General features: G+C 69.4%; 48 protein-coding genes and 1 tRNA gene (2 of these 49 running past the window's edge). 21 read left to right on the forward strand and 28 right to left on the reverse strand.

Going from position 1 to position 55,424, the window contains the following annotated elements:
• A protein-coding gene (locus tag AC1D2H_RS20865; RefSeq protein ID WP_478012307.1) for a family 2A encapsulin nanocompartment cargo protein cysteine desulfurase crosses the window boundary here: on the forward strand, positions 1–1,173 show its 3' portion. The gene continues 624 nt to the left of window position 1, outside the view; the window shows 1,173 of its 1,797 coding nt (coding positions 625–1,797); its start codon lies beyond the left edge, outside the window; its stop codon occupies positions 1,171–1,173.
• A gap of 7 nt (positions 1,174–1,180) precedes the next feature.
• Here AC1D2H_RS20865 and ku read toward each other — a convergent pair whose 3' ends face one another.
• The gene (ku, locus tag AC1D2H_RS20870) at positions 1,181–2,110 is read right to left on the reverse strand and encodes a non-homologous end joining protein Ku (RefSeq protein WP_478012308.1); all 930 of its coding nucleotides are present in this window, start codon (positions 2,108–2,110) and stop codon (positions 1,181–1,183) included.
• 141 nt (positions 2,111–2,251) lie between these two features.
• Here ku and AC1D2H_RS20875 point away from each other — a divergent pair, with 141 nt between their 5' ends.
• Entirely contained in the window at positions 2,252–2,977 is a 726-nt protein-coding gene (locus AC1D2H_RS20875; protein ID WP_478012309.1) for a D-glycero-alpha-D-manno-heptose-1,7-bisphosphate 7-phosphatase, read from the forward strand.
• 146 nt (positions 2,978–3,123) lie between these two features.
• Here the strand turns inward: AC1D2H_RS20875 and AC1D2H_RS20880 are convergent, their stop codons facing one another.
• Both AC1D2H_RS20880 and AC1D2H_RS20885 read right to left on the reverse strand, forming a co-directional pair.
• A complete protein-coding gene (locus AC1D2H_RS20880) occupies positions 3,124–3,315 on the reverse strand; it encodes a CsbD family protein (protein ID WP_477935988.1) in 192 nt (63 codons plus the stop codon).
• Positions 3,316–3,687: 372 nt separating this feature from the next.
• Positions 3,688–3,942, reverse strand: a complete 255-nt coding sequence (locus AC1D2H_RS20885; protein WP_478012310.1) for a DUF378 domain-containing protein — start codon at positions 3,940–3,942, stop codon at positions 3,688–3,690.
• Positions 3,943–3,992: 50 nt separating this feature from the next.
• Here AC1D2H_RS20885 and AC1D2H_RS20890 point away from each other — a divergent pair, with 50 nt between their 5' ends.
• On the forward strand, positions 3,993–5,336 hold the full coding sequence (locus AC1D2H_RS20890) for a PQQ-dependent sugar dehydrogenase (protein ID WP_478012311.1): 1,344 nt from the start codon (positions 3,993–3,995) through the stop codon (positions 5,334–5,336).
• Here AC1D2H_RS20890 and rpoN read toward each other — a convergent pair.
• Complete coding sequence (rpoN, locus tag AC1D2H_RS20895) at positions 5,333–6,820, reverse strand: RNA polymerase factor sigma-54 (RefSeq protein WP_477935994.1); 1,488 nt, start codon at positions 6,818–6,820, stop codon at positions 5,333–5,335. The genes AC1D2H_RS20890 and rpoN overlap by 4 nt on opposite strands.
• 348 nt (positions 6,821–7,168) lie before the next feature.
• Here rpoN and AC1D2H_RS20900 point away from each other — a divergent pair, with 348 nt between their 5' ends.
• From AC1D2H_RS20900 to AC1D2H_RS20910, 3 genes are all read left to right on the forward strand, one after another.
• Entirely contained in the window at positions 7,169–7,486 is a 318-nt protein-coding gene (locus AC1D2H_RS20900; RefSeq protein ID WP_477935998.1) for a BON domain-containing protein, read from the forward strand.
• A gap of 169 nt (positions 7,487–7,655) precedes the next feature.
• Positions 7,656–9,911: a hybrid sensor histidine kinase/response regulator gene (locus AC1D2H_RS20905; RefSeq protein WP_478012312.1), complete on the forward strand. Its 2,256-nt coding sequence runs from the start codon at positions 7,656–7,658 to the stop codon at positions 9,909–9,911.
• 93 nt (positions 9,912–10,004) lie between these two features.
• Positions 10,005–10,457, forward strand: a complete 453-nt coding sequence (locus tag AC1D2H_RS20910; protein ID WP_477936002.1) for a PA2169 family four-helix-bundle protein — start codon at positions 10,005–10,007, stop codon at positions 10,455–10,457.
• Positions 10,458–10,484: 27 nt separating this feature from the next.
• Here AC1D2H_RS20910 and AC1D2H_RS20915 read toward each other — a convergent pair whose 3' ends face one another.
• The 7 genes from AC1D2H_RS20915 to AC1D2H_RS20945 all read right to left on the reverse strand — a co-directional run bounded on the left by AC1D2H_RS20915 (position 10,485) and on the right by AC1D2H_RS20945 (position 14,561).
• The gene (locus tag AC1D2H_RS20915; RefSeq protein WP_478012313.1) at positions 10,485–10,913 is read right to left on the reverse strand and encodes a hypothetical protein; all 429 of its coding nucleotides are present in this window, start codon (positions 10,911–10,913) and stop codon (positions 10,485–10,487) included.
• Between the two features lie 112 nt (positions 10,914–11,025).
• Positions 11,026–11,889, reverse strand: coding sequence for a lipocalin family protein (locus AC1D2H_RS20920; protein WP_478012314.1), 864 nt, complete (start codon positions 11,887–11,889; stop codon positions 11,026–11,028).
• Entirely contained in the window at positions 11,870–12,277 is a 408-nt protein-coding gene (locus tag AC1D2H_RS20925) for a phage holin family protein (RefSeq protein ID WP_477936008.1), read from the reverse strand. Before AC1D2H_RS20925 ends, AC1D2H_RS20920 begins: the two co-directional genes overlap by 20 nt.
• A 7-nt stretch (positions 12,278–12,284) precedes the next feature.
• A complete protein-coding gene (locus tag AC1D2H_RS20930; RefSeq protein WP_477936010.1) occupies positions 12,285–12,674 on the reverse strand; it encodes a DUF883 family protein in 390 nt (129 codons plus the stop codon).
• Between the two features lie 37 nt (positions 12,675–12,711).
• The gene (locus AC1D2H_RS20935; RefSeq protein WP_477936012.1) at positions 12,712–12,981 is read right to left on the reverse strand and encodes a GlsB/YeaQ/YmgE family stress response membrane protein; all 270 of its coding nucleotides are present in this window, start codon (positions 12,979–12,981) and stop codon (positions 12,712–12,714) included.
• Positions 12,982–13,077: 96 nt separating this feature from the next.
• A complete protein-coding gene (locus tag AC1D2H_RS20940) occupies positions 13,078–14,052 on the reverse strand; it encodes an SDR family oxidoreductase (protein ID WP_478012315.1) in 975 nt (324 codons plus the stop codon).
• Complete coding sequence (locus AC1D2H_RS20945; protein ID WP_477936016.1) at positions 14,052–14,561, reverse strand: hypothetical protein; 510 nt, start codon at positions 14,559–14,561, stop codon at positions 14,052–14,054. Before AC1D2H_RS20945 ends, AC1D2H_RS20940 begins: the two co-directional genes overlap by 1 nt.
• Before the next feature lie 103 nt (positions 14,562–14,664).
• On the opposite strand from AC1D2H_RS20945, the gene AC1D2H_RS20950 reads away from it, so the two are divergent.
• Positions 14,665–15,111 (forward strand): response regulator, encoded by a 447-nt coding sequence (locus AC1D2H_RS20950; RefSeq protein ID WP_477936018.1) that lies wholly within the window; start codon positions 14,665–14,667, stop codon positions 15,109–15,111.
• 28 nt (positions 15,112–15,139) lie between these two features.
• On the opposite strand, the gene AC1D2H_RS20955 is transcribed toward AC1D2H_RS20950, so the two are convergent.
• From AC1D2H_RS20955 to AC1D2H_RS20965, 3 genes are read right to left on the reverse strand one after another with little or no spacing between them, the layout of a single operon-like run.
• On the reverse strand, positions 15,140–16,276 hold the full coding sequence (locus AC1D2H_RS20955; protein ID WP_478012316.1) for a zinc-binding metallopeptidase family protein: 1,137 nt from the start codon (positions 16,274–16,276) through the stop codon (positions 15,140–15,142).
• A gap of 12 nt (positions 16,277–16,288) precedes the next feature.
• Positions 16,289–17,461 carry a glycosyltransferase family 4 protein gene (locus tag AC1D2H_RS20960; protein WP_478012317.1) on the reverse strand — a complete coding sequence of 391 codons (1,173 nt, stop codon included), beginning with the start codon at positions 17,459–17,461 and terminating at the stop codon, positions 16,289–16,291.
• Positions 17,462–17,490: 29 nt separating this feature from the next.
• Positions 17,491–18,564 carry a DNA topoisomerase IB gene (locus tag AC1D2H_RS20965; RefSeq protein WP_477936024.1) on the reverse strand — a complete coding sequence of 358 codons (1,074 nt, stop codon included), beginning with the start codon at positions 18,562–18,564 and terminating at the stop codon, positions 17,491–17,493.
• 52 nt (positions 18,565–18,616) lie between these two features.
• Between AC1D2H_RS20965 and AC1D2H_RS20970 the strand changes: the two genes are divergently transcribed.
• Complete coding sequence (locus AC1D2H_RS20970) at positions 18,617–19,846, forward strand: glycosyltransferase (RefSeq protein ID WP_478012318.1); 1,230 nt, start codon at positions 18,617–18,619, stop codon at positions 19,844–19,846.
• A 19-nt stretch (positions 19,847–19,865) separates the two neighbouring features.
• On the opposite strand, the gene AC1D2H_RS20975 is transcribed toward AC1D2H_RS20970, so the two are convergent.
• The 3 genes from AC1D2H_RS20975 to AC1D2H_RS20985 form a co-directional block, all read right to left on the reverse strand.
• Positions 19,866–20,375: a hypothetical protein gene (locus tag AC1D2H_RS20975; RefSeq protein ID WP_477936028.1), complete on the reverse strand. Its 510-nt coding sequence runs from the start codon at positions 20,373–20,375 to the stop codon at positions 19,866–19,868.
• The gene (locus AC1D2H_RS20980) at positions 20,342–20,545 is read right to left on the reverse strand and encodes a hypothetical protein (protein WP_477936030.1); all 204 of its coding nucleotides are present in this window, start codon (positions 20,543–20,545) and stop codon (positions 20,342–20,344) included. Before AC1D2H_RS20980 ends, AC1D2H_RS20975 begins: the two co-directional genes overlap by 34 nt.
• Before the next feature lie 69 nt (positions 20,546–20,614).
• The gene (locus tag AC1D2H_RS20985; protein ID WP_478012360.1) at positions 20,615–22,093 is read right to left on the reverse strand and encodes a sigma-54-dependent transcriptional regulator; all 1,479 of its coding nucleotides are present in this window, start codon (positions 22,091–22,093) and stop codon (positions 20,615–20,617) included.
• A 313-nt stretch (positions 22,094–22,406) separates the two neighbouring features.
• Between AC1D2H_RS20985 and AC1D2H_RS20990 the strand changes: the two genes are divergently transcribed.
• Positions 22,407–23,816 (forward strand): phospholipase D-like domain-containing protein, encoded by a 1,410-nt coding sequence (locus AC1D2H_RS20990; protein WP_478012319.1) that lies wholly within the window; start codon positions 22,407–22,409, stop codon positions 23,814–23,816.
• A 56-nt stretch (positions 23,817–23,872) separates the two neighbouring features.
• Positions 23,873–24,367 (forward strand): hypothetical protein, encoded by a 495-nt coding sequence (locus AC1D2H_RS20995; protein WP_477936036.1) that lies wholly within the window; start codon positions 23,873–23,875, stop codon positions 24,365–24,367.
• On the opposite strand, the gene AC1D2H_RS21000 is transcribed toward AC1D2H_RS20995, so the two are convergent.
• The 3 genes from AC1D2H_RS21000 to AC1D2H_RS21010 form a co-directional block, all read right to left on the reverse strand.
• The gene (locus tag AC1D2H_RS21000; RefSeq protein ID WP_478012320.1) at positions 24,310–24,996 is read right to left on the reverse strand and encodes an N-acyl amino acid synthase FeeM domain-containing protein; all 687 of its coding nucleotides are present in this window, start codon (positions 24,994–24,996) and stop codon (positions 24,310–24,312) included. The two genes, AC1D2H_RS20995 and AC1D2H_RS21000, sit on opposite strands and share 58 nt — an antisense overlap.
• Before the next feature lie 188 nt (positions 24,997–25,184).
• Positions 25,185–25,919: a SapC family protein gene (locus tag AC1D2H_RS21005; protein WP_477936040.1), complete on the reverse strand. Its 735-nt coding sequence runs from the start codon at positions 25,917–25,919 to the stop codon at positions 25,185–25,187.
• Entirely contained in the window at positions 25,916–27,223 is a 1,308-nt protein-coding gene (locus AC1D2H_RS21010; protein ID WP_477936042.1) for a hemolysin family protein, read from the reverse strand. The genes AC1D2H_RS21005 and AC1D2H_RS21010 overlap by 4 nt, the downstream gene beginning before the upstream one ends.
• A 390-nt stretch (positions 27,224–27,613) precedes the next feature.
• Here AC1D2H_RS21010 and AC1D2H_RS21015 point away from each other — a divergent pair, with 390 nt between their 5' ends.
• The 3 genes from AC1D2H_RS21015 to AC1D2H_RS21025 all read left to right on the forward strand — a co-directional run bounded on the left by AC1D2H_RS21015 (position 27,614) and on the right by AC1D2H_RS21025 (position 29,875).
• Complete coding sequence (locus tag AC1D2H_RS21015; RefSeq protein WP_477936044.1) at positions 27,614–28,438, forward strand: symmetrical bis(5'-nucleosyl)-tetraphosphatase; 825 nt, start codon at positions 27,614–27,616, stop codon at positions 28,436–28,438.
• Positions 28,439–28,469: 31 nt separating this feature from the next.
• Positions 28,470–28,559, forward strand: a tRNA-Ser gene (locus AC1D2H_RS21020).
• 284 nt (positions 28,560–28,843) lie between these two features.
• On the forward strand, positions 28,844–29,875 hold the full coding sequence (locus tag AC1D2H_RS21025) for a fatty acid desaturase family protein (protein ID WP_478012321.1): 1,032 nt from the start codon (positions 28,844–28,846) through the stop codon (positions 29,873–29,875).
• A gap of 291 nt (positions 29,876–30,166) precedes the next feature.
• Here AC1D2H_RS21025 and AC1D2H_RS21030 read toward each other — a convergent pair whose 3' ends face one another.
• The 4 genes from AC1D2H_RS21030 to AC1D2H_RS21045 form a co-directional block, all read right to left on the reverse strand.
• A complete protein-coding gene (locus AC1D2H_RS21030) occupies positions 30,167–31,696 on the reverse strand; it encodes an ATP-binding response regulator (RefSeq protein WP_478012322.1) in 1,530 nt (509 codons plus the stop codon).
• A gap of 41 nt (positions 31,697–31,737) precedes the next feature.
• Positions 31,738–36,141, reverse strand: coding sequence for a response regulator (locus AC1D2H_RS21035; protein ID WP_478012323.1), 4,404 nt, complete (start codon positions 36,139–36,141; stop codon positions 31,738–31,740).
• Between the two features lie 22 nt (positions 36,142–36,163).
• On the reverse strand, positions 36,164–37,318 hold the full coding sequence (locus tag AC1D2H_RS21040) for a response regulator (RefSeq protein WP_478012324.1): 1,155 nt from the start codon (positions 37,316–37,318) through the stop codon (positions 36,164–36,166).
• Between the two features lie 288 nt (positions 37,319–37,606).
• Positions 37,607–39,295 (reverse strand): delta-60 repeat domain-containing protein, encoded by a 1,689-nt coding sequence (locus tag AC1D2H_RS21045; protein WP_478012325.1) that lies wholly within the window; start codon positions 39,293–39,295, stop codon positions 37,607–37,609.
• Between the two features lie 328 nt (positions 39,296–39,623).
• Between AC1D2H_RS21045 and AC1D2H_RS21050 the strand changes: the two genes are divergently transcribed.
• The 5 genes from AC1D2H_RS21050 to AC1D2H_RS21070 all read left to right on the forward strand — a co-directional run bounded on the left by AC1D2H_RS21050 (position 39,624) and on the right by AC1D2H_RS21070 (position 48,439).
• Positions 39,624–40,739 carry a hypothetical protein gene (locus AC1D2H_RS21050; protein WP_478012326.1) on the forward strand — a complete coding sequence of 372 codons (1,116 nt, stop codon included), beginning with the start codon at positions 39,624–39,626 and terminating at the stop codon, positions 40,737–40,739.
• 186 nt (positions 40,740–40,925) lie between these two features.
• Complete coding sequence (locus AC1D2H_RS21055; RefSeq protein ID WP_477931826.1) at positions 40,926–42,287, forward strand: surface lipoprotein assembly modifier; 1,362 nt, start codon at positions 40,926–40,928, stop codon at positions 42,285–42,287.
• The gene (locus AC1D2H_RS21060) at positions 42,284–44,098 is read left to right on the forward strand and encodes a FecR family protein (protein WP_478012327.1); all 1,815 of its coding nucleotides are present in this window, start codon (positions 42,284–42,286) and stop codon (positions 44,096–44,098) included. The genes AC1D2H_RS21055 and AC1D2H_RS21060 overlap by 4 nt, the downstream gene beginning before the upstream one ends.
• 4 nt (positions 44,099–44,102) lie before the next feature.
• Positions 44,103–46,319 (forward strand): HD domain-containing phosphohydrolase, encoded by a 2,217-nt coding sequence (locus AC1D2H_RS21065; RefSeq protein ID WP_478012328.1) that lies wholly within the window; start codon positions 44,103–44,105, stop codon positions 46,317–46,319.
• A gap of 17 nt (positions 46,320–46,336) precedes the next feature.
• Complete coding sequence (locus tag AC1D2H_RS21070) at positions 46,337–48,439, forward strand: CHASE2 domain-containing protein (RefSeq protein ID WP_478012329.1); 2,103 nt, start codon at positions 46,337–46,339, stop codon at positions 48,437–48,439.
• A 27-nt stretch (positions 48,440–48,466) separates the two neighbouring features.
• Here AC1D2H_RS21070 and AC1D2H_RS21075 read toward each other — a convergent pair whose 3' ends face one another.
• The 4 genes from AC1D2H_RS21075 to AC1D2H_RS21090 all read right to left on the reverse strand — a co-directional run bounded on the left by AC1D2H_RS21075 (position 48,467) and on the right by AC1D2H_RS21090 (position 54,086).
• Positions 48,467–50,383 (reverse strand): hypothetical protein, encoded by a 1,917-nt coding sequence (locus AC1D2H_RS21075; RefSeq protein WP_478012330.1) that lies wholly within the window; start codon positions 50,381–50,383, stop codon positions 48,467–48,469.
• A gap of 76 nt (positions 50,384–50,459) precedes the next feature.
• Positions 50,460–52,028 (reverse strand): ABC transporter substrate-binding protein, encoded by a 1,569-nt coding sequence (locus tag AC1D2H_RS21080; protein ID WP_478012331.1) that lies wholly within the window; start codon positions 52,026–52,028, stop codon positions 50,460–50,462.
• A 56-nt stretch (positions 52,029–52,084) separates the two neighbouring features.
• Positions 52,085–53,308 carry an HD-GYP domain-containing protein gene (locus tag AC1D2H_RS21085; protein WP_478012332.1) on the reverse strand — a complete coding sequence of 408 codons (1,224 nt, stop codon included), beginning with the start codon at positions 53,306–53,308 and terminating at the stop codon, positions 52,085–52,087.
• Positions 53,309–53,441: 133 nt separating this feature from the next.
• Positions 53,442–54,086: a c-type cytochrome gene (locus AC1D2H_RS21090; RefSeq protein ID WP_477931819.1), complete on the reverse strand. Its 645-nt coding sequence runs from the start codon at positions 54,084–54,086 to the stop codon at positions 53,442–53,444.
• 99 nt (positions 54,087–54,185) lie between these two features.
• Between AC1D2H_RS21090 and AC1D2H_RS21095 the strand changes: the two genes are divergently transcribed.
• The 3 genes in view from AC1D2H_RS21095 to AC1D2H_RS21105 are tightly spaced (each overlapping or abutting the next) and all read left to right on the forward strand, a layout consistent with a single transcriptional unit that may run on beyond the window.
• Complete coding sequence (locus AC1D2H_RS21095) at positions 54,186–55,040, forward strand: AAA family ATPase (RefSeq protein WP_477931818.1); 855 nt, start codon at positions 54,186–54,188, stop codon at positions 55,038–55,040.
• Complete coding sequence (locus AC1D2H_RS21100; protein ID WP_478012333.1) at positions 55,040–55,267, forward strand: hypothetical protein; 228 nt, start codon at positions 55,040–55,042, stop codon at positions 55,265–55,267. The genes AC1D2H_RS21095 and AC1D2H_RS21100 overlap by 1 nt, the downstream gene beginning before the upstream one ends.
• Positions 55,264–55,424, forward strand: the start of a protein-coding gene (locus AC1D2H_RS21105; protein ID WP_478012334.1) for a GNAT family N-acetyltransferase. The gene runs 436 nt beyond the window's last position; only the first 161 of its 597 coding nucleotides appear in the window; it begins with the start codon at positions 55,264–55,266; its stop codon lies off the right edge, out of view. The genes AC1D2H_RS21100 and AC1D2H_RS21105 overlap by 4 nt, the downstream gene beginning before the upstream one ends.

A 55,424-nucleotide genomic window follows, 5' to 3' on the forward strand; every position in this document is an offset into this window, starting at 1 on the left:
CAAGAGCGCGTCAACGGCAAGCAGCTGGTGTGGTTCGACAACGCGGCCACGACACAGAAGCCCCAGGCCGTCATCGATCGGCTGAGCTACTTCTACGAGCACGAGAACAGCAACATCCACCGCGCCGCCCACACGCTGGCCGCGCGCGCGACCGACGCCTACGAAGGCGCCCGCAAGACGGTGGCCCGGTTCGTCAACGCGCGCTCGGCCGATGAGGTCATCTTCGTGCGCGGCGCCACCGAGGCCATCAACCTGGTGGCCAACACCTGGGGCGAGCAGAACGTCGGCGCCGGTGACGAGATCGTCGTCTCCCACCTGGAGCACCACGCCAACATCGTGCCCTGGCAGCAGCTCGCTGCGCGCAAGGGTGCGCATCTGCGCGTGATCCCGGTGGACGACACCGGCCAGGTCATCCTGGCCGAGGCGCAGAAGCTCATAGCCAGCCCGCGCACCAAGCTGCTCGCCGTGACCCAGGTCAGCAATGCCCTCGGCACCGTCGTGCCGGTGCAGGAGCTGGTCGGCATCGCGCAGCGCCATGGCGTGACGACGCTGGTGGACGGCGCGCAGTCGGTCTCCCACCTCGCCGTGGACGTGCAGGCCCTCGGCTGCGACTTCTTCATCTTCAGCGGCCACAAGATCTTCGGCCCCACCGGCATCGGCGCGGTCGTCGGCCGCAAAGAGGTGCTGGACGCCATCCCGCCCTGGCAGGGTGGCGGCAACATGATTGCCGACGTGAGCTTCGAGCGCACGGTGTTCCAGCCGGCACCGGCGAAGTTCGAGGCCGGCACCGGCAACATCGCCGACGCCGCGGGGCTGGGCGCGGCGCTGGACTACGTGTCGCGCATCGGCTTGGCATCCATCGCCCGCTACGAGCACGACCTGCTCGCCTATGCGACCGAAGCCATACGCCCCATCCCGGGCGTGCGACTCATCGGCACGGCGGCCGACAAGGCCAGCGTGCTGAGCTTCGTGCTCGCCGGCCACGAGACGGCGGCGGTGGGCAAGGCGCTGGCGGAGCAAGGCATCGCGGTGCGCTCCGGCCACCACTGCGCCCAGCCCATCCTGCGCCGCTTGGGCGTCGAGGCCACGGTGAGGCCATCGTTCGCGTTCTACAACAGCTGCGACGAGATCGACCACTTCGTGTCGGTCGTGCGCCGCCTGGCGAGGGCCTGAACGGCGCCTATTTGCGTGCCCGCGCCCGCTTGGGTGCGGCGGCTTCGGGCTCGGCCGCGTCGCGCCGGGCGACCGTCTTGCGCGTCGGCAGCGGCGTGACCTTGGCCGAGGCCACCTTGCTGCCCGCTTTGGCGCCTGCCTTGGCGGCCGGCTTGCCGCCCAGGCTGGCGCGCAGGGCCTCCATCAGGTCGATGACCTGGCCGCCGCCCGTCGGCCCGTGCTCCTCGCGGGAAGAGGCGACGATCTTCCTGCCCTTGACCTTCTCCTCGATGGCGGCGAGCACCCTCTCCTTCTCCTCGTCGCGGAACTGCTCGGGGTCGAAGCTGTCGGCGGCAATCTGGTCGACCAGTTGCAGGGCCAGCTGCAGCTCGGTTTTGGAGACCGCGGCCTTGGGAATTTCCAACGCCGCCAGCGACCTCACCTCGGCCGAGTAGCGCAGCTGCTGCAGGATCAACCCGTCCTCGTTGGCCCGCACCTGGGCCACGTATTGCTTGGCCTTCCAGGGCCACTTGGCCAGCGCGCAGCGGCCCGACTGACGCAGCGCCTCGGCGAGCAGGGCATAGGGCTTTTCACCGCGCTTGTCGGGCGCGAGCAGATAGCTCTTGTCGTAGTACAGCGGGTCGATGGAGGCCAGCGGCACGAAGTTGACGATCTCGATGACGTGGCTGCTGCCCTCTTCCAGCTCCTTGAGCTCCTCAGGCGTGAAGAGCACGAACTGGTTGTCCTCTACCTCATAGCCCTTGACCATGTCCTTGCGCTCGACCACCTTTTGGGTGCGCTCGTTGATGTATTGCTGCTTCAGCCGTGAGCCGTCCTTGTCCAGCAGGTTGAAACGGATGTCCGCACCGCTCTCGGTCGCCGAATACAGCCGCACGGGCACGTTGACCAGGCCGAAGCTCAGGGTCAGGGAGGCGATGGAGCGGGCAGAGGTGGCCATGGGATCTCCTGTCTTGCTCACACGCTAGCCCCGCGCCGTTCCAGGGCTCAGGGGACGGCGCCCCATCGGGCTGTAGGACGCTGGCGGGCACGCCGATTGCCTGGAGCCGGTCTGGCACTCCCGCCCTGCCCGAACGAGCCCATGAGCTTCAGCGCCTCTTTCGACCCCATCGCTTCATCCAGCCTGCTGACCATGCGCGAGCTGCCCCGGCCTGCCGCGCGCCCGCGCCTGCGTGCCGGCCTCTTCATCGACAAGGACGGCACCCTGGTCGAGGACGCGCCCTTCAACACCGACCCGCTGCTGCTGCGCTTCGTGCCCGGTGCCGGCGCGGCGCTGGCGCGGCTGCAGGCGGCAGGGCTGGCCCTGGTCATCGTGACCAACCAGAGCGGCCTGGCGCATGGCCGCTTCACGCGCGCCGAGTTCGCCCGCCTGCAGCAGGTGCTGCTGCAACGCCTGCAGCAGGAATTCGGCGTTCGCATCGACGGCGTCGAGGTCTGCCCCCACGCGCCCGACGACGAGGGACGCCCCGCCTGCCTGTGCCGCAAGCCGGCGCCCGGCATGCTGGTGCGCGCCGCGCACCGCCACCACCTGGACCTGGCGCGCTGCTGGATGGTGGGCGACACGCTGGACGACGTCGAGGCCGGCCACCGCGCGGGCGCCCAGGGCCTGCTGTTCGACAGCGGCAGCGAGACCGCCTGGCGCCGCTCACCCCTGCGCCAGCCCGACGCGCGCTTCTTCGACTGGCCGACGCTGGCCGACTATGTCGAGAAGCTCGCCGGCGCCGAAGCGACGACGTCGCCAGCGCAGCCCCTGCACATCACGGCTCCGCGGGCGGTGCCTGCCCAAGCTCAGCTTCAGATCGGCTGAACGGGCGGCAAGACGCGCGCAGCTTGCCGATTTACCGGGCCGGCATGGCGAGCGGCAACCCTCATTGATCGATCAGGGGCGCCCGATAGCGCGAAAAAGCGCCGCCGGACCCTGAGGCCCGGCGGCGCGGCACTGGCGCAGGGGCGTCAGATCTTGCGGTTGTCGCGCGCTTCCTTGACGGCCTCGCGCACATCACCCACGGCCTTCTGGGCCTTGCCTTCGACCTGGGTCGCGGCGCCCTTGACCTGCTGCTCGGTGCTGCCGATGGCCTCACCCAACTTGCGCTGCGCCTTGCCGGCGACATCCTTGACGCTGCCCTTGATCTGGTCGCTGTTCATGAGGTACTCCTTTGCTGTATCCCTTGTGGCGGCTTGCCTAGGGACTGGCGTCAGACTAACGAGTCAGCCGTTCTGACTGCGCCAGCCCGCGCCCTGTCTGGCGGTGGGCCCCCTCCTACGCCGCCTTGGCTGGCCGGGCGCCTGCCGCTCTTCCTACGCAGGTGTCGGGCCTCGTCCGCTACGTGCGGGGCCCCGTGGCAGTCATGCTTGCCTTACCCCCACCTCACAAGGAGATCACCATGGGCAAATACCTTCTCGCCTGGCTGCTCGGCGTTCCGGGCATCGTGTTGCTGCTGGTCTATCTCTTCTTCCACTGAACCTCTCCAAACGCAAAGGGCCCGGCACTGCCGGGCCCTTTGCTTTTGCGGCGCCTCAGAGTCGGCCGCGACCCAGCCGTGGCAGCAAGGTCAAGGCGAACAGTGCCGCGACACCGACGAGCACATAGACCGTGCGCGACAGCAGCGTCATGCGGCCGAACAGGGCGGCGATGAAGTCCAGGTTGAACAGCCCCACCAGCGCCCAGTTGAGGCCGCCGATGATGAGCAGCACCAGGGCCACGGTGGCGACCGCGCGGGCCGTGGGGCGGCCGGTCACGGCGGCCGCGGATGTCGTGTCGGATGTGTCCATGGACGCTGCGCGGCATGCGGCATGCCCGGCGGGCACCCGGCTTGCCGTTCATGGTCATGACTTCGCGCATGAACACGGGGCCTTTTTCCCTGCTGCTGGCGCTGGCCTTGGCGGGCTGCGGCGAGACCACCCGCTTGCCGGACGGCGCCGACGTCGGCCCTCGGCCCACGCTGGTCGAACCGGTCCACACCCTGGTGCCGACGGCCCATGTCGCCGCGACCCGCCCCTGGCTGGCCGGCGAGGCGCCGGTTGCCGCGGCGGGCCTGCAGGCCCAGGCCTTCGCCAGCGGCCTGGAGCACCCGCGTTGGCTGCATGTGCTGCCCAACGGTGACGTGCTCGTCGCCGAGACCAATGCGCCGCCGCGCCCCGACGAAGGCAAGGGCGTCAAGGGCTGGGTCATGAAGAAGCTGATGGCCAAGGCCGGTTCGGCCACGCCCAGTGCAAATCGCATCACGTTGCTGCGCGACGCCGACGGCGACGGCCGCGCCGAGGTGAGAACCGTCTTCCTGCACGACCTGAACTCGCCCTTCGGCATGGCCCTGGTGGGCGACCGCTTCTATGTCGCCAACACCGACGCCGTCTGGGAGTACGCCTACGCGCCCGGCCAGACCGCGCTGGCAGGCCCGGGCCGCAAGCTCACCGACCTGCCGGCCGGCCCACGCAACCACCACTGGACCAAGAGCCTCATCGCCAGCCCCGACGGCAGCAAGCTCTACGCCACGGTGGGCTCCAACAGCAACGTGGCCGAGAACGGCATGGCGGCCGAGGAAGGGCGTGCGGCGATCTGGGAGATCGACCGCGCCAGCGGCACCAAGCGCCTGTTCGCCACCGGCCTGCGCAATCCCAACGGCATGGCCTGGATGACACCCACCGGCGGCACGCCCGTGCTGTGGACGGTGGCCAATGAGCGCGACGAGATCGGCAGCGACCTGGTGCCCGACTACCTGACTTCGGTGCGCGACGGCGGCTTCTACGGCTGGCCCTACAGCTGGTACGGCCAGCATGTGGACGAGCGCGCGCAACCGCAGCGGCCGGACCTGGTGACACGCGCCATCGCACCCGACTACGCGCTGGGGGCCCATGTCGCCGCCCTCGGCCTGGCTGCAGCAGGCGCCAGCCCCCTGCCCAGGCTGCTCCCCGGCGGCAGCTCGGAGGGCGTCTTCATCGGCATGCACGGCTCGTGGAACCGCAAGCCCTTCTCGGGCTACAAGGTCGTCTACATCGGCTTTGCCGCAGGCCGGCCCCAGGGCCTGCCCATCGACGTGCTGACAGGCTTCCTCAGCCCCGAGGGCGAAGCCCGCGGCCGACCGGTGGGCGTGGCCATCGATGGCCGCGGCGCCCTGCTGGTGGCCGACGACGTCGGCAACACCATCTGGCGCGTAGCGCCGCGCTAAGCCACCCGCCGGCGCCGGTCCACCGCCTCGATCTTCAGCATCTGGCGGTATTTGGTGACGGTGCGTCGCGCCACCACCAGGCCCTGCTGGGCCAGCTGGCGCGTGATCTCGGCATCGGACAGCGGCGTGTCCGGGCTCTCGGCCTCGATGATGTCCTTGATGAGGCCGCGGATGGCCGTGCCCGAGCAGGCGCTGCCGTTGGCGCTGATCATGGCGCGGCTGAAGAAGTATTTCAGCTCGAGCACGCCGACCGGCGTGGCCATGTATTTGTTGTTGGTCACCCGCGAGACGGTGCTCTCGTGGATGCCCACTTCCTCGGCGATCTCCTTCAGGCCCAGCGGTTTCATGGCCATCGCGCCGTAGTCGAGGAAGTTGTGCTGGCGCTTCACGATGGCCTCGGCCACGTCCAGGATGGTCGAGAAGCGCTGCTCGACATTGCGCAGCGTCCAGCGCGCCTCCTGCAGATGCGCCCCCATCTCGGCGTTCGCCGCCGTGCGATGGCGCTGGAACAGGTTGGCGTAGACCTGGTTCAACCTCACCTTGGGCACGATGGCCGGGTTGAGCTGCACCGTCCAGCGGTCGCGCACCTTCCTGACGATGACGTCCGGCACCACATAGGCGACGTGCGAGGAACCGAAACGCCAGCCCGGCCGCGGGTCCAGCCGGCGGATGCGGTCGCAGACGGCTTCGACGCGCGCCGGCGACTCGCCCAGTTGCCGGGCCAGCGTGGCGACGTCGCGCGCGGCCAGCGCAGGCAGGTGGTCGCTGACGATGGCCTGGGCCAGGGCGCGCGTGTCGGGGCAGTCGATGGCGGGCAGCTGCAGCAGCAGGCATTCGCCGACGTCCCGCGCGGCCACGCCGGCCGGGTCGAGCGACTGCACGAGCTTGAGCGCGAACTGCATCTCCTGCAAATCGGGCAGCGGATCCTGCGCGGCGACGACGATCAGTTCCTCCAGCGGCGTGCGCAGATAGCCGTCGTCGTCCAGCGACTCGACGATGGTGCGCGCCAGCGCGAGGTCGCGCCCGGACAGCGGCAGCACGTTCAGCTGGCCATGCAGATGCGTCGTCAGCGAGGTCTCGACGGCCATCATGTCCAGCGCGCTGAGATCGCCGTCCTCGGCACGACGCTGGCCGGCACTGTCGACGGCCCACAGGTCGCGGTCGCCACCATCGTCGGGCGCACCGGCACCGTCGCCGTCCGCCATCGGCGCATCCGCCTCGACGACGCCATCGGCCGACACCGCCTCCATCATGCCGAGCGGGCCGGGTTCGGCGCCGTCGGCGGCCTCGGTGGCTTGCCCGCCCTCCTCGCCTTCACCGCCCTCGCCCTCCTCGGCCTCGAGGAAGGGATTGCGGCCCAGGGTGTCACGCAGCATGGCCGCGAAATCCAGCGAAGACATCTGCAGCAGGCGCACGGCGTGCTGCAGTCGGGGCGACAGGGTCTGGGTTTGCCGGTGGTCGGCACGGAGGTCCAGGGAGGGCACGGGGGTTCCTCTTGCGGGTCTTGCAGGGTCAGGGGCCGGCCGCATCGCTGCAGCGCTGACCCTTCCAACGCAACGTCCATGCCGGATTCACGCTGGCGTCGCGTCCGGACACAAAATCGACTTTCTCCTTGCGCAACAAGGATTTGGGCACGCACCTCCACATCGTGGCGACGTCAGGCCGGCCCCCACCTTGCAGGATTTACCGATCGCCCGGGCGCGGACCGGCTAATTGCGGTAAAGCCTGCCGTCGCGCAGCGCCGCGACGGGGCCGGCCCGGGCCCGCCCAACCAGCCCGGGCACACCGGTTGCCGTGAAGTCGCGCGAGTCTCCCTCGCGCAAGGAGAAGGCATGAAGAAGATCCTGATCGCTTCGATGGTGGCTCTCGCCACGCTTGCGGGCACCGGCTGCGCCGTTACCAGCGGCCAGAGCACCGTGGGCCAGTATGTCGACGACGCCACCATCGCCACACGCGTCAAGGCGCGCTTTGCCGAAGACAGCCAGGTCAGCGCGATGCGCATCCAGGTCGAGACGCTCAAGGGCACGGTGCAGCTCGCCGGCTTCGCCACCTCGCAGGCCGAGAAGGACCGTGCCGGCCAGCTGGCCCGCAGCACGCCCGACGTGAAGGAGGTGCGCAACAACATCATCGTGAAGGTCCCCACGAACTGAAGTGAACCGCCCGCCGCAGGCGGGCACGCCGTTTGCCATCCGGCTCGCACAAGAGACATTCCGCGGGCCGGGGCCGGGCCGCGGTGCTTTGGCTGATAGGGTTGCTATGGTTGCGTTGATGCGATCGGTCCCGGCTTTCCTGCGGGGCCTGGCACACCCGCGATTCGCCATGCCGGTCACCATCCGTTCACGTCTGCTGCTGCTTGTCCTGTCCGTGCTGCTGCCTGGCATGCTGGGCGTGGCATGGCTCGTCGCCAGTACCTACGAAGCCGAGCGCGACGCGCACCAGCGCAATTTGCGCGACACGGCGCGCGCCCTGTCCATGCTGGTCGATGGCGAGTTGTCGCGCCGCGCGGCCATCGCCCACGTGCTCGCGCAGTCACCGGCGCTGGACAGCGCCGGGCCGCTCGACGAGGAACAGCGCCTGGGCTTCGAGAGTCTGGCCCGGCGCGCCATGCAGGGGCTGGACGGCTGGGTCGAATTGAGGGCACCGGGCAAGCTGCTGCTCAGCACCCGCCTGCCGGCGGGGGGCGGCAGCGAGGCGCCCGGACCTGAAAACCTCAGCGCCAGCCCCGTCATGCTGCCCCTTCAGCCCGCGATGACGAACGCAGCGCCTGAGCTGCAGGAGCCTCACGCGTCATGGGTCGAGCCCGTGACGCGCAACGGCACACTGCTCTACAACCTCGTCGTCACCGTGCGGCCCTCGGAGCTTCAGAGAATCGTGCAGGCCCAGGCGCCGCATCCGGGCTGGATCGGCTCGGTGCTGGACAACTCCGGCCAACTCGTCGCCCGCCTGCCTGGCGGCACTCGCTACGTGGGCCGCAGGGCAAGCCCCGACATCCTCGCCCACATGGCCGCGGCCCGCGAAGGTGCCTTTGAATCGGTCTCTCTGGACGGCGTGCCGACGGCGGGTTACTTCAGCACCTCGCCGCTGGGCTGGAGCTATGTCAGCGCGATGCCGCGTGAGGATTTCGGCGGCCGCATGCCCCAGGCGGTGCTGCGGGTCGCCATCGGCACGCTGGTGCTGCTGGCGCTGGCCATGGTGGGCGCGGTGTGGGTGTCGCGCCGCATCGAGCGGCCGCTGCGCGCGCTGAAGCGCCAGGCCGAGGCCCTGCAGGCCGGCCTGCCGGTGCAGGCCCAGCCCACCGGCATGGTCGAGTGCGATGAGGTGGCCGACGCCCTTGTCACCGCCGGCCGCAGCATGGCCAGCGCGCGCGCCGAGCTCGAGCACAGCGTGGCCCAGGCCGTCGAGCGCACGCGGCTGGCGGAGCAGCGCGGTGCGCAGAGCCAACGCGTCGTCGCGCTGGGCCGGCTCACCGGCGGCGTGGCGCATGAGTTCAACAATCTGCTGGGCGTCATCAGCAACAGCATGCATCTGATGCAGCGCCACCCCAGCGCCGCCGAACTGCAGGGCCCACTGAGCGCCACGCAGCGCTCGGTCGACAAGGGCAGCCAGCTGACCCAGCACCTGCTGCGCTTCGCCGGCCGTCGCCCGGTGCGGGTGCAGACGCTGTCGCTCGCCAGCTACCTGCCCGAGGTGCAGGAGCTGATGCGCAGCGTGCTGGGCCGGCGCATCGAGATCCAGGTGCAGGTGTCAGCGCATGTCTGGCCGGTGCGCGTGGACACCAATGAACTGGACCTGGCCCTCGTCAACCTGGCCCTGAACGCCCACGACGCCATGCCGGCGGGCGGCCAGCTGAGGCTGGGAGCACGCAATGCCGAGGCCGCCGACAAAGAGGGCCTGCCGAACCTGGCTCCGGGCAACTATGTGCTGCTGACCGTCGGCGACGACGGCATGGGTCTGGACCCGGCGCTGGTCGAGCACGCCTTCGAGCCCTTCTTCACGACCAAGGGCGTCGGCCAGGGCACCGGCCTGGGGCTCAGCCAGGTCCATGGTTTCGCGACGCAGGCCGGCGGCACCGCGCGCCTGGCCAGCACGCCGGGCGTGGGCACCACCGTGTCACTGCTGCTGCCGGTGGCGGCCAGCGACGAGGACCGCCCCACGCCTGCTGTTGCCGATGCCGCCCCGCAAAGCATCGCCGGCGCCACCCTGCTGCTCGTCGAGGACGACGAAGCCCTGGGCGATGTGACCGCCGCCCTGCTGATGGCCCACGGCGCCAAGGTGCTGCGCGCCCACGACGTGGGCACCGCGTTGCGCGTGCTGGACAGCGGTGCGCAGCCCGACATCGTGCTCAGCGACGTCGTCATGCCGGGGCCGCTGGATGGCGTCGCGCTGGCCCGGCAGCTGCGTGAACAGCGCCCCGGCCTGCCGGTGGTGCTGATCAGCGGCTTCAGCAACACGGCCATCGCTGACGGCGAGTTCGTGCAGCTGCGCAAGCCCTGCGCCCCTGCCGAACTGCTGGCCGCCTTGCAGGCCGCCCTGGCGGCGGCACGCGCCGGCGGCCCGGCCGTGAACCCGCCGTAACAGGGCGGGCACGCCACCTGCCCCAAATCGGGCTGGACGCACGGTGCAGCTGCGGCACGCCGGCGCCTTCATCGACCCGCGAAAGGACATGCCATGAGCAACGACGACATCATCGACACGCTGAACGATCTCATTGAAACCTGCAAGGATGGCGAGTACGGCTTCCACGCTTCGGCGGAATACCTGAAGGATCCGTCCATCAAGCAATCCTTCGAACGCCGCGCCGAGGAATGCCGCCAGGCCGCCGCCGAGCTGCAATCCAGCGTCGTGCGCCTGGGTGGCAAGGCCGAGGACAGCGGCACGGCCGCCGGCGCCATGCACCGCGGCTGGGTGGCCGTCAAGGGCACGCTGGCCGGCTACACCGACAAGGCCATCCTCGAAGAAACCGAGCGCGGTGAGGACAGCGCCATGAAGGCCTACCGCGAGGCCCTCGAGCAGGCGCTGCCGCCCGATGTGCGTTCGGTCGTCGAGCGCCAGTACGAGGGCGTGAAGCGCAACCACCTGCAGGTGCGCACGCTGCGCGACCAGGCCCGCGCCGCCGTCTGACCGCGCGACGCGCCGCCCCGGCCGCGGCTAGCTGCGGCCGGGGCGATGTCCGGCTGGATCGGGGGCGATCTGCTCGTCTTCCCGGTCCTCTTCTTCATCCGCTTCATCCTCTTCATCCTCACTGAGCGGCGCCTCATCGACGGCGCCGAGCAGCGCATCGACGTCATCGGCATCGCCAGGCGTGAAGACGCGGTCCACACCGATGTCGGCGCCATCGCGCACACCCGTCTCGCCTTCGCCGGCGGCCAGTGATTCGCCCAGCGGCAGCGGTGCCATCTGATCGTCGCGCAGGGCCACGTCCACCGGCAGGCCCGGGTCGGTGCCATCGTCGTCACCTTCCAGGCCGCTGACGTCGCTGCCACTGTCCGAGCTGTCGCCCGGGCCGAGGCTGGCCTTGTCCCGGCCGGCGGGCTCGGCCGCAGCGGAATCAATACCGAGCAAGCTGCTGCGTGCCATAAGAATCTCCTGGTCGAAGCGGGACAACCCCGCCAGGATTGACGGCAAGCCATGTGCCGCCGGCGTTGGCGCCCAGGTTGTCCAAGGCGGGCCTTGGACGCGGGCCTGCATTTCAATCGGGCCCGAAGAAGCGCAGCCTGTCGACGGCGAAACCGCGGTCACGCGCGATCTGCACCAGGGCCTGGCGGCGCTCGGCTGCCAGCCCGGGCCGGCGCGACAGCAGCCACAGCGAGTCGCGATCGGCGCTGCCGATCAGCGCCTCGTCGTAGCCCTCGTCCACATGCAGCACGGTGCGTTCTATCCAGGCCCAGGGCAGGAATTGCAGGGCTTCCGGCCAATGGCTGAAGCGCAGCCGCGCGCCCTGGCTGGCCGGCACCGCTTTGACCTTTGCCTCGCTGCCATGCGTGCCGCCGGCGTCGATGCGGCGCTGCAGCAGGTCGAACTGGCCATCGTCGCGCGGCAGCAGGCCGAGTTCAGGGGGCTGCAGTGCCGGGGCCTGCAGCGGCGCCGGCAGCTCGCCGACGAGGAACCAGCGGCCGGAAAGCCGCGTCAGGTCGACCTCGGCCGCTGCCGCCAGTGGCTTGGCGCGGCGAGTCCCCAGCAGGCCTTCGACCAGCGGCAGGCCCAGCGTCACGACGCTGCTGGCCGTGGCCGGACTGACGCGGTTGCGCCAGCTTTCCGGCAACAGCGGCCAGGCCAGGCCCAGCAGTCGCACCCAGGAGACGTCGGGCAGCACGCCGGCCAGGATCCACGGCGCGGAAGCGGCACGAGGTCGCCGTCGCAGCGACAGCAGTGCCGCGACGCCGAGCAACACCGCGCCGGCCGGCAGCAGCAGCTTGGCGGGTTGCAGGGTCTGGCGCAACCGGTCGGCAAGGTCGTGAGCGCCCGCGCCCAGCCGGGCCTCGCGCGCCATCAGCCGCATCTCGACGTCCAGGATGCGTGCATCGATATCGGGCTCAGGCAGCGGCGCGTTCATCGGTGTCCTCGCGGGGTGGCGGTTCGGGCGCCAGCATTAGATGGCGTTGCGTGACGGGCAGGCCCAGCCTGGGCAGCAGCTTGCGCACGCGCTGCAGCGCCAGCAGGATGGCCAGCCCGTTGACGGCGATGGCGATCAGCAGGGCGGCCTCCAGGGGCAGGCCGGCCCGCATCAGCAGGCGGATGACGCCGGCCCACAGCACCAGCCAGGCCGTCACGCCGAGGATGGCCACGGCCACCATCAGCGCGACGATCTGGGCCAGGGCCCGGGCCGCGCGTTGCAGCTCCAGCGACAGCAGCTCGACACGGTCGCTGACCAGGCCGGGCAGCTCGCGCCAAAGCGACTGCAGTTGATCCCGCAGTGGCTTGTCTTGCAGCGGGTCGGCCAAGGCCGCCTCAGCGCGCCAGACGGGCCACGAGCACGCCGACGGCCAGGGCCGTCGCGAGAGCGGCCAGCGGGTGCTCGCGCACCGTGCTGCGCAGGCTCTCGGCCCACTCATCGCCGATCTCGCGGACATCGCTGGCGCGCTGGCTCAGCGATTCACCGGCCGCCTGCACGCCTTCCTGCAGGCGCTGCACGGCGGGTGCGGCCGTCCCGGCCACGCGATCGATGGCGCTGTGAGCGCCCTGCACGACGCGGTTCAGCACGTCGTGGCCGACGGCTGCACCCTTGTCGACGGCGTCACCCGCCTTGGCCGCGGTGTCGTTGATGGCGGTAGCGACGGGCGCCGGCGTGGCGGGAGAGGCCGAGGAGGTGGGGAAGGGAGTATTCGCCGTGGTGGTCATGGTGGTCCTTGGGTGAAAGAAAGGTGAACGGGAAGGGTCAGCGCGTGGTGCCGCGCTGGATGAGATTGACGATGGCCAACAGCACGATCGCGCCGAGCAGGGAAACCACGAGGGAGCCCATGCTGAGCATGCCGTCGTTGATGGTGGCAACACCCACCATGGGCGAGATCAGCCAGCCGCCGATGGCCGCGCCGACGATGCCGACCAGCACATTGAGGACGACGCCCTGCTCGCCGTCGGTGCGCATCAGCAAGCTGGCGACCCATCCGATGAGGCCACCGGCAATGAGCCAGATGATCAGATTCATGAAGTACTCCTTGGCCGCGGCGCAGCGCCGCCGCCGCAACAGGCAAATGGGGTGCCGTGCGCCGGTGGCGGCAGAACTTGCCGCATTGCTTGCGGGTCAGATCGCACCGACGCTGCCGGTGACGGGCAGCACGATGCCGGTGATGTAGCCGGCACAGACCGGCGAGGCGAGGAAGACATAGGCCGGCGACAGCTCCTCGGGCTGGGCCGCTCGCTTCATGTCGGTCTGCTTGCCGAATTCGGCGACCTTCTCGGCGGGTGCGTCGGCCGGGTTCAACGGCGTCCAGACCGGCCCCGGCGCCACCGCGTTGACGCGGATGCCCCGCTCCAGCAGGTTGCTGGCCAGCGATTTGGTCAGCGCATGGATGGCGCCCTTGGTGGCCGAGTAGTCGAGCAGCCGGGCACTGCCCTTGAGGCCGGTCACCGATCCCGTGTTGATGATGGAGGCGCCCTTTTTCAGATGGGGCAGGACGGCGCGCGCCATGCGCAGATAGCCGCCGATGTTGGTGTCCAGCGTCTCGCGGATGCGTTCGTCGTCGAGATCCTCGAGCGAGGCCGCATGCTCCTGGAAGGCGGCGTTGTTGACGAGCACGTCGATCTTGCCGAAGCGGGCGATGACCTGGGCCACGGCGCTGTCGCACCAGGCGCTGCTCTTCACGTCGCCCTGCAGCAGCAGGCATTGGCGGCCCTCGGCTTCGATGCAGCGGCGCGTCTCCTCGGCGTCTTCGGTGGAGGAGTGATAGGCCACGGCCACATCGGCGCCCTCACGCGCGAACAGCACGGCCACGGCGCGGCCGATGCCGGAGTCGGCGCCGGTGATGAGGGCGACGAAATCCTGCAGCTTGGCGCTGCCGCGGTAGTCGGGCGCCAGAAAGCGTGGCGCCAGCTCGAGGTCGGCCTCGCGGCCGGGCTTCTGCAGATGCTGGGCCGGCAGGGACTCAGGCTGCGCGCGGGCGCCCGCCTGCACGGCACCGTCCTGCTCGTCCATCTTGTGCGGCGCCTTGGCGTCGGCCTGGTCCTGGCGCTTCTGGATGTCGCGCTGCGTCTGCAGGGTCTTGTCGGCTTCAGACATCACTGCGCCTTCTTCATTGCGGCCGCTTCGGTCTCCTTGCCCGAGGGCGTCTGCGCGTCCAGGCCCCGGTCCGGGGACTCGGCGACCTGGGGCATGTCGCCCGGGCGCTCGATGAGCTCCTCGATGATGAAGTGGCCGTAGTGCTGGGCGCGCTCGGCGCCGCAGCCCTCGGCCGCCCGCGCCACGCGCGTGGCCTGATCGTCGCTGCCGACCTGGACGACCAACCAGTGGTAGCCCCTGGCGGCCAGCGCACGGTGGGCGAGCACCAGGTTCATCTCCTGGCCGATGGCGGCAATCGGGCTGGCATGGGCGATGTCATCGTCGATCTGGCTGAGCATCTCGCGGTCGCTGTAATGGTGCACGGCGGCATCGGGCAGGCCCAGCGCGGCCAGGGCCTGGCCGGCGCGCACGGCCTGGCCGGCCTCGGGGAAGGAGATGACGACATGGCCGACCGGCTTGAAGACGCCAAAGCTGCGCGGCGCGCCGCTGGTGGAGGTGGTGGTTGACATGGCAGGGCCTTGGTGGAGTCGATGGTCGTGACAGGCAAGGCCGGTGCCCGGTCCGGCGGGCACACGGATTGCCCTTGTGCTGGCCATGACGCCCGGAGGATCCATGCCCAACCCAGCCCGCCGACCCGTTCTCTATGTCGAGGACCATCCGGTCAATGCGCTGCTGATGGCGGCGATCCTGGAGCGGCGCCCCGAACTCGAACTCTTCATCGCCACCACGGGCGAGGAGGCCATGCGCATGGCAGCCGGCTTGGCGCCGGCCCTGCTGTTGCTGGACCTGGGCCTGCCCGACTGCCACGGCAGCCGCCTGCTCGGACTGTTGCGTACCCTGCCCGGCTGTGAATCGGTACCGGCTGTGGCCGTGACGGCCGACGTCAACTTTCCCGTCGAGGACTGGGGCTTCTGCGAGCTGTGGAGCAAGCCGCTGAATGTCGACGAAGTCCTGAGCCATCTGGACGGTCTGGTCGGCACCCATGCGTCGCCGCCACCGCCCCTGCCCGAACTGCGGGCGCGGCCCGCGCCGGCCGCGCTGGCACCGCACTGGCATTGAGGGCGCCACAGGCACCGCCACCGAGAGCTCAGTCCCGCGCGCCCTGCACGATGCGGTGCACCAGGTGCAGCTTGCGCACCGCGGGCGCCGACAGCACGAAGGGGTAGAAGTCCGCCACGCCCATGCTGCGTGACAACTCGTTGAGCACGCCGGTCAACTCCATCCAGCTGTTGATGAGCTGCAGGAAGCCGGCCGCACCGGGATCGTCGGCATCCGCGGCGAGGTCGGCACCGAAGCGCTCATAGCTCAGTTCCACGCGCTCGCCGTCCAGGCCGAAGCTGCGCGCCGTGTCCAGCGTGTCGACGAGGTGCAGATAGTGGGCCCAGGTCTCGGCCCAGTCCTCCCAGGGGTGGGCGCTGGCATAGGAGCTGACGAAGCGCTGGCCCCAGTCGGCCGGTGCGCCATGGGCGTAGTGGCGCTGCAGCGCCGCCGCATAGTCCTCGCGCTCATCGCCGAACAAGGCGCGGCAAGGCTCTATCCAGTCGCTGTGCTCGACGAGGCGCTGCCAGTAGTGGTGGCCGGTCTCGTGGCGCAGATGGCCCAGCAGGGTCCGGTAGGGCTCGCCAAGATCGTGGCGGCGCGCCTCGCGGCGGGCGTCATCGGCCTCGGACACGTCCAGCGTGATGACGCCGTCCGCATGGCCGGTGACGACGGCCGGGCCCTCGGGCGGCGCCAGCAGCAGGTCAAAGGCCAGCCCGTGCTCGGCATCCTCGCTGCGCGACAGCACCGGCAGGCCCAGGCCGATCAACGAGGACACCAGGCGGCGCTTGGCGAGTTCGATGCGCCCCCACCACAGGCCGGCGTTCGGCTGCGACTGGTCGGGCACGGTGCGCGTCAGCCGGCAGCAGCGGCACAGCGCGAAGCCGGCCATCACCTCGGTGGCGTCCAGCAGCCAATTGCAGGCGGCGGCCGTGTCCAGGTTGGCGCAACGCGCATAGCGCGGTGCGCGCCGCGCCGGCACGCCAGCCTCGCGCCAGCCGCCGCGGCCCGAGCGCACGGCCTCCAGCGCCAGCAGCACGCCGCGCGTGGCGTCATAACCCAGCGGCCGGTGGCAGGCCAGGCATGCGCTGTTGCGGAAGAACACCGGCCGCCCGCAGGCGCAGCTGAAGGCGCGCGGCGTCGTCGGTGGCGGTACCGCGCGCGGCGTGGCGGCAACGGGCAGCATCGGCGACCGGTGTCAGGCCAGGGCCGCGTAGCCGGGCACGGCCTCGGCCTGGGCGGCCAGCTGCAGCAGGGCCTGCTCGAAGCGGCGCTGCACGCCGGCCCAATCGGCCTGCATGGCAGCCAGGCGCGCCTGCAGGCGCAGCGGCCCGTCGGGGGCGGAAGCATCGAGGGCGCGGGTGGCCGCGTCGAGGAAGGCGTCGGCCGCGTCCAGGCCGTCGCACGGCGGCGCCAGGCAGCCACTGATGCCGTCGCGCACATGCTGGGCGGCGGCGCCGGTGTCGAAGGCGGCCACGGCCAGGCCGCTGGCCATGGCTTCCAGCGTGACGTTGCCGAAGGCCTCGGTCAGGCTGGGGAAGAGGAAGACGTCGGCGCTGGCGTAGTGCCGGGCCAGCGCGACGCCGGTCTGCATGCCGACGAAGCGCGCCGTCGGATGGGCGTATTCCAGCTGCGCGCGCATCGGGCCGTCGCCGACCACCACCATGCGCAGCCCGGGGCGGCGCGCGCTCAGGCGCTCGAAGGTCTGCAGCGCCAGGCCGACGTTCTTCTCCGCGGCGAGCCGGCCCACGTAGAGCATGACGCGGTGGTCATCGCCGATGCGCCAGTCACGGCGCAGGCGCGGGTCGCGGCGGTCGGGCGAGAAGTGGCGCGCATCGACACCCGCGCCCAGCACCTGCAGGCGCTCGAAGCCGTGGCCGGCCAGCTCCCGCTGCAGCTCGGCGGTCGGTACGAAGTTGAGGTTGGCCATGCCATGCAGGCGACGCAGATAGGCCAGCACGACGGGCTCCAGCCAGCCCAGGCCGTAGTGGCCGCAATAGGCGTGGAAGTTGATGCGGAAATCGGCACTGCGGGCGATGCCTTCGCCGCGCGCGGCGCGCAACGCAGCCCAGCCCAGTGGGCCCGGCGTGGTCACGTGCACGAGGTCGGGCAGGCCACCATGGTCATGCCACAGCGCGCGCAGCGCCGCGGGCGTCGCCCAGCCATAGCGCAGGCCCGGATACCTCGGCACGGGTCCGCCCCCGCAGCGCCATTCGTGCCTGTCGCGGCAGGGCAGCTCGTTGGGCCGACGCGGCCGGATCAGCTGCACGTCATGACCGGCCTCGCGCAAATGGCGCAGCGCGCGGTCGGCGGTCAGGGACACGCTGTTGATGTCGGGCGGAAAGGTCTCGGTGACAAAGGCGATGCGCACGAGGTTTCACTCCGGGTTGCATCTCGGCGTCAGGGCAAGTGGGATGCCCGCGAGCGCAGCAGGGCCATCAACTGCCGTTCGGCGGCACTGAGGCCGGCCCGGGACGAGGGCGCGGATGCCCAGGGCTGCGCGCGCAGCCTGGCGCGGGCCGCTTCATCGCCCAGGGCCTCGCCCAGGCCGAGCACGCGGGGGTGGATGTAAGCCTTGCGGCAAACGGCGGCGGTGTTGCCCAGGCGCCGGGCGACGCTTTCGAGCACCTGCTGCGGCCGGCAGGGTTCCGCGCCCTCGGCGCAGGCCTGCAGCGTCAATTGCAGTGCCAGCGCACTGCCGTGCCAGGTGCGGAAATCCTTGGCCGTCACGCGCAGGCCGGCGGCCTCGGTCAGCCAGGCGTTGACGTCGGCCGAATCGATCGCATGGCTTTGGCCCGCGTCGTCGACATAACGAAACAACTCCTGACCCGGCAGTTCGCGGCAGCGGCGCACGATGCGGGCGACGCGGCGGTCGTTCACGCTGACCGAATGGCGCACGCCGCTCTTGCCCACGAAGGACAGCCGGATGGCGTCACCCTTGACGCCAGCGTGGCGGTTGCGCAGCGTGGACAGGCCGTAGGAGCCGTTCTCGCGCGCATAGCTGCTGTTGCCGATGCGCAGCCAGGTGGTGTCCAGCAGGCGCACCAGCGTCGCCAGCACGCGCTCGCGCGTCGGCTCGCCGGAGCCGGCCAACGCGCGCTGCACGCGCCGGCGCAGGCGCGGCAACACGGCACCGAAACGCAGCAGGCCGTCGAACTTGGTCTGGCCGCGGCCGGCCATCCAGTCGGCGTGATAGCGGTACTGCTTGCGCCCGCGCGCGTCGCGGCCGGTGGCCTGCAGATGGCTGTCGGCATGCGGGCTGATCCAGACCCGCTGCCAGGCGGGCGGCACGGCCAGCCGGCGGATGCGCGCCAGCGTGGCCTCGTCGCGGACGCGCCGGCCGCGGGCGTCGCGGTACTGGAAGCCGCCGCCGGCCGTCGGCGAACGGCACAGGCCAGGGCCGTCGTCACTGAGCCAGCGCAGTCCAGCCTGACGCGCCTGGCGGATCTCGGGGGATGCGGGTGGCTTGGGCATGCGGCTCTCAGGCAGGCGACGTGCCAGGCATGCCGCTTGCCCCCGCGCCGCAATGCGTTTGAACCATTCCGTGCCCGAGCAGCAGGTCCCGGCGACATCACCGGGCGCGGCCCCCCATCTGCTGGATGTGTCGATGTTCTGGGGCGCGACCGGCCGCGTGCGGCACGCGCTGACCGCCAAGCACGATAGGCTGCGCCCGCTGGGCTGGCGCCACACCATCGTCGCCCCGGGTGCCCAGGGCCCGGGCCTGCTGGACTGCGGTGGCATCAGCCTGCCGCGCAGCGGCGGCCAGCGCCTGGTGCTGGGCCGGGGCCGTGCGCTGCGGCAGATGCAGTTCGCTGCGCCCGACCTCATCGAGTCGGCCGACCCCTATGTGCTGGCCTGGGCTGCGCTGACCGCGGCCGAACAGTTGCGCGTGCCGGCCGCCGCCTTCTGCCACGGCAACCTGCCCGAGCTGGCGCAGCGCCTGGCAGGCGGCGCCGAAGACGGGCCGCTGGGCCGCGGCGCCGAGCGCTGGGCGCGGCGCTATCTGGTCCATCTGTATCGCCATTTCGACCTCGTCATGGCACCCAGCAGCGTCATGGTGCAGCGCCTGCAATCCTGGGGCGTGCCCCGCGTGACGCTGCAGCCGCTGGGCGTGGACTGCTCGGTCTTCACACCCTGCGCAACGGACGCCGCCTGGCGGGCCCGGTTCTGCCGTGACCAGGGCCTGGCGCCGGACACACGCCTGCTCCTCTACACCGGCCGCTTCGCGCGCGCCAAGAACCTGCAGCTGCTGGCCGATGCGGTCGCCCTGCTCGGCCAGGGCCACGTGCTGCTGGCGGTGGGCGACGGGCCGGCGCCGCCGCTGGGCGAGCAGGTGCGGCTGCTGCCGACCGAGACCGACAGCGCCAGGCTGGCGCGCATGGTGGCCAGCTGCGATGCCTTTGTGCACGCGGGCGACCAGGAAACCTTCGGCCTGGGCGTGCTCGAGGCCATGGCCTGCGGCACGCCGGTCGTCGTCGCCAATGCCGGCGGCCTGGCCGAGCTGGCCCAGGGCGCCGGCCTTCTGGTGGACCGGCCACGGGCCGGCTGCTGGGCCGAGGCCATGGACGCCAGCCTGGGCGGCAACAACGCCGCCCGGCGCCGCGCCGGCCTGGCCCGCGCGCAGGCGCATGACTGGCCGCATGTGCTGGCGCAGATGACGCGGCGCTACGCCGCCCTGCTCGGCCGCGCCACCACCACGACCGCACCCGCACCCGCGCGCGGCCTGGCGCTGCCGAGCCTGGCCCGCCAGCGTTGACCGCCGCAGCGCGGCACGGTCAGTTCAGCGCGTACTGATCCTCGACATCGCGGCTGCCCGCCTGCCAATGCTGCAGCGCCGCCTCGGTCTCGAGTTCCAGCGCCTGCCAGGGCATGGTCTTGGCGTCGGCCTGGGCCAGCAGCTCGTCGAGGCTGACGAACTGCAGCTGGACGAGTCCTTCGAGCACGGCCACCAAGGCAAGCTGCTCGGTGTCGCCCCTGGCGCCCCGACTGGCCAGGTCGCGCAGCGCAGCCACCGCCTCCATGGCCAGCTCCAGCTCGGGCCAGGCCTCTGGCCGTGACGCGCGCAAGGCGGGGTGAAGCAGTTCTTGCTGCAAGCGGCACAACAATTCGACACCCGAGCGCAGCCGCCGCAGCGCCAGGCTGGGGCGGTAGCGGGCCGCGTGGCGGCTGCTGTCGAACTCCTCGTTCAAGGCGTGCTGGAAGTTGGCCAGCTGCGTCAGCAGCGGCAGCCTGGCCACCAGGGCCTGCGCCGTCAGCGGGAACTGCGCGAGCTCAGCAGATGCCATAGCGCAAACACCAGCGTACCCACGGCCGCAGCGGCGACGGCCACACGCACCGGTTCGTCGCGTACATAGCCCAGCGTGCGGCCGGAGGCCTGCGCGACGCGCGAACGCACATCACGCAGCATCGGCGTCACCGCGTCGGCTGCCTCGTGCATCAAATCAGCGTGACCCATGGTCTGTCCTTCAACGAGATGTCGGGACAGGCAACGGGCAATCGGCGCGCCCGGGGGTCAGGGCGATCTTCAGTCCTGCGGCGCGCTGCTGCGGGCCGCTTCGTCGCCCTCGGCGGCGTATTCCTTCAGCCGGTTGTAAAGCGTCTTCAGGCTGATGCCCAGCACCGCGGCGGTGCGTTCCTTGTGGTGGTTGAAGTGGCGCAGCGTGGCCAGCATCAACGCACGCTCGGCCTGGGCGACGCTGGAGCCTATCGGCAGGGTGATGAAAGGGGTGTCGGCGTCGCCGTTCAAGGCCTCCGGCGGCCGGGGCGCCGCAGCCGGCGCACTGACCGGCGCTGCGGCCGGCGGCGCCGGCGGCGCCAAGCCCCCCCAGCTCGAAGTGACTCCGGCTTCCGGGCTGCCGGGCAGCCAGGTTTCGTCGATGGTCTCGCCGGCTGCCATCACATAGGCGCGCTGCACGACGTTGCGCAGCTCGCGCACATTGCCGGGCCAGGAGTAGCCCACCAGCATCGCCTGCGCTTCGGGCGTGAAGCGGCGCACCACCCCCTCCTGCTCGCTGATGGCGGCCAGGAAATGGTTGGCCAGCAGCGGGATGTCGGCGATGCGGTCGCGCAGCGGCGGCAGCGCGATCGGGAAGATGTTCAGCCGGTAGAGCAGGTCTTCGCGCAGCTTGCCCGAGGCCACGGCCTGATAGGGCAGTCGGTTGGTGGCCGCGACGATGCGCACATCGGTCTCGAGCGCCGTGGTGCTGCCCACGCGCATGAAGCGCCCGGTCTCCAGCACGCGCAGCAGCTTGACCTGCAACTCCAGCGGCATCTCTGTGATCTCGTCCAGGAACAGCGTGCCGCCGCTGGCGCGCTCGAAGAAGCCCTGGTGCTGGCGCTCGGCGCCGGTGAAGCTGCCCTTCTCGTGGCCGAAGATCTCGCTCTCGATCAGGTTGGGGCTGATGGCCCCGCAGTTCACCGCGAGGAAGGGCTGCTTGCGGCGGCGGCTGAGGTCGTGCACGGTCTGGGCGACGACCTCCTTGCCGGTGCCGGACTCGCCGGTGATGAAGACCGACACGCTGGTGCCGGCCACGCGCGAGATCTGCTCGTAGATGCGCTTCATCGGCGCGCTGCGGCCCCAGAGCAGGCCGAAGTGCCCGGATTCATCCAGGGTGGCCGCCAGATCCTCGACCTCGGCCTGCAGGGTCGCAGGCTTCATGATGCGCGACAGCACGCCCTGCAGCTGCTTCAGGTTGACGGGCTTGACGAGGTAGTCGGCCGCGCCCAGGCGCAGCGCCTGCAGCGAGGTTTCCAGGCTGGCGTGACCGGTGCACAGCACGACCTCGGAATTGGCGACCAGCTTGGGGTCGGCCAGCAGGTCCATGCCATTGCCATCCGGCAGGCGCAGATCCAGCAGCAGGATGTCGGGCTGCTGCAGCGCGATCTGCTTGCGCGCATCGCGCAGGTTATGGGCCACAGCCACGGTGAAGTGCTCGCCCGCGATCAACTCGCGCAGCGAAGCTGCCGAATCATGGTCGTCATCCACTACCAGGGCATGCGGCATCGTTTCCTTCCAGCTTTCTTTGTTGCGGGGACGCAGCGCTTCGGGGGAAATCATTGTCGGCAAATTCGCAGCGACCCGGAAAAGTTTCGGCCCGGCGGCGGTATCCGACAGGAACCCGGGCACGTCGTCTGCTCGGGCTGCTTGGCCATCACGTTATGCAGCTTGACGGCCCGCCCTTGTAGGAGCCGGCCGCGAGCCGTTGCCAGAATTTCTGCAAGTTCTACCGGTGACCGAAATCGCTTCCGGGTTGCCGCAAGCTGCGGGCACGCCGCTTGCCCCTCCCGCCCTGCATTGATGCATTGGCAAAGGGCTCATGAAGCAATCCCGCAGTTGGGCCTGGAGCCTCGTGTTGGTGTTCTCCCTGGCGGGCACGGTCGCCTGCGGCACCTTGCCGGAACAGGACCGGCAGCTGACACCCGCCTCTTCGCGGCTGACCGCGGACCGCGTCAGCCTGCAAGGCCGCAACGGCCCGGTGTCCGACGCGGTCGAGGCCCGCGACCTCGCCCGGGTGCGCGACGAAGGCAATGGCGCCTTGTTCGAGCACCATCTCGGCGTGCTGGCCGCCAAGGGCGACACCCAGCTGCTGCGCGGCAACACGGCCAGGCTGCTGGTCGACGGGCCCGCCACCTTTGCCGCGATGAAGGCCGCCATCAGCGCCGCCCGCCATCGTATTCTGGTGGAGTTCTACATCATTGAGGACGAGGGCGTCGCCGCCGAAGTGGGCGAGCTGCTGCTGCGCAAGGCGGCCGAGGGCGTCAACGTGGCATTGATGTACGACAGCCTGGGCTCGATGGGCACGGACAGCGCCTTCTTCGACCGCCTGCGCGAGGGCGGCATCGCCGTCTGCGCCTTCAACCCGGTCAATCCGCTGGAGCGCCCTGGCCATTGGGGCGTGCTGGAACGCAACCACCGCAAGATGCTGGCCGTCGACAGCGACGTGGCCTTCACCGGCGGCATCAATCTCAGCAATGTCTACGCCGAGGGGTCTTTCAGCAGCGCTCGCCGCAAGAGCCCGCCCGCCGATGCCGACAAGCAGGGCTGGCGCGACACCCAGGTCGAGCTGCGTGGACCGGTCGTGACGGCGCTGGCGACGCTGTTCCGCGAATCCTGGGCCCTGCAGGGCTGCAAGGGCGAACTGGTGCCGGGGCCGGCGCCGCGCGTGGCCACGCCCGGCCAGCGCGTCGTCAAGCTGGTGGCGGGCGACCCCAGCAACGGCATCAACCCGGCCTACACGGCGCTGCTGCATGCCATCGATGCCTCGCAGCGCAGCGTGCAGCTGACCATGGCCTATTTCGCGCCGGGGCCGGAGCTCATCCAGGCCCTGTGCGATGCAGCGCGGCGCGGCGTCGCCGTCGCCCTCGTGCTGCCGGGCCGCAGCGACGTCGCCATGGTGCTGCACGCGGCGCGCTCGCGCTATGCCCAGCTGCTGGAGGCGGGCGTGCAGATCCACGAGATGTCGGGGTCGGTCATGCATGCCAAGACGGCCGTCGTCGACGGCGTCTATTCCAGCGTCGGCTCCAGCAATCTCGACTGGCGCAGCATCGTCGGCAACCGCGAGATCGACGTCATCGTGCTGGGCGACGACTTCGGCCAGCAGATGCAGGCCCTGTTCGCCCGCGACCTGACCGTCTCCCAGCGCATCGACCCGGCGCAATGGTCCCAGCGCGGCCTGGGCCAGCGCCTGCTGCAGGGTTTTGCCCGCCTCGTGGAGCCCCTGCTTTGACCGGGCACCCCGTTTGCCCCAGGTCTTTGGGTTTTTTAGCAACTCGGAGTCTTGCGATGACGATTGACCTCATGGGCACTTCCGCCATGACAGCCACCGCCGACATGGCCGCGGCCGGGCGCTTCCTCAACGACATGCACCTGCAGCGCTCACGCCGCCCTGGCGGCAGCAGCACGGGCCGCCTGATGCGGCGCAGCCGCACGCGCACGGCCGGCATACGCTTTGAATGGGTGACCCGCACCATCGGGCCCGTCCTGCGCGTCGTGGCCACCTGGACCGACCGCCATGGTCAGCCCCACCACACCTCGTTCTCGGTGCAGTGCAACGGGCTGGAAGGCGCGCTGGACCGTGCCATTGCCGCGCGCTGCTCCTGCGGCGCGCCGCCGCCGGACCGCGAGGATCTGCTGCAGCGGCTGCAGCAGGAATTCTCCACCGCGCCGCTGGCGGCGAGCCTGCTCGCCGGCATGGCGCCGGGCCGGACGCTACTGACCGCTCAGGGCAACTTGTCCAGCATGGCGGCTTCGGTCGCCTCGTCCCAGGCCAACGGGTAAAGGCAGCGCGCCTGGGTCAGCAGCTCGGGGCGTCCGCCCCAGAGCGCGATCTGTTCGCGCACCGTCGCGAAGTCGATGCTCATCAGCACGGCCGGCGCATTCACGCGCGGGTTGTGCCGGGCCGTCGTGTAGGGCAGCAGGCCCAGATAGCGGCGGTAGAAGGCGACGTGGCGCGGATTGACCTCGATGATGAGGCGCTCGCAGCGCGCGCGGCGGTGGGCGTGCAGATAGCCGAGGTGAAAAACCTGGGCCAGCACGCGCTTGGCATTGTGGGAATGGCGGTCGACGGCGAGGCTGCCGAATTCGCAGATCCTGATGCCGGCGGCGCGCCACTCGGCCAATTCCTCGGCGAACAGCGCGTCGGCATGCAGGCCGCCGACACCATCGAAGCGCACCGACAGCGTGCCGACGATCTGCTCGCCGTTGCGTGCCGTGCAGACGATGTCGCCGTCCTCGTTGCGGCTGCTGTAGCGCTCCTTCGAGACAGCGAGGCCCCGATCCCCATAGCGACGCTCGACCAGGTCGTAGGCGTCGCCATCCAGCGAACCGAAATCGCTGTCCAACTCCAGCGGCGGGCCACCGTTGGGGTTCAGCGGCGTGCGGCGGCTTTCTTCAAACATGGGGATCATCAACAGCATCCTTGGCGCCCAACGCGCCGAGCGGGCGAGTCTAGGGATTGAAATGCCTCAATTCATTGAAGGTCACAGACCGATACATCTAATCGGGGGTCAAAACGGGGTTTACCCTGTCGCCCAGAAGGGCTACGGGCAAGAAAAAGGCCACGCAGAGCGTGGCCTCGGGTGCGGGCGAAGACGGGTCAGACCGCGTACTTGCCCACCAGGCGGTTCATATTGGTCAGCGACAGGCGGTGCATCTCGATCATGGCGATGAGGCCGTTGCGATGCAGCTGCAGCACCTTGTCGTCGGCCATCTCGGCGTACTTCTTCTCGTCCAGCGCCATGAAGCCCTCGACGTCGAGCTTTTCGTCATTGGGCAGCGTCGCCTCGAAGCGCATGTCCTGCAGCAGGTCCATCTCGACGAGCAGATTGCAGATCAATCGGGTGCGCTCGGCTTCCTGCTCGAAGTTCTCGAGGAAGGCCTTGGCATTCAGCAGGAACTCCGTCGGCTGGCCGTCCTTGAACAGCGCCTCGCCGGTCGTCTCGTTGAAAGCCGGCCACTTGAGGTCGTAGCAGACCGCCATATTGGTCGCGCTCTCGTCCAGGCGCGCCATCGCGAAGGGGTAGCGGCGCACATAGGCGGGCACATAGCCGCCGGTCCACTTGTCGCCATCGACGAACAGGTTGGAGCCCGACTTCAGGCCCAGCACGGCCAACGGCGCGACGGCCTGCTTGCCATCGGGACCGGGCTGGCCGGCGCGCACGAAGACGATGGGGTATTCCTTGCAGGCGTCGGCAAATTCGACGGCAGCCAGGAAGACCGAGTTCTGGTCGGCCACGCGGGACACGACGGACTGGTTGGTGTCCAGCTTCAGGTTCTTGTGGACATCACGATCCAGCGGCAGCAGTTCGCCGTACATCGGGGGGTTGCTCATGTTTCTCTCTCTCCAGTTTCATCGGCCAGACGACTGACCAGCACTTTGTCCACACGCTTTCCATCGAGGTCCACGACCTCGAATCTCCACGCGTCCCACTCCACGACATCGGTCGTGCGCGGCAAGCGCCCCAGCAGCAGCATGATCATGCCGGCCAGGGTGTTGTAGCGCCCACGGTCCTCTTCGGGCAGTTCCTTCAGCTCCAGGCGGTCCTTCAGCTCGGGCACGGGGATCAGGCCGTCGATCAGCCAGCTCCCGTCCTCACGCTGCACCGCCCAGGCGTCGCCGTCGCTCGGGGCATTGAACTCCCCGGCGATGGCTTCCAGCACGTCGCGCACGGCAATCACGCCCTGCACTTCGCCGTACTCATCGACGACGAAGACCAGGGGCGCGTCCGACACGCGGAAATGTTCCAGCAGTTCCATGCCCGACAGCGTCTCGGGCACGAACAGCGGCGGCTCCAGGCCCGCCATCAGGTCCAGCGGCAGGCCTTCCAGCATGCCGGCCAGCAGGGCCGGCGCGTTCGCCACGCCCAGCACCTCGGTCAGGCCGCCACGGCAGACCGGGTAGCGGTTGAAGCCATGTTCGCGCAGCACGGCCAGCACCTCGGCCGGCGTCGCGTCGACTTCCAGCCAGGCGATCTCGGCGCGCGGAATCATCATCGAGCCGACCTGGCGCTCGTCCAGGCGGAACACATTGCGCACCATCTGGTGCTCGTGCTCCTCGATGACGCCCGCGTCCAGGCCTTCCTCCAGGCTGGCGGCGATCTCCTCTTCCGTGACGCCGCGCTGGCCCTTGTTGCGCAGGCCCAGCAGGCCCAGCGTCGCCTCGGTCATGAAGCTCAGCGACTTCACGAGGGGGCGCGCGGCGATGGAGATGAAGTTCATCGACGGCGCGACCAAGCGGGCCACCGTCTCGGGGTAGATCTGGCCGACGCGCTTGGGCACCAGCTCGCCGAAGACGATGGTCAGCAGCGTGATGATGACGACGACCAGCGCCGTCGCGGCGATGTCGGTCGCATGCGGGGCCAGGTGGAAGGTCTCGGTCAGCCAGCGCGACAGCGGGCCGGAGAAGGCCGCATCGCCGACGATGCCGTTCAGCACACCGATGCCGGTGATGCCGATCTGCACCGTCGACAGGAATTTGGTCGGGTTGTCGTGCAGGTCCATCGCGGCCTGCGCGCCCCCCTCGCCGCTTTCCACCATCACCTGCAACCGCGCCTTGCGGCTGGCGGTCAGCGCCATCTCCGACATCGCGAACAGGCCGTTGATCAGGATCAGAAAGAGAACGAGAGCGGTATCCATCGAAGGCGCCGAACCAGGGGAAAACCCTAGGCGACGCGTGGCAAAAACGAAGCCCGGGAGACTATCAGAAGCCCATGACCGGGCCCACCGTGCGATCCCTCGCTTTGGGGTCTGCGCGGCAGAAGGCGCAGCCCGCGTTGAGACCGGCAGGGGTGCAGGCCAGGCGCGAGGAGGCCGCGGGTGCTTACCCGCAACGACGAGCAACAACGCATGCGCCCTTGCCGGTCTCAACCCGGAGGGCCGGGGTGATTTGCGGGGCCATGCGTCGTTGCCGGCTCGTGGTGGGGCCGGCCCCACGGCCTCGCCGACGCCTAGCCTGGCCCCGCAACTCGCCCCGGCGCGGGCCACGCCCTCTGCCGCGCAGACCCCAGGGCCGGGACAATCACGGGCATGAACTATCTGATCGGTGACCTGCAAGGCTGCTGCGGGGCCCTGGAGCGGTTGTTGCAGCGCCTGGATTTCTCCCCTTCGCGCGACCGCCTCTGGCTGCTGGGCGACCTCGTCAACCGCGGCCCGGCCTCGCTGACGACGCTGCGCCGCCTGGCCGGCCTTGGCGGCACGGCAACCTGCCTACTGGGCAACCACGACCTGCACCTGCTTGCCGCCCACCATGGCGTGCGCCGCCCGCATCGCGGTGACACGCTGGACGACATCCTGGCCGCGCCCGACCGCGAGGCGCTGATGGACTGGCTGCGCCAGCAGCGCATGGCCGTCTTCGAGGCCGGCTGGCTGATGGTGCATGCCGGCGTCGTGCCGCAATGGAGCCGCGACGACACGCTGGCCCTGGCCGCCGACGTCGAGGCCGTGCTGCGCGGCCCTGCCCTGCCCGACTTCCTGCACGCCATGTATGGCAACGAGCCGGCGCGCTGGGACCCCGACCTCGCCGGCACCGCGCGGCTGCGCTTCACCGTCAATGCGCTCACCCGGCTGCGCTTCTGCACGGCCGACGGCGAGATGGACTTCAAGACCAAGGACGGCGCCGGCGCCGCGCCCGAGGGTTTCATGCCCTGGTTCGATGTGCCGGGCCGCCAGACCGCCGACACGCCCATCGCCTTCGGCCACTGGTCGACGCTCGGCCTGCTGGACCGCCCAACGCTCCTGGGGCTGGACACGGGCTGCGTCTGGGGCGGCCAGCTGACGGCGGCACGCGTGGACGGCGCGGCGCGCGAGATCATTCAGGTGCAGTGCGAGCAGGCGCAACAGCCGGGCGGCTGAGCCCGCCGCCCTTAGAATGCGCCTCCCCGCCGGAAGCGTGGGAGAGTGGTTTAATCCAACGGTCTTGAAAACCGTCGAAGGTGTGAGCCTTCCGTGAGTTCGAATCTCACCGCTTCCGCCAGTTCTTTTAGGTGGCTAGCAGCTTGTCCACGGCCATTGCCGCCGCTCTCCGATTCGAGTGCGGAGATGACAACCCAGCGCACCGGGCCTTCCCCCATCAGATGAGCCAAAAGTCCAGCTATAGCTGGGCTTAGGTGCCGTCTGTACTTTGCGGCAAGGGACCAGGGCCACCCTGCGTGCTCGAAGTCACGCCGAACATCCACCCGGTTGGCCAGGCCTCCACCAACGGTCTAGACTTGCAAGGGGTCGCCGACAGCCGCTTGGTGACCTAGCAATGAAGTCAGCATGGAACCAAGCCCCCCCGCTGCCGCTGCCCCGCCCCTGGAGGCCATTCCGCCGGACGCGTTGAGCACGCGACGTGTGCTGTCGCGGCGCGACCAGAGCCCGGCCATGCAGGCACTCACGCGCGTCAGCAACGCCCGCTTTTTGGCGGACGTGGCGATGAACTGGGGTGTGATCGTGGCCGCTGCTTCGCTGGCACTCTATGCCGGGCATTGGCTCGCCTACGTGGTGGCTATCGTGATGATCTCGACCCGTCAGCATGCGCTCGGCATCCTGATGCACGACGGTACGCACTACCGCTGTCTGACGTCGCGGCCGCTCAATGACGCGGTGAGCGACATCTTCTGCGCGCTGCCGGTGGGCATGCTCACCTCGCGCTACCGCTACGAGCACCTGCAGCACCACCGCGGCCTCAATACGGACGACGACCCGTACTGGGTGGACTTCAAACACGACGACACCTGGCACTGGCCCAAGCCGCCTGCGGCTGCGGCCTGGGTCTTTGTGCGCGACCTGCTCGGCCTCAACTCGCAGCGCTGGGGCCGCGTGCAATGGCGCTGGTCGCCGTGGGTGAACCACTTCAAGCGCAGCGACCCCAAAGGCCCGCCGCCCACGACGCCGGCAGAGCGCCTGCGCATCTACGGCTTCCACATGGCGGTGCTGGGCACGCTCATCGCCACCGGTGCGTGGCTCAACTTTGCGCTGCTGTGGCTGCTGCCGCTGATGACGCTCACGCCGGCCATGGTCCGTCTGCGCACGGTGGCCGAGCACCTCCTGATCGCCAACAGCGACGAGCTCGACGCCTCGCGCCACACCGTGGGTACCTTGCTCGAGCGCTGGAGCATTGCGCCCCACAACATCAACATCCACCTGGGCCACCACCTCTACCCGGCGGTGCCTTACTACCGTCTGCCCGAGCTGCACGCTGAGCTGATGAAGGACCCGCGCTACGCCGAGCGCATCGTCGCCAGCCCTGGCTACCTGGGCTTTGGCGAGGGCTGGATGCTCGGGCTCATGATCAAGCGGGCCGACTAGGGCCTGTTAACACTACCGCAGGCCATAAGCAGAAAAAGCGAAGGGACCTAACGGTCCCTTTCTGTTCTTTTTCCGGCGACGATTTTCCCTCGCTTGACGGGTTCGGAAGTGACCGCATCCGCCAGTTCTCAGGCCACGCCGCCGGCCATGAGTGTCAGGTGCCAACAAGCAGCTCGACAAAGTGGAACAGATGAGCCGGCTGTCCAACAACCTGCAAAAAGACGACCAAGGTCTGAGCAACGCCCTCAACCGTCGCTTGCTCGAGCGGCCGACGCAGAGCCGTTGTGAAACCTATCGGGCGCCGCCCGCCCTGGGCAGGTGCATGGTGACGCGAGTCAAGTTCTCATCGTCCGAAGTTTCCATCTCGACTTCGCCATGCTGCGCCCTTGTCAGCAAGCGTGCGGAGTAGGTACCCAGACCCGTTCCACCCTGCTTGCCGGCGGTGACGAACTTGTCGAAGAAGTACTCGCGAATGGGCTCGGGCACCACGCCCTTGTTCTCGATGACGATCTTCAGTGGCGCCTGGTCCAGCAGCCGCACGGCGACCGTGCCGTGGGCCGGCGCGGCCTCGCAGGCGTTCTTGACGAGGTTCTGCAAGGCCGAGAAGCACAGGGTCGCATCACCCAGGGCCTCCGGGGGCTCGCTGCCCACGGGAACGTCGGTGTCGACCGAGATGGCCAGCTGCTTCTCTGCAAAGGTGACGCGAGCGGTCTCGACGATGCGGCGCAGCAACTCGCCGATGCGCAGGGGCGCGGCCTTGAGCTCGAAGCGCCCCGTCTCGATCCTGTAGAGCTCGGCAGACAGGTTGATCATGCCGAGCACGCGCATCAGGATGTCCTCGATCAGCTCCACCTGCTCGATTTGCCGGCGCCCCAAGGCATCGTCCTGAAGCAGGGCCTGCGTCACGCCCAGCGCGCCGGCCAGCGGGCCCTTGAGGTCGTGACGGGTGATGCGCTCCACGTCCTCGCGCATCTGCGCCGCCTCGATCATGCCGTCGACTTCGGCCTGCAAGTCCTTGCGCAACTGCACATAGCGCATGAAGTTGCGCACGCGCGGCTTGAGCGTCGCCGGATCGACCGGCTTGGTGATGAAGTCCACGGCGCCCAGGTCCAAGCCCTGCAGGCGCGCGTCCGCCGTGCTCAGCGTGGTGACGAAGATGATGGGGATGGTCTGCGAGCTGGGATGTTCACGCATGCGGCGCGCCACCTCGAAGCCATCGATGCCGGGCATCATGACGTCCAGCAGCACGAGGTCGGGTGGACGGTCCGAGGTGGCGAACTGCAGGGCCTTCTCGCCAGTCTGGGCCAGGCGCACGCGGAATTCGTCGCGGAACAGGCCGGACAGCAACACCAGGTTGTCGGGTATGTCATCGACGACCAGGATGGAGGGCCGCGCATCGGCCGTCTCGCCGGCGGCATCCTGCGGCGGTGGCGGCGCGGCGACCGCAACGGGCCGGCGCGGCGTCCAGCGCATGGCCTTCTGCACGCGGTCGATGAGCTGCTGCGGCGTATAGGGCTTCAGCAGCATGGAAGTCACACCGCTGGCGATGGCTTCGGTCACCTTTTGGCGCTCGGCCTCGGCGGTGATGAGCACAAAGGGCAGGGCCGACAGCTGCGGGTCGGCACGCATGGCCTGCAGCAGTTCGATGCCCGACATGACGGGCATGTTCCAGTCGGACAGCACGATGTCGAAGCGCGCGCCCTGCAGCTGGCGCAGCGCCTCCGCGCCATTGCGGGCCGTGACGACGCGCTCCACGCCCATCTGGCGCAGCTGGCTCACCGTGACCTTGCACATCGCCTCGAAGTCGTCGACGACCAGCACGCGGGTCTCCGGGCCAAGCCGGGGGGATGCAGAGGGCGGCGTCATGGTGTCGGCTCCAGCGCCTGCAACGCGGCAGCAGCGGTGTCGAAATCGAAATCGGCAAGGGCCTTGGCGACGCGCTGCAGCGTGCGGGCCAGCGCAGCGTCGCCGACCTGACCCAGCAGCGCCTCCGCCAGGTCGATGGCCTCGACGTCGCCCTCGGACAGCAGCCGCGACAGACGATCCAGATCCTGTCGCAGGCGCGCTTCATCCACCACGGCGACAGGTGACGCTGCAGCCGGCGTGATGCCCTCCTGCGCCGCGAACTCAGCCAAGCCAGCCAGCACGGGGGCGAGCTGATCCAGCACCTCGGCCAGCGCCGCGTCGGCCGCGGCGCTGGGGTCGGGCCGGCTGGCGTCTTCCAGGCGTGCGGCCGCAGCCTGCAACGCCAGCGCGCCGATGTTGCCGGCGGTGCCGCGCAGCGTGTGGGCGACGCGCCGCGCCGCTTGTGCGTCGGCGGCATCGGCGCACGCCGCGGCATAGGCCTCGGAGAAACCGGCTTGACCCGCCAGGAACTTGAGCAGCAGGCGACGGTAGAGCTCGGGCTTGCCGCCGGCCGTCGCCAGGCCGCGCGCGGCATCGATGCCGGCCAGGGCGGGGAATGTCGCCACGGGCAGGCCGGCGCCGCTGGGTCGCTGCACCGCACGGCCGGCGGCGGGCCGGATCCACTTGGCGAGAGTAGCGAACATGCTGCCGACGTTGAGCGGCTTGGGCACGTGGTCGCACATGCCGGCTGCCAGCGCCTTCTCGCGGTCGCCGGCCATGGCGTTGGCCGTCATCGCGATGATGGGCAGCGCAGCCAGGGCAGGCTGGGCGCGGATGCGCTGGGTGGCCGCGTAGCCGTCCAGCACCGGCATCTGGCAGTCCATCAGGATGCCGTCGAAGCTGGCGTCGTGCGCCAGCAGGTCCAGCGCCTCCTGGCCGTTGCCTGCGCAGACGACCTCGATGCCGGCATCGGTCAGCAAGTCCAGGGCCAGCTCCTGGTTGAGATCGTTGTCCTCGACCAGCAGCAGCCGCGCGCCAGCGAGCCGATCGCGAGCCTGGGCGTGGGTATCGGCCTTCCCGACGGCGCGCGTCTCCACCAGCCCATGGCGGCCCAGTGCCTCGCCCACGGCCTCCAGCAGCGTGGACGGCGTGACGGGCTTGGTCAGCACCGCACGGGGCGTCACGCCTTGTTGCTCAGCGGCGCCCAGCGCTTCCTCGCGACCGTAGGCCGTCACCATGATGACCGTGGGCGTGCGCTTGAGGCCCTCGGTCTCCAGTCGGTGCATGGCCACCACGCCATCCATGCCGGGCATGCGCCAATCCATCAGCACGACGTCGTAGCCGAGGTCACGCGCATCGGCCTGCGCGGCCATGCGCAGCGCTTCGGGACCACTGTGCGCCACATCCACCTCCAGGCCGAAGCTGCGGGCCATGGTCGAGAGAATCTCGCGCGCCGAGGCGTTGTCGTCCACGACCAGCACGCGCACGCCCAGCAGCTCGTCGGCGCGGAACATGCGACGCGGCCGCGGCTGGCTCTGCACGCCCAGCTTCACCTGGAAATGGAAGGTGGAGCCCTCGCCGGGCGTGCTGTCCACCCAGATGCGGCCGTGCATCAGCTCCACCAAAGTCTTGGAAATGGCCAAGCCCAGGCCGGTGCCGCCATAGCGACGTGTCGTCGAGGCGTCGGCCTGGCTGAAGCTGACGAACAGGCGGCCCAGCTGCTCGGCCGTCATGCCGATGCCGGTGTCGCGCACCTGGAAATGCAGCTCGGCCTGGCCGTCGTCCTCGGACGCCAGCTCGACGCCGACCACCACTTCGCCGCTTTCAGTGAACTTGACGGCGTTGTTGCCCAGGTTGACGAGGATCTGCCCGAGGCGCAGCGGGTCGCCCAGCAGAGCGGTGGGCACGTTGTCGGCGACGTCGAACAGCAGCTCCAGCCCCTTGTCGTCGGCCTTCAGGCCCACCAGGTTGGCCAAGTGGTCCATCACATCCTCGAGACGGAAATCCACCGTCTCCAGCGTCATGCGGCCGGCCTCGATCTTGGAGAAGTCGAGGATGTCGTTGATGATGCCCAGCAGGTTCTCACCCGAGCGGTGCACCTTCTCGATGTAGTTGCGCTGCTTCTTGTCGAGCAAGGTCTGCAGCGCCAGGTGCGACATGCCGATGATGGCGTTCATCGGCGTGCGGATCTCGTGGCTCATGTTGGCCAGGAATTCACTCTTGGCGCGGGTTGCGTCCTCGGCGGCTTCCTTGGCTCGGGCCATCTCGTCCTGCAATTGCTTGCGCTCGGTGATGTCCTGGTGGATGCCGACAAGGCGTAGCGCGCGGCCGTTCGCATCCCGTTCGGTGGCCTGGCCCAGCGACAGGATCCAGCGCCAATCACCGCCCTTGCTGCGCATGCGGAACTGCGCTTCGTACTCCGACACTTGCGGCGTCTCGATGCACTGCACAAAGCGCCGGTTGGCTTCCGCGGCGTCATCGGGATGCAGCAATTCCGCCCACGCGGCTGAGGCGCTGCCGTGCTCGTCAACCACTTCTTCCAGCGTGTAGCCCAGCATCGTGGCCCAGATCTCGTTGACCCGGCTGACCCCGGCGCCCACGTCCCAGTCCCACAGGCCGAGGTTGCCGCCCCGCAGCGCGAAGTTCAGGCGTTCGGCACTGTCGGCCAGAGCCTTCTCGGCCGCCAGTCGCGTCGTCACGTCGCGCACCGAGGCGCAGACGCTGGCATCGCGCCCGCCTTTGGCGTCCAGCCGCGACAGGCCCACGTCGACCGGGAACAGGGTGCCGTCCTTGCGGCGGCCCAGCAGCACGCCACCGCGGCTCGTCATCGCCCGCGTGCCGCCGGCCTCCATGAAGGACGCGCGCAGCGCCGGGTGCTGGCTGCGCGTCGCTTCAGGCACCAGCAGCTCCACCGGCTGGCCGAGCAGCTCGCCCAATGCGTAGCCGAACATGCGTTCGAGCTGGCGGTTGACCGTGACGATGGCACCCGCCCGATCGGCAATCAGCAGGCCGTCGGGCGCGGCGTCAATGATCCCGCGGTACCAGGCCTCGGTCGCCTGGATCTCGGTCTTCTGCGCCTCCAGTTCGCCGGCCTGGCGCTGCGTCTCCTGCAGCAGCCGCATCGAGCGTGCGGCGCGCTCGAGGATTTCCAGGTCCATGGCCAGCACCGGGGTCAGGTCGTCAAGCAGGCCCCGCTCGCGCGCGCTGAAGGGCTGGAATGCGGCCAGCTCCAGCACGCCAAGCAGCCGCTCGGCCCGCAGCAGCGGGAACAACACGACGGCGCGGGGTGGCGCAGCACCCAGCGCCGAGCCGATGGGCAGGTAGCCCGGCGGCAGATCGGCCAGCACGATGGGCGCCCGCTCCAGCGCGCATTGCCCCGCCAGGCCCTGGCCGAGCGCGAGCCGCTGCGGCGCGGCACGTTCGGGCAGCGCATAACCGCCCACCAGACGCAGCTCGCGGGTGTCTTCCTCGTAGGCGTACAGCGCACCGTGACCAATGCCTGCAACAGCCGCCGCGAGTTCGCTGAAGAACAGTCGGGCCAGTTCCGTGTCGTCGTTCGCCGCCTGCAGCGCCGCCGAGATCTGCGCCAGATGGCTCTTCTGCCAGTTGCGGCCTTCCATCTCCTGCGCCACCTTCTGCAGCACATGAACCGAGCGGGCGATCTCGCCCAGCTCGTTTTCGTAGTCCAGATGCGGCACTTCGATCTGGAGTTGCCCTTGGGCGAGCTGCTCGACCGCCCGGCGCACGCGCGCGTTGGGACGCCGGATGGACACCACCACGAGCCAGGCCACGCCACTGCCCAGCAGCAACCCGCCGAACAGGAGCGCCAGGGTCTGCATCCGCGCCTTGTCCACGCGCTCCAGGGCCGCTTCCATGCTGCCGCGAGCGCCGCTCTCCTTGGACGTCACGACGTCCTCCATGCGCGCGCGCACGGCGTCGCCGCTGGTCTGGAAATCCGGCGAAGCGACAAAGGCGCGCGCCTGCTCGTACTCGCCACGCACCAACATGCCGACGGCACTGTCGACGTTGAGCTTGTAGAGGACGTACGCGTCCTCGAACTGCGTCAGGCGCGGCAGATTCTCCGGGCGGAACAACCGCGGCCGCAGCTCGGCCAGCTCTCGCCGCAGGCGTGCGTCCTGTTCGGCCACGTGGCGCAAGGCCAAGCCGCGGTCTGCCAAGTCCTCCGAAATCAGCGCCTGGCGCAGTTCGCGGCCCATGGTGAGATAGGCCGCCTGCGCGTTCTTGGCATTGGCCAGGCCGAGAAGATCCTTTTCGTAGAGCTGGGTGATCTGCGCGAGCAGAGCCTGTTGCCGGAGCAGTTCGCCAGCGCCCAGCGCCAGCATCGTGAACATGAGCACGCTGAAGCCCAGCAGCAGCTTGCTTCGCAGCGAACGCCTTTCAAGCCAATTCGAGCCGAGCATCACCCCTCCCCGTTCCAGCCGCTCAGGGGCTCTTGAAGACGCTGAGGCTGCGTTCCTTGTCGTGCAGGTCGGCATCACTGTCCGCGTAGCGCTGTGCGATCTCGCGGAACTCGACGGCAACCTGTACGAAGGCGTCCACCATGTCGGGATCGAAATGACTCCCGCGGCCATCGATGATGATCTGCTCGGCCTTGTCGTGCGGCATGCCTTCCTTGTAGACGCGCCGGCTGATCAATGCGTCGTAGACGTCGGCCACGGCCATCAGGCGTGCCGAGACCGGGATGTCGTCGCCCGAAAGTCCCTCCGGATAGCCCGAGCCGTTCCACTTCTCCTGGTGGCTGTAGGCAATCTCCTTGGCCACGGTCAGGAAGTCCACCTTCAGCCCCAGCCGGTCCTCTGCCTGCTGGATGGCGTCACGACCCAGCTTGCAGTGCGTCTTCATGATCTCGAACTCGTGCGGCTCGAACTTGCCCGGCTTGAGCAGGATGCGGTCGGGAATGCCGACCTTGCCGATATCGTGCAGCGGCGCTGACTTGAACAGCGTGTCGATGTAGGTGTCGGTCAGCAGGTCTCTGAAGCGCGGGTGGCCGCGCAGGGTCTCGGCCAAGAGCTTGACGTAGAGCTGCGTGCGCCGGATGTGGTTGCCGGTCTCGTTGTCGCGCGTCTCGGCGAGGGAGGCCATGGCCTGGATGGTCACGTCCTGGATGGTGGCGAGTTCGCGCGTGCGCCGCGCCACCTCGGCCTCGAGGAAACTGGCCTTGTCGCGCAGAAAGTCCGCTGACGCCTTCAACTGCAGCTGGGTCCGCACACGCGCCAGCACCACGGGCGGGCTGATGGGCTTGGTGATGTAGTCCACCGCACCCAGGGCGAGCCCGAACTCCTCGTCGACGGCTTCGCTCAGAGCGGTCAGGAAGATGATGGGGATGTCGCGCGTACGCTCATCCGCCTTCAACTCGCGGCAGACGGCAAAGCCGTCCATGCCGGGCATCATCACATCCAACAGGATGAGGTCGGGTGGGTCTGCCCGAGCGGCGAGCTGCAGCGCCTTCTGGCCCTCATTTGCCAGCCTCACCCGGTAATGCTCCTTGAGCAAGCCTGCCATCAGGGCCAGGTTGTCGGGCGTGTCATCCACCACGAGGACCGTTTGTCGCCCTGTTCCAGGGATTGCATCGTCCATGAAGTTAGCTCCCGGTCGGCCGGCACCTTGATGTGCTGCCACACAGCATACTTCCAGCGCGTCCAGATGACTCGCCCATGTGAGAGGACGACAATGAGCAGCGCCCGGTCTCCATTGCAGGGAGATCGCACGACGGGCCGCAATTTCCATATGCCTCGGCTGCTCAGCTCGGGCCCCACCGGTGTGGCAACAGCAAGTCGATGCGGCCAGGCGCAGCGCTTGCCGGTGTCCATGCGCGGTGGCGGCAGGCCGCCGGATTCCCGGAAGCATCCGGCGCCATGCCGGGGCTCAGAGCCAGTGGCGCATCAGCACGACGTCGAGGTCGCTGCTGCCGCTGGCTTCGCCGGCCTGCAGCACGCGCACGGTGGACACGCGCTCGTCGGGCTGCAGGGCCAGCGCACGCCCGAGGTCGCTGCGCGTGCCGGCCGCCACCGGGGTGATGCGCAGGCCGTCGGGGCTGAAGCCGGTATCGCGGCTGCCGTCCGCGTTCAGGCGCAGCAGCACGGTGTCGCCGCTGGAGCTGTTGCCCGTGTAGGCCCAGCCGCCCAGCAGCAGCCGGCCGTCGGCCTGCTGCACGAGGGCCGTGGCTTCGTCCCAGTTGTCGGTCCTGACGGCGACGACGCTACGGCCGCCGTTGCCGAAGCGCGCGTCCAGGCTGCCGTTGGCAAGCAGGCGCACGGCGGCGAAATCGTGGTCGCGATGGCCGGCCAGCACGAGCTCGTTGCCCGCCGTGACGACCACGCCGCGCGCCGCGCCCGTGATGCTGCCGAACAGGCCGCGCACGATGCCGGCCGAGCCGAAGCCGGCGTCCAGCGTGCCGTCGCCGCGGTAGGCCGCGGCAATGAAGTCGCCCTCCCCGCCTGCCGCGACGATGCGCGAGACACCAGCGACGGTCTGCAGCGCCAGCGCGTAGACGGTCTCACGCGCGCCGTCGCTGCCGATGGCGGTCAACACCTTGCCGCCGCTGCCGAAGCTGGCGTCGAGGCTGCCGTCGGCGTTGTAGCGGGCCAGCGCGAAGTCGCTGCCATTGGCACCCTGGCTGCTGTCGCCGCCGAGCACGATCTTGCCGTCGGGCTGCAGCAGCAGCGCATAGGCCTTGTCGGCGCCGTTACCGAAGGAGGTCGTCACGCGGCCACCGATGCCGAAGCTGGTGTCCAGCGTGCCGTCGGCGTTGTAGCGGGCCAGCGCGAAGTCGTAGCCGGTGGCGCCCTGGTCGCTGCTGCCGGCGACCAGGATCTTGCCGTCAGCCTGCACGGCCACGGCCTGGGCCTCGTCGCTGCGGCCGCCGTTGTTGAAGGCGGTGCTGACCTTGCCGCCGTTGCCGAAGGCCGGGTCGAGGCCACCGTCGCGCAGGTGGCGCACCAGCATGAAGTCCGTGCCGGTGACGGCGCCGAAGACGCCGAAGCCGGCCACGACGGCCTTGCCGTCCGCCTGCACGGCCACGCCGCGCACATAGTCGTCCGTCAGGCCGCCGGCCGTCACGAGCGTGCCGCCGCCGAAGCTGGTGTCGATGTCGCCCGCCTGGCCACGCACCGTGACCGTCAAGGGCTTGGTGGCATTGGCCGTGCCGCCGCTGCCCTTGATCGTCACGTTGGTGGGCAGGGAGTGCGGCGCCGCTGCAGCGGCCTGCAGCGTCAGCGTGCCGGCGTTGCTGCCGGCGGGCACGCTGAGCGCTGCGGCCGTCGCGCCGCTGGGCAGGCCCTCGGCGCTGAACTGGATGGCTTCGGTGAAGCCGGCATCGCGCTGCACGGCGACGGCGACGCTGGCCTGCTGGCCCTGCCAGACGATGGCCTTGCCGGTGTCCAGCGTGAAGCTGAAGCCCGCGGCCGCGGGCGGCGGCGGCGGTGCGGGCGGGGTCGGCGCCGGAGGGGTCGGGGTCGGCGCGCTCGGCGCGGCGTCGGTGCCGCCACCGCCGCAGGCGGTCAGCGCGGCGGCAATGAGCAGGGAAACGGTGAAGCGGGGAACGAGGGTCGACATGTGATTCCTTGAGGTCGTCGAAAGGGGTGACGGCACTGTGCCGATCGGGCCTGCGGCTGACATCCGCCCAACAGGCCATCGCCGCTGCCACCGAAGAGCCATGTCCGCAGCGGTCCTCAATGGCTCCTCCGGGCGATGCCCGCGCGCCCACCGGTCGCAACACTGGCGTATCGCCCCCGACACCTCAGCCGACCATGAACCCCTCACCCCGCTTCGACATCTCCGCAAGGCCTGGCCCAGTTCGACGATGCCCTCTGGGCCCAGCTCAGCAGGGCGCTGGGCCATGCCCCGGTGCCGGGTCTTGTCGAAGCCTAGGTCAGTCGCTGCGATGAAAAACCTGACCCTTGCTCTCCTTGCGGCCAGCACGCTGCTGGCCCTGCCGCCGCGCGCCAGCGCCGCCATCGACTGCTGGGTCGACGCCGAGCACCCCAGGACGGCCGACCAGCGCCCCGTCGCCGACGTCGCGGTTGCCCCGATGCGGCAGGCGCTGCGCCAGGTCAACGCCGTGCTGCATGGCCAGCGCGAACTGCATGAGTTGCCACGCACGCGGCTGCGCAGCAGCTGGCAGGTAGGCGGCCAGTGGGACGCCCCCGCGCGCAGCGGCAGCCTGCTGCTGCGTGACCACCGGGAAAGCATGTGGCTGCCCGGTCGCTGCGACGTCAACCCCAAGGCCGACCGCCTCGGGCCGATGGCGGCGGTGGTGGTGGCCATCAACGCGCCCACCAGCTTCTTCGAGTCGCCCCACGCCGAGTTGAGCGATGAAGAGCTGCAGGCCTGGCGCGAACTGCCCGCCACCGGCCAGCTCAACGGCTACACGCTGTACGGCGGCCGCCAACTGGTGTTCACGCGCGGCGGCCGCCTGCCCTGGGTGGCGGTGAGCACCGCCGAGTACCTCGACTTCACGCTGCGCGACCTGAAGCGCCGCGTGCAGCAGGACGCCAACGCCCGCGCCGGCCTGCCGGCCGAAGGCGACATTGCCGCGCGCGAGGCCTTCGACGAAGCCCAGGTCCAGAAGGTGGCCGCCGGCCTGCGCAAGGTGGACCCGGCAGCGGCCGAAAGGATGGCTGCCGAGTTGCGAGCCCAGTTGCAAGCCAGCCGCGAGGCCGACGCACGCCGCGCCCATCGAAGGGCGGCATCCGGCATGGACCCCCGCCCGCTGCAGACCATGACCCGCCGTGTCGAGGCCTGGCGCGCCAGCCTGTCGCCGCAGCAACTGGCAGCACCGGCGCTGCTGGGCCTGAACGGCCTGCACGACGACGCCGTCGCGCTGGACCGCTACCCGCGCCTGGTCAAGCCCGACCCCGACTTTCCGTGGGACCGCGGCCAGCCCGGCCGGCCGCAGATGCTCAAGCTGGCCGTCGATGGCGGCGATGTCTTCACCGAGCCCATGCAACGCGTGCTGCAGCGGCTCGACCTGAAGGCGCTGCAGGCCCTGGTCGATTGATGGCCCCGCGCGGCGACGGGTCATTTCGATACCCGCATGACCGGCTCCGAGTTACTTCTCGACAAAGGCATCCGAGACGGATGTCACAAGCCCGCCTGGCAGCAAGCTACCGGACAGACAGGCGTTCGCCGAAGATAGGGCGACCGCAATGCAGCCGAGCATTGAATCAAAAAATGAGAGGTTTCCTTGCTCAAACTGCCTTCCAGGATGGAAGTCATCAGCCTGGGAGTGCCCGGTCGGCGCTGCGCATGGGCGATGGCCCTGGCGTGCCTGGTGTCGAATGCCTGCGCGCAGGATGCCCTGCTTGACGACGCACGCGCGAGGCTGACCCGGCGCGACGCTGCCGGCGCCTATGCGCTGCTGGCGGATGCCGAAGTGAAGCGCGCGGGCGATGCCCGTTTTGACTATCTGCTGGGCGTTGCCGCGCTGGATGCCGGCCACGTCACGCGTGCCATCTTTGCGCTGGAACGGGTCGTGCAGCGCAACCCCGAAGACACCCTGGCCCGCGCCGAGCTCGGCCGCGCCTATCTGGCGGCCGGCGACGTCGACGCCGCGCGGGAGCAACTGCGCCTGGCGCGCAGCGGAAACCTCCCCGACAAGGCCTCGGCGGCCATAGCGCGCGTGATCGGCGTGATCGACCAGGTGGCGCCCTCGACGGCGCCGGCGCTGTCCGGCCACCTCGAGTTTGGCGCTGGCCATGACAGCAATGTCAACAGCGCCACCAACCAAGGTGAGTTCGCGATTCCCGCCTTTGGCGGCATCCTGTTCCAGACCTCCCCCGAGAATCGTCAGCGCCACGATCTCGTCCTCACCGCCGCGGGCGGCTTGAATGTCGAAGCGCCGCTGTCCTCGTCCTGGAAGCTGGTGGCCGCAGGGAATTTGCGCGCCACCGTGGACCGCGTGGTCCACGACATGAACACCGTCTTCGTCGACGCCACGGTCGGCCTGCGCCACACCGCTGGCACGCAGAGCCAGCTGATCGCGCTGCAGAACGGCACCGCCTGGGTGGGAGGCAATCTGTACCGCAGCGCCAGCGGCCTGACCGGCCAATGGCAAGCGCAGCTCGACGCCACGTCCCAGGCCAGCGCCTTCGGGCAGTGGTCGCACCAGGCCTACGCGGGTCAGTCGGAGCGCAACACCGACCGCTCGCTGCTGGGCCTGGGCTATGCGCGCGGATGGGGTGGCTCGGACTCGCTCGCCTACGGAAGCACCTATGTCGTCCGGGAGCAAGCAAGAACAGCGGGGTTCGCGAACTTCGGCCACCACGGCAGCGGACTGCGGCTGGGCATGGAGCAACGCCTGGACAGCGCCGCGACCGCATTCGCGGAGTGGCAGTTCGAGCAGCGCCGCTATGGCGGCACCGAGCCCTTCTTCGACGTCGCACGCCGCGATCGCCAGAACGATGTTTCCGCGGGGCTGCGCCGCGCGCTCGACGCCCGCTGGCAGTTGATCGCACAAGTACGCCGCACGCGGTCTGCGTCCAATGTCGTGCTGTACGACTATTCCCGCACCGTATTCCAGGTCAGCGCGCGCAGGAGCTTCCAATGAGCCGATTCCTCAAGCATCGCGGCCGCGCGCCGTCACCCTCGGGCGCAGTTCGACATGCGCTGTCGTTTGCGGTGCTGTGCGTCGTCAACGGGATCGCCTGGGCGGCACCGGCTGCCACGGTGCTGTTCACGAGCGGCGATGTCCGCGCCGTGTCGGCCAAGGGCGTGGCGCGTGAACTGAAGACCGGCGAGAACGTCGACTCGGGTGAAACCGTGCAGACCGGCAAGGGGCGCGTCCAGCTCCGCATGGTCGACGGCGCCCTGATGGCGCTGGGCGAGCGCACGGCGTTGCGGCTGGACGACTACCACCTCGCCGGCCCCGCGGGGAACGACGAACGCGGCTTCATGAGCCTGCTCGGCGGCAAGATGCGCACCATCAGCGGCAGCATCGGCAAACCCCGTACCGACAACTACAAGGTCGACACGCCGTCGGGCACCATCGGCATTCGCGGCACCGAGTACACCGCCGAGATCGACAACGGCTTGAAGGTCGGCGTGATCGGCGGCCTCGTGGCGGTCTGCAACGACGGCGGCTGCGTGGACGTGCCCAAGGGGTCGGCGGCCTTCGCGCCTAACCGATCGGTCAAGCCGAACGTCAGCGTCCAACAGCTGATGCTTCTGCAGCCGGCCAATGCGGCCGACCCCGCCGCCCCTGCACCCGCGGCCGATTCGGCCGGGCCCACGGCCGGCGACAAGGTGGCGAACGAGTTGGTTGCCCAGGCGCAAAACCCGCCTGCGCCGGCACCCACTCCTTCGCCTGCGCCTGCGCCTGCACCTGCTCCCGCACCAGCGCCTGCTCCCGCACCAGCGCCTGCTCCCGCACCAGCGCCTGCTCCCGCACCAGCGCCTGCTCCCGCACCGGCACCTGCTCCCGCACCAGCGCCTGCTCCCGCGCCAGCACCTGCTCCCGCGCCAGCACCTGCTCCCGCACCGGCGCCTGCTCCCGCACCAGCGCCTGCTCCCGCACCAGCACCTGCTCCCGCACCAGCACCTGCTCCCGCGCCAGCACCTGCTCCCGCACCGGCACCTGCTCCCGCACCAGCACCTGCTCCCGCGCCAGCACCTGCTCCCGCACCCGCACCTGCTCCTGCCCCCGCCCCTGCGACCAATGTCACCGCCGGCCTGGTCTGGAGCAATGACAAGGGCGAGGTGGCGTCGGGGCTGATGGGCGCCAAGGCGAAGTTCGACGGCCAGGGCGGCTTGCTGGAACTGGAGGACTCCGCGACCGGCCGGACCCTCATCGAGAAGGGCACGCCCACCGACCTGGGCGCCAACGGCGACATCGCCTGGGGTCGCTGGATCGGCGGCCAGAGCAAGGTGGCGGGCGCTGGCGGCAACGGCAATGGCGTCGGCAACGGCAATCTCGCGACGCTGCACTACTTCACCGTCACGGCCGCGCCCACGGGACCGACGGCGGGCTTGTTCAGTTCGTTCGCGTCAACTTCACCGACCGTGCAGTCCAACGGCAACCTGGTGGCCACCGGCACGGTGAACAGCGCGAGCGGCACTTTCACGGCGGCGCTGATCCTCTCGAACGCCGGCACGGCCGCCTATTCGCTGACCGTGCCCGTGGCGGGCCAGACCTTCTCGCTGACCGGCGTGGCTACGCAGACGACGCTGACGACCTTTTCGGGCGTATCGTTGATCACGAGCACGGGGCTGGCGTGCCTGGGTGGCTGCACGGGCAGCCTGGGCAACAATGTCTCGGTGATCGGCCAGATCGCGGGGTCGCAGGGAACGCAAGCCGGCGTCATCTACGGCTTCGACAGCCGCCTCGGCAACGTGTCTGGCGTCATCGTCTTCAAACGCTGAGTCCATGGGCCTTTCCGGTCTTGATCGCTCCCCACCGCCCTCCGGCCCCATCGGTCCGGACTACACGACCGCGGCCGGCGGAATCCTGATCGTCCATGACCCGACCGGGGCCGCGAACCCCGGCCTGGTCAAGGAGCTGCGTCGTGCCCGCTTCATCGTTCACGACTGTGCCGCGCAGGACGCGCTGGCCCAGGTGGACCGCGGCGACTGGGACGTCGTCGTGCTGGATGCGCCCTCTGCCTTCGACGACGCCCTGGCCCTGGCGGCAGCGATTCGCGCCAGCTATCCGGCGACGGTGCTGCCCATCGTCGTGCTCGGCGACGCTTGCACGGGCAGCGACCAGCAACGCGCCTTCGCTGCCGGCGCCAGCGACTGCATCCCCCGCACGGCCGACGTCGCCGAGGTGAGCCGGCGTCTGTCCACGCTGGCCGAACTCCGTCGCCTGCGCCGCAAGAGCGCCATGGAGCACAGCCGCTTCGGTGCGGAGCTGTCCTCGCGCTCGCTGCGGCTGAACGGCCTCATCGAGACCTGCATCGCGATGTCCATGAGCCGCGATCGCTCGGCGCTGCTGCAGCAGCTGCTCAGCGAAGGGCGCCACCTGCTGAACTGCGACGGCGGGACCATGTTCATGGTGACCGACCAGGGCACGCTGCGCTTCGAACGCCGCACGCGCAGCGACCCGCTGCCGGCCGAGCAGATCCCCCTGCATGACCCGCTGACAGGCCGCCCCAACGAGAACTACGTCTCGGTCTACACGGCGCTGCACAACCGTGCAGTTCGCATCGACGACGTCTACGCCGAGACCCCGTTCGACCTGAGCGGCACGCGCGCCTTCGACGCTGCCAGCGCCTACCGCACGGTATCGATGCTGACGGTGCCCATCGCCCCGCGGGGTGGTTCGCCCATCGGCGTGCTGCAGTTCATGAACGCGATCGATCCCTTCACGGGCGCCATCGTGCCGTTCGATCCCGAGGCCGGTGCGCTGGTGGAGGCCCTGGCGGCACAGGCCGCCGTCGCCCTCGACAACATGGAGCTGGTCGATTCGCAGCAGCAGCTGACGGAGAGCCTGATCCGCGTGCTGGCGACGACCATCGATGCCAAGAGCCCGCACACCGGCCGCCATTGCGAACGCGTTCCCGACCTGGCGATGCGCCTGGCCCAGGCCGCCTGCGACGCGAACGACGGGCCGTTGAAGCACTTTGCCTTCCGCTCCGAACGGGAGTGGGAGGAGTTCCGCATCGGCGCCTGGCTGCACGATTGCGGCAAGGTGACGACACCGGAATACGTCATCGACAAGGCCACCAAGCTCGAGACCATCCACAACCGCATCCACGAAGTCCGCATGCGCTTCGAGGTGCTGCAGCGCGATCTCGAGATCGAACGCCTGCAGGCCCAGGCAGCCGGCACGTGGAGCGAGGCGCGGCAGGCCGCCCACACGGCCGCGCTGGAGAGTCTCCAGCGAGACTTCGCCTTCGTGGCCCGTTGCAATGTCGGCGACGACACGATGGGTGACGACGCGATCGAGGCACTGGCGCGCATCGCCGAACGCCGCTGGACGCGGCATTTCGATGACCGCCTGGGCCTGTCGGCGGCCGAGCTGGCCCGCCGTGCCGACGAGCCCGTGCAGGCCCTGCCCTGCGCCGAGCCGCTGCTGGCCGACCGCCCGCGGGACATCGTGGCGCGCCCTGACGGCGAGCAGCTCGATCCGGCGTTTGGATTCCGCATGGAGGTGCCCGAGCACCTCTACAACCGCGGCGAGCTCTACAACCTCGCAGTGCGCAATGGCACGCTGACGCGCGAGGAGCGCTACAAGATCAACGAGCACATGGTGCACACGGTGATGATGCTGGAGCGCATGCCGTTTCCCAAGCATCTGAAGCGGGTGCCGGAGTACGCGGGCACCCATCATGAGCGCATGGATGGCCAGGGCTACCCGCGCCAGCTCGGCCCCGAGCAGCTGTCCGTACCGAGCCGCATCATGGCGGTGGCCGACATCTTCGAAGCCCTGACGGCCGCGGACCGGCCCTACAAGAAGCCCAAGACGCTGTCGCAGGCGCTGGGCATCATGCAGCGCATGGCCGGCACGCACATCGACCCGGACATCTTCAACCTCTTCCTGCGCTCCGGTGTCTACCTGGAGTTCGCACGCAACCACCTCAGCCCCGAGCAGATCGACGTCACTGACCCGACGCCCTTCTGCGCCACCGTGAACCGTGGCTAGCGCCCTGGCCAGCCTGCATGCCGTCAACGAGGGCTGAACCGCGGCTGGCGGGCTGGGCCTGGGCCGTGCCGCTGGCTGCGGCCGCCCTGGTGCTGGGCGCGATGCTGGTCGACCCACCCCTGCTGCGCGGCCTGCGCAACGCCAGCTTCGACCAGTTCCAGCGCTGGCACCCCCGGCCCTACGCCGACCCGCCGGTGCGCATCGTCGACATCGACGACGAAAGCCTGCGCCGCGTGGGCCAGTGGCCCTGGTCGCGCGACAAGGTGGCCAGTCTGCTGTCCGCCATCGAGGCCGGTCAGCCGGCCTCGGTCGCCGTGGACGTGCTGTTTGCGGAGCGTGATGCCAGCGCGGCCGGCGGCGCCGCGCCACCGGACGCCGAACTCGCCCGCGTGCTGGCCCAGGGCAAGGTCGTGCTCGGCTTTGGCCTGACGCGCACACCCGGCCCACAGCCTGCCAACGCCAATCCGGACGACGACGGCCTGACGCTGAAGGCCGGCTATTTCCCGCTGGGTGGCGACCCCGCCCCCTTCCTGCCGGCCTTCGCCACGGCCGTCGCCAACCTGCCGGACTTGCAGCAGGCCGCGGCTGGCCAGGGGGCCATGACCTTCATCCCCGACGGCGACGGCATCATCCGCCAGGTCCCGCTGCTGCTGAACCTCGACGGGCGGCTGGTGCCCTCGCTGTCGGCCGAGGCCCTGCGACTAGCTGCGGGGGTCGGCCACTACACGGTCCGCAGTGAGGGCGACAGCGGCGGTGTCATCGACGTGCGCATCGGCGAAAGGGTCATCGCCACCGATGCCGGTGGCGCCCTGTGGGTGCACTATGCGCGCCCGAATCCGCGCCGCTACATCCCCGCCTGGCAGGTGCTAGCCCACAGCCTGCCCGCCGATGCACTCAAGGGCCGCATCGTGCTGGTGGGCACCTCGGCCCAGGGCTTGATGGACCTGCGCTTCAGCCCGCTCGGCGGCATCATCGCCGGCGTCGAGGTCCATGCCCAGGCGCTGGAGCAGGTGCTGGCCGGCCAGGCCCTCAGCCGCCCGGGCTGGGCACCGGCACTCGAATGGATGGCCACCCTGCTCGGCTGCGGGCTGGCAGGCCTGCTGGCGATGAAGCGCAGCGCCGCCGTGTCGTCGGCCGGCTTCCTCGCCATGGCCGGCGCCCTGGGGCTGGGGGCGTGGACGGCCTTCCTGCAGGCCGGCGTGCTGGTCGATCCCATCACGCCCATGCTGGGCATGGCGCTGGTGTTCATTCCCGCCACGCTGATGCGCTATCTGCAGAGCGAGCGCCGGCAGCGCTGGATGAAGCAGACCTTCTCGCGCTATGTGTCGCCCAATCTCGTCGACTACCTGATCGCCCATCCCGATGCGCTGGTGCTGGAAGGGCGGCGCCAGCGCTGCAGCTTCGTCTTCACCGACCTGGCCGGTTTCACCCGCCTGATGGAGAGCATGGACCCGGCGGTCGCGGTGGGCCTGGTCAATCGCTACCTGGACCGCATGATCGCCATCGCCTTCGAGCACGACGGCACCCTGGACCGCATCGTCGGTGATGCCGTGGCGATCATGTTCTCGGCGCCCGTCGAGCAGAACGACCACGAGCAGCGCGCCCTGCGCTGTGCGCTGCAGATGCACGCCTTCTCGCGCCGCTATGTCGACGACCTGGCCCGCCAGGGCATCCCCTATTCCGAGACACGCATCGGCGTGCATACCGGCGAGGTGACGGTCGGCAACTTCGGTGGCGAGGCGATCTTCGACTACCGCGCCCTCGGCGATCCGGTCAACACGGCCGCCAGGCTGGAAGGCGCGAACAAGTACCTGGGCACGCTGATCTGCGTGTCGGAGGCGACGCTTTCAGGCTGCCCTGGCGCCCTGGCGCGCCCCATCGGCCAGTTGCGCCTCGCCGGTCGCAGCAGCCATCTGATGGCCTTCGAGCCGCTGGACGATCAAGGGCCCGACCTTGAGTACCAGCAGGCCTTCGAGCTGATGCGAGCCCATGACGAGGGCGCCCTCGCCGCGTTCGAGGCGCTGGCCGGCAGCCGGCCTGACGATCCCCTCGTCCAGCTGCATGTCGGGCGCTTGCGGGCAGGCAAGCGTGGCGACGCCATCGAACTGGCCGAGAAATAGCCTGGCGCCCTTGAGGCGCCCTGGTCCTCAGAGCTTGCCGGTGTAGCGCGTATGGAAGCGCCGGCCCTGCGCATCCATGGCCTGCAGCCACAGCTCGGACGTGACGGCGCCGGCCGGCGTGTGCGCCGTGCTCAGCGTGGCCGTGGTCTTGGGCGGCAAGGGCGCGGGCGTGTCCAGCACCGTGGGCGCGCCACCGGCGACCGGCGTGAAGACGCGCTTGATCTCGATGAGGCGCAGGTCGGGGTTGGCCGCGGCCCAGGTCGACCAGTTGATCACCAGCGTGCCGCTCTGCAGCGCGGCCGCGAGCACCGGGCTGTCGGCCGTCACGCCATTCAGTGCCGTGAAGCGTGCCGTGGCCGGCTCGCCGAGCACGTCGGCGCGCAGCCAGGTATTGCGCACTTCGGCCGCGCCGCCGATCGTGTAGCTGGCGATGAACCGGGCGCCCCGCACGCTGTCCACGCTGCCTATCCAGCCCACCGCGGCGCGCTGGATGGCGAGGTCGCCCACGCCGCCGGTCGGGATCAGGTTGGTGGCGCCAGGCGTCGACGACACGCAGAGATTGGGGCGGCTGCAATAGCCGAACGGGATGCTGAAACCGCCGGGCAGCTGCACCGTGGCCGAGCTGAGCAGCTGCGTGGGCGGGATGCCGGGAATGGGGTCGGCCGTCTGCGCCTGGATCTCGACCTGCAGGCCGATGCCCGGGTTGGGCACGACGGCGCTGCTGGCCGTGCCGTCCGCGTTCAAGGCCAGAAAGGCCAGCGGATGCACGGCGAAGGCGAGCTTCTTGCCGTTGCCGATCAGGTTCCACTTGTTGGTCGTCGTGGCGGCCTTGTTGTAGCTGACCGCGTCGAGGAAGACGTCGACGACGGCACCCGTCGAGTCGCTGACGATGGCGCCCACCAGCACCTTGGCGCAGTTGCCGGCGGTCGGTGCATCGTCGGCACAGCCCAGCAGCTGGAAGCGGCCGAACTGGCGGTTGCCGGTCGTGTAGGTGGACAGGATGCCGGCGATGTCGGTCTTGCTGCGGCCGTTGTGCTTGTCGTAGCCGGTGACGAGGGCGTGGGTCAGGATGGTGCTGACGTCCTTGCCCTGGGCGATGAGCTGGTTCAATGCGGCACCGAGGTCATCCAGGCCCGACAGCGTGCCGAGCAGCGTCGTCGCGCTCGTCGCGGCCTTCAAGGTGGACGTGATGGCATTGGCCGGCGTGCCGCTGGCCTTGAGCAGCTCGGTCTGGGCGGTGGGCAGCTCGACGACGACCTCGGCCGTCGGTGCGGCGAGGAATTTGTTGCCGATCTGCAGCACCGGCACATTGAGCCTGGAGCGGGCCAGGTCGACGCGCACGCTCTCGATGAGCAGGTCGTGCGTGCCCTTGTTGGCGGCAAAGGTCGGGTCGGCCAGCAGGTCCAGCGCCGTGGCGTCGGTGATCTTCAGGTCGCTGATCTGGGTCTTGACCAGCGTCTTCAGGAAGGTGGCGGCAGCGGCGCTGGCATTGCCCAGCTGGCCCAGCTGGCTGGCGCTGGTGGCGGCGGCAGCGAACACCGGCGCGGGTTCGGTGCCCAGGGACAGGGCGACGATCGCCTGGGTCATCGGCGTCACATGGCCGACCATGGCGGCGCTGATGGCCGGCACGGTGGAGTGCAGGACCTGCAGGGTGCCTCCCGCGTCCATGCCGCGGGCCTGGATGAACAGCGGCGCGGCCGGGCTGGTGGTGTTCAGCGTCAGGCTGTAGCTGCCGTCGGCGGCATGCGTCGTGGCCGTGCCGACGGCCTTGCCCTGGCCGTCGACGACGCTGACCTGGGCGTTGACCAGGGGCGCACCGGTGGCGGCGACGCCGCGCAGCGTGGGCGGCGTCTCCAGGGGCGGCGTGCCACCACCTCCGCCGCCACCGCCTCCACAGGCGGTGAGCAGCAAGGTCAGGGACAGGACGGCGAGGCGGTACAGCATGGCGCGGGCGGGAATCTGGGCTCGGGCCAGTGTGCCGCGCCGGGCCTGGCCACGGTGGCCGGTAAAGGGGCGGAAATCAGCGGTTGATCTGCACCCAGGCGAGTTCCAGCCAGTTGTCGGGCCGGTGCACGGCCGTGACATTGGCCCGCACGCCCCAAGGCACCACCTGGCGGTGCAGCGGGATGATGTTGACCTGCTCGCGCAGCTCGGCCAGCGCGCCGCGGATCTGCTGCTCGCGCTTCTTCGCATCGGGCTCGACGCTGGACTGGGCGGCCAGCGCGTCGGCCTTGTCGTTGCGGAAACCGCCGAAGTTGTAGTTGCCCACGCCCTTGTCGCCACGCGTGCGGTAGAGCGGCGTCAGGATGCTCTCGGCGTCCGTCACCGAGCCGCCCCAGCCGTACATATAGAGGCTGGTGTCGTACTTCTCCAGCTTGGGGAAGTACAGCACCCGCGGCATGGCATTGACCTTGACCCTGATCTTCAGCTGGGCCCACATCGACGCCAGCGCCGTGCAGATTTCCTCGTCGTTGACGTAGCGGTTGTTGGGGCAGTCCAGCGTGACGTCGAAACCGTCGGCAAAGCCGGCCTCGGCCATCAGCTTCTTCGCCGCGGCCAGGTCATGCGGCAGGCGGGTCTGCAGGGCCGGGTCGTCGAAGGAGGCGAGGCCCGAGGGCGTCAGCGCGCCGGTGGGCACCGACAGCCCCGCCATCAGCTTGGTCTTCAGCGCCTCGATGTCGATGGCCTGGTACAGCGCCTTGCGCACGCGCAGGTCCTTGAAGGGGTTCTTGTCACCCGGCACCTGGCCGTAGAGCAGCTTGTCGCGCGACTGGTCCATGCCGATGAAGACGAGGCGGTTCTCAGGCCCCTCGATGACCTTGACGCCGGCCGTGTTGCGCAGGCGCGCGATGTCGCGCGGTGCGGGGTCGAGGACGAAGTCGATCTCGCCCGAAACCAGCGCCGCCAGCCGCGTCGCGTCCGTGGCGATGGGTGTGTAGACCACTTCCTGCAGATTGCCCTCGAACTTGTTCCACCAGTTGGGGTTGCGCTTGAGCACCGTCTTGATGCCGGGCTGGCGGCTCGCCAGCATGAAGGGGCCGGTGCCATTGGCGTTCAGCGCCGTGAAGCTCTCTTCCTTGTTCTTGAAGTCCAGCGGCTTGGTGACCTTGTGCGCCTCGCACCACTTGCGGCTCATGATCCAGAGCTGGTCGATGTGCTGCAGGAAGATGGGGTTGAAGGTGGTCAGCTGGAAATCCACCGTCAGCTCGTCGACCTTCTTCGCTGTGCCGACGGCATTGGCCCAGACGGCGATCTGCGAGGTTGGCTCCTTGGCGCGCTGCACCGAGAAGACGACGTCATCCGCCGTCAGCGGCGTGCCGTCGTGGAACTTGACGCCGGGGCGCAGCTTGAAGCGCCAGGCCAGCGGCCCGGTCTGTTTCCATTCCGTGGCGAGGCCCGGCACCAGGCCCAGCTTGGCGTCGCGATTGGTCAGGCGCTCGTAGATCTGGCCGTTGACCATATTGGTCAAGCTCTCGTTCTGGGAGTCCGGGTCCATGGTCTGCGGATCGCCCTGGCTGGCCCAGCGCAGGGTCTGCGCCGACGCACCACAGGCCAGCGCCAGCAGCGCCACGCCAATCCATCGCTTCATTGCTGTTCTCCCAACTGCATGCATGCGCAACAGTTTAGGAGGGCGGGAAAGCCCCTTCAGGCGCGCTTGGGGTTCGGGTTCCAGAGCTCGTCGAGGTGGGTGAAATTCCAGTTCTCGGGCGGCTCGCGGCCGGCGATGCGGTCCGTGGAGGTGGACAGGTCGATGACCTGCAGCGGAATCGGCATGTTCGACTTGGTCGAGTAGAAGACCTTGACGCGCGGTGCGACGAGCGAAGTGGCGTTCTGCTCGACGACGACGGCCAGCTTGCCCGATTGAAGGCGCACCAGCGTGCCGGTCGGGTAGATGCCGATGCTCTTCACGAAGGCCTGGAAGACGGTCGGGTCGAACTGGCCCTTCCATTGCGACATGCGCTGCAGCGAGCCGGCCGGGTCCCAGGCCGCCTTGTAGGGCCGAGTCGAGGTGATGGCGTCGTAGACATCGCAGACGGCACCCATGCGCGCCAGCAGGCTGATCTGCTCGCCGGCCAGCTTGTGCGGATAGCCGCTGCCATCCATCTTCTCGTGGTGGTGCAGGCAGACGTCCAGGGCCGAGGCAGGTACCTTGGCGCCATCCTTGAGCAGGTCGAAACCACGTTCCGGATGACCACGCATGACATTGAACTCGGCATCGGTCAGCGCGCCGGGCTTGTTCAGCACCTCCAGCGGCATCTGCATCTTGCCGACGTCGTGCAGCAGGCCGGCGAGGCCCGCCTCGCGCTGCTGGGCTTCGTCCATGCCCAGCTGCCGGCCAAGTGACACCATCAGGCCGCAGACGGCGACCGAGTGCATATAGGTGTAGTTGTCCTTGTCCTTGAGCCGGGCCAGGCTCAGGAAGGCAGACGGGTTGCGCGCCAGCGAGGACGTGACCTCGTCAACGATGGGCAGGCAGTTTTCGGTGTCGATGGCCTTGCCCAGGCGCGCCTCGTTGAACAGGGCCGTGACGGCAACGCGGGCCTTGTGCAGCACCTGGGTGGCACGGTCCAGCTCGGACTCCATGCTGACGCGAGCTTCGGGCACCCTGGCGGCCACGGGCGCCGGGGCCGGCACGGGCGCCACGGTCACGACCACAGGCGCTGCCTCAGGTACAGCCACCACGACGTCATCGCCCTTGCTGTTGTCGATCCACACCGCCGGCACGCCGCTGGCTTTCAGCGCGGCGAGGTCGGCCGGGTCGGTCAAGACGAACTTGGTCTTCCAGAATGGATGGGACAGCCAGGCCCCCTCCATTGCTTGGAGATACATGCCCAGCCTCACCTCGGTGGTGGCGATCTTCTTCAGCATGACAGCGTCGTCTATGTAACGCCAAGTATCACTGCCGGCTTCGGATGCCACTGTGCAGCCCTGCACGCTTTTCAACCCCGGCAAACAAAAAGCCGCCCTCGCGGGGCGGCTTCCGGGTCGAGCGTGAGCCGGATCAGCGGAACTTGCTCTGCGGCACGGTGGCCAGCTCGGTGGGCAGGGTGCTGATGTAGCTGGCGATGGCCTTCAGTTCGGCGTTGCTGAACTGCTTGACCTGGCCGGCCATGACCCCGTTGCTGCGGCCGACGCCGGCGTTCTTCTCGGTCTTGTAGGCCTTGAGCGCGACGCTCAGGTAGTCGGCATGCTGGCCGGCCAGCTTGGGGTAGGTCGGGTCGATGGGCTTGCTGAAGTTGGCGCCATGGCAGGACACGCAGGCGCCCTTGGTCAGCAGCTCGGCGACATGGGCCGGTGCGGCCGGGATGCTGTCGGCCACGGCTGGCAGCTTGGCCTGCTGTTCGTAGAAGGCGGCCACGTCGTTCATGTCCTGCTCGCTCAGCGAGCCGGCGATGCCGCGCATCGTCGGATGCTTGCGGTCGCCCTTGGCATAGGCCTGCAGGGCCGACACGATGTACTTCGCGTTCTGGCCCGCGATCATCGGCACCTTGTGGATTTCGGGGAAGCTGGCCTGGTAGCCGACGATGCCGTGGCAGCCAATGCACATCGCGACCTTGGTCTCACCGGCCTTCACATCCTGGGCCTGGGCGGCAACGGCGCCAAACGCAGTGGCCAGGGCGAGCGAGATCTGCAGCAGTTTTTTCATGGTCCCAGAGTGTTCGGGTTGGTGTCGTGTTCCGGAGCGGCGGCGATTATAGGAGGCCTCCTATACTGGCCCGAACCTCCCCCTGCCCCGGTTTTCCCCATGAAATTCCAAGGTTCCGACCAGTACGTCGCCACGGCCGACCTGATGCTCGCGGTCAATGCCGCCGCCACGCTGCAGCGGCCCCTGCTGATCAAGGGCGAGCCCGGCACCGGCAAGACCATGCTGGCCGAGGAAGTCGCTGCAGCCTTGGGCATGCCGCTGCTGCAGTGGCATATCAAGAGCACGACCAAGGCCCAGCAGGGCCTTTACGAGTACGACGCCGTCAGCCGGCTGCGCGACAGCCAGCTCGCCGGCATCGAGGGCAGCGAGCGCGTCAAGAACATCGAGAACTACATCGTCAAGGGCGTGCTCTGGCAGGCCTTCGAGGCCGACCAGCCCGTCGTGCTGCTGATCGACGAGATCGACAAGGCCGACATCGAATTCCCGAACGACCTGCTGCGCGAGATCGACCGCATGGAGTTCTATGTCTACGAGACCCGCCAGCTGATCAAGGCACGACACCGCCCGCTGGTCTTCATCACCTCCAACAACGAGAAGGAGCTGCCGGACGCCTTCCTGCGCCGCTGCTTCTTCCACTACATCAAGTTCCCTGACGCCGAGACGATGAAGAAGATCGTCGACGTGCACTTCCCGACGCTGAAGAAAGACCTGCTGGCCGCGGCGCTGAAGAACTTCTACGACGTGCGCAACCTGCCCGGCCTGAAGAAGAAGCCCAGCACCTCGGAGCTGATCGACTGGCTCAAGCTGCTGCTGGCCGAGGACGTGCCGGTGGATGCGCTGCAGGCCAAGGACGAAAAGGTCAGCATCCCGCCGCTGGTAGGGGCCCTGCTGAAGAACGAGCAGGACCTGACCTTGTTCGAAAAGCTCGTCTTCATGCAGCGCAACAACCGCTGATGGCACAGCCAGACTTCGACCGCGCGATGCGCGAGGGCCTGGCGGACGCCGTCGGCTTCGTGGGCGGCGCCCTCGCCGGCTGGTGGCTGGGCCGGCAGTTCGGCATCGACTTCGTCGCCAGCACCGACTGGAACGCGCAGCAGATGCTGGGCCTCGTGCTCATCGTCGCCGGCTGCGGCGCTGGCCGCTTCCTGGCGCGGCGGCTGATGTTGAAGGACAAGCCTTGAAGCCCGTGCTGCCCACCACCCTCGCCGCAGGCCCCATCCGCCTCGTGCCGCTGACGCTGGACCATGTCGACGGGCTCAAGTCCGCCGCCGCCGACGGTGAGCTGTGGACCCTCAGGTTCACCAGCGTGCCCGCGCCCGACGAGACCGCCACCTATGT

It is taken from the genome of Roseateles sp. P1_C1_2, assembly GCF_056406535.1.

What these genes read in the sequence shown, in the direction of transcription:
- ku (WP_478012308.1), bottom strand. Translation starts at nt 2,110, where the DNA reads ATGGCCACCTCTGCCCGCTCCATCGCCTCCCTGACCCTGAGCTTCGGC.
- AC1D2H_RS20875 (WP_478012309.1), top strand. Translation starts at nt 2,252, where the DNA reads ATGAGCTTCAGCGCCTCTTTCGACCCCATCGCTTCATCCAGCCTGCTG.
- AC1D2H_RS20880 (WP_477935988.1), bottom strand. Translation starts at nt 3,315, where the DNA reads ATGAACAGCGACCAGATCAAGGGCAGCGTCAAGGATGTCGCCGGCAAG.
- AC1D2H_RS20885 (WP_478012310.1), bottom strand. Translation starts at nt 3,942, where the DNA reads ATGGACACATCCGACACGACATCCGCGGCCGCCGTGACCGGCCGCCCC.
- AC1D2H_RS20890 (WP_478012311.1), top strand. Translation starts at nt 3,993, where the DNA reads ATGGTCATGACTTCGCGCATGAACACGGGGCCTTTTTCCCTGCTGCTG.
- AC1D2H_RS20900 (WP_477935998.1), top strand. Translation starts at nt 7,169, where the DNA reads ATGAAGAAGATCCTGATCGCTTCGATGGTGGCTCTCGCCACGCTTGCG.
- AC1D2H_RS20905 (WP_478012312.1), top strand. Translation starts at nt 7,656, where the DNA reads ATGCCGGTCACCATCCGTTCACGTCTGCTGCTGCTTGTCCTGTCCGTG.
- AC1D2H_RS20910 (WP_477936002.1), top strand. Translation starts at nt 10,005, where the DNA reads ATGAGCAACGACGACATCATCGACACGCTGAACGATCTCATTGAAACC.
- AC1D2H_RS20915 (WP_478012313.1), bottom strand. Translation starts at nt 10,913, where the DNA reads ATGGCACGCAGCAGCTTGCTCGGTATTGATTCCGCTGCGGCCGAGCCC.
- AC1D2H_RS20920 (WP_478012314.1), bottom strand. Translation starts at nt 11,889, where the DNA reads ATGAACGCGCCGCTGCCTGAGCCCGATATCGATGCACGCATCCTGGAC.
- AC1D2H_RS20930 (WP_477936010.1), bottom strand. Translation starts at nt 12,674, where the DNA reads ATGACCACCACGGCGAATACTCCCTTCCCCACCTCCTCGGCCTCTCCC.
- AC1D2H_RS20935 (WP_477936012.1), bottom strand. Translation starts at nt 12,981, where the DNA reads ATGAATCTGATCATCTGGCTCATTGCCGGTGGCCTCATCGGATGGGTC.
- AC1D2H_RS20940 (WP_478012315.1), bottom strand. Translation starts at nt 14,052, where the DNA reads ATGTCTGAAGCCGACAAGACCCTGCAGACGCAGCGCGACATCCAGAAG.
- AC1D2H_RS20945 (WP_477936016.1), bottom strand. Translation starts at nt 14,561, where the DNA reads ATGTCAACCACCACCTCCACCAGCGGCGCGCCGCGCAGCTTTGGCGTC.
- AC1D2H_RS20950 (WP_477936018.1), top strand. Translation starts at nt 14,665, where the DNA reads ATGCCCAACCCAGCCCGCCGACCCGTTCTCTATGTCGAGGACCATCCG.
- AC1D2H_RS20955 (WP_478012316.1), bottom strand. Translation starts at nt 16,276, where the DNA reads ATGCTGCCCGTTGCCGCCACGCCGCGCGCGGTACCGCCACCGACGACG.
- AC1D2H_RS20965 (WP_477936024.1), bottom strand. Translation starts at nt 18,564, where the DNA reads ATGCCCAAGCCACCCGCATCCCCCGAGATCCGCCAGGCGCGTCAGGCT.
- AC1D2H_RS20970 (WP_478012318.1), top strand. Translation starts at nt 18,617, where the DNA reads ATGCGTTTGAACCATTCCGTGCCCGAGCAGCAGGTCCCGGCGACATCA.
- AC1D2H_RS20975 (WP_477936028.1), bottom strand. Translation starts at nt 20,375, where the DNA reads ATGGCATCTGCTGAGCTCGCGCAGTTCCCGCTGACGGCGCAGGCCCTG.
- AC1D2H_RS20980 (WP_477936030.1), bottom strand. Translation starts at nt 20,545, where the DNA reads ATGGGTCACGCTGATTTGATGCACGAGGCAGCCGACGCGGTGACGCCG.
- AC1D2H_RS20985 (WP_478012360.1), bottom strand. Translation starts at nt 22,093, where the DNA reads ATGCCGCATGCCCTGGTAGTGGATGACGACCATGATTCGGCAGCTTCG.
- AC1D2H_RS20990 (WP_478012319.1), top strand. Translation starts at nt 22,407, where the DNA reads ATGAAGCAATCCCGCAGTTGGGCCTGGAGCCTCGTGTTGGTGTTCTCC.
- AC1D2H_RS20995 (WP_477936036.1), top strand. Translation starts at nt 23,873, where the DNA reads ATGACGATTGACCTCATGGGCACTTCCGCCATGACAGCCACCGCCGAC.
- AC1D2H_RS21000 (WP_478012320.1), bottom strand. Translation starts at nt 24,996, where the DNA reads ATGATCCCCATGTTTGAAGAAAGCCGCCGCACGCCGCTGAACCCCAAC.
- AC1D2H_RS21005 (WP_477936040.1), bottom strand. Translation starts at nt 25,919, where the DNA reads ATGAGCAACCCCCCGATGTACGGCGAACTGCTGCCGCTGGATCGTGAT.
- AC1D2H_RS21010 (WP_477936042.1), bottom strand. Translation starts at nt 27,223, where the DNA reads ATGGATACCGCTCTCGTTCTCTTTCTGATCCTGATCAACGGCCTGTTC.
- AC1D2H_RS21015 (WP_477936044.1), top strand. Translation starts at nt 27,614, where the DNA reads ATGAACTATCTGATCGGTGACCTGCAAGGCTGCTGCGGGGCCCTGGAG.
- AC1D2H_RS21025 (WP_478012321.1), top strand. Translation starts at nt 28,844, where the DNA reads ATGGAACCAAGCCCCCCCGCTGCCGCTGCCCCGCCCCTGGAGGCCATT.
- AC1D2H_RS21035 (WP_478012323.1), bottom strand. Translation starts at nt 36,141, where the DNA reads ATGCTCGGCTCGAATTGGCTTGAAAGGCGTTCGCTGCGAAGCAAGCTG.
- AC1D2H_RS21040 (WP_478012324.1), bottom strand. Translation starts at nt 37,318, where the DNA reads ATGGACGATGCAATCCCTGGAACAGGGCGACAAACGGTCCTCGTGGTG.
- AC1D2H_RS21045 (WP_478012325.1), bottom strand. Translation starts at nt 39,295, where the DNA reads ATGTCGACCCTCGTTCCCCGCTTCACCGTTTCCCTGCTCATTGCCGCC.
- AC1D2H_RS21050 (WP_478012326.1), top strand. Translation starts at nt 39,624, where the DNA reads ATGAAAAACCTGACCCTTGCTCTCCTTGCGGCCAGCACGCTGCTGGCC.
- AC1D2H_RS21060 (WP_478012327.1), top strand. Translation starts at nt 42,284, where the DNA reads ATGAGCCGATTCCTCAAGCATCGCGGCCGCGCGCCGTCACCCTCGGGC.
- AC1D2H_RS21065 (WP_478012328.1), top strand. Translation starts at nt 44,103, where the DNA reads ATGGGCCTTTCCGGTCTTGATCGCTCCCCACCGCCCTCCGGCCCCATC.
- AC1D2H_RS21070 (WP_478012329.1), top strand. Translation starts at nt 46,337, where the DNA reads ATGCCGTCAACGAGGGCTGAACCGCGGCTGGCGGGCTGGGCCTGGGCC.
- AC1D2H_RS21075 (WP_478012330.1), bottom strand. Translation starts at nt 50,383, where the DNA reads ATGCTGTACCGCCTCGCCGTCCTGTCCCTGACCTTGCTGCTCACCGCC.
- AC1D2H_RS21080 (WP_478012331.1), bottom strand. Translation starts at nt 52,028, where the DNA reads ATGAAGCGATGGATTGGCGTGGCGCTGCTGGCGCTGGCCTGTGGTGCG.
- AC1D2H_RS21085 (WP_478012332.1), bottom strand. Translation starts at nt 53,308, where the DNA reads ATGCTGAAGAAGATCGCCACCACCGAGGTGAGGCTGGGCATGTATCTC.
- AC1D2H_RS21090 (WP_477931819.1), bottom strand. Translation starts at nt 54,086, where the DNA reads ATGAAAAAACTGCTGCAGATCTCGCTCGCCCTGGCCACTGCGTTTGGC.
- AC1D2H_RS21095 (WP_477931818.1), top strand. Translation starts at nt 54,186, where the DNA reads ATGAAATTCCAAGGTTCCGACCAGTACGTCGCCACGGCCGACCTGATG.
- AC1D2H_RS21100 (WP_478012333.1), top strand. Translation starts at nt 55,040, where the DNA reads ATGGCACAGCCAGACTTCGACCGCGCGATGCGCGAGGGCCTGGCGGAC.